General features: G+C 68.0%; 66 protein-coding genes, 2 pseudogenes and 1 CRISPR repeat array (1 of these 69 running past the window's edge). Of the genes and pseudogenes, 31 read left to right on the top strand and 37 right to left on the bottom strand.

Features of this window, described 5'->3' with window-relative positions:
• Positions 1-472: the 3' portion of a 4-alpha-glucanotransferase gene (gene malQ, locus KBZ12_RS00340; RefSeq protein ID WP_254955622.1), read on the top strand. Its footprint begins 1,082 nt before the window's first position; the window shows 472 of its 1,554 coding nt (coding positions 1,083-1,554); its start codon lies off the left edge, out of view; the stop codon is at positions 470-472.
• Here the strand turns inward: malQ and KBZ12_RS00335 are convergent.
• Positions 427-1,401, bottom strand: coding sequence for a RodZ family helix-turn-helix domain-containing protein (locus KBZ12_RS00335; protein ID WP_254955620.1), 975 nt, complete (start codon positions 1,399-1,401; stop codon positions 427-429). The genes malQ and KBZ12_RS00335 overlap by 46 nt on opposite strands.
• Positions 1,402-1,412: 11 nt before the next feature.
• On the bottom strand, positions 1,413-2,132 hold the full coding sequence (locus tag KBZ12_RS00330; RefSeq protein ID WP_254955618.1) for a pseudouridine synthase: 720 nt from the start codon (positions 2,130-2,132) through the stop codon (positions 1,413-1,415).
• Positions 2,133-2,221: 89 nt separating this feature from the next.
• On the opposite strand from KBZ12_RS00330, the gene KBZ12_RS00325 reads away from it, so the two are divergent.
• Positions 2,222-3,211, top strand: coding sequence for an RpoD/SigA family RNA polymerase sigma factor (locus KBZ12_RS00325; RefSeq protein WP_254955616.1), 990 nt, complete (start codon positions 2,222-2,224; stop codon positions 3,209-3,211).
• A gap of 66 nt (positions 3,212-3,277) precedes the next feature.
• Here KBZ12_RS00325 and KBZ12_RS00320 read toward each other — a convergent pair whose 3' ends face one another.
• Positions 3,278-3,568 (bottom strand): RNA-binding protein, encoded by a 291-nt coding sequence (locus KBZ12_RS00320; RefSeq protein WP_254955615.1) that lies wholly within the window; start codon positions 3,566-3,568, stop codon positions 3,278-3,280.
• Positions 3,569-3,706: 138 nt separating this feature from the next.
• On the opposite strand from KBZ12_RS00320, the gene KBZ12_RS00315 reads away from it, so the two are divergent.
• On the top strand, positions 3,707-3,967 hold the full coding sequence (locus KBZ12_RS00315; RefSeq protein WP_254955614.1) for a hypothetical protein: 261 nt from the start codon (positions 3,707-3,709) through the stop codon (positions 3,965-3,967).
• A 10-nt stretch (positions 3,968-3,977) separates the two neighbouring features.
• Here the strand turns inward: KBZ12_RS00315 and KBZ12_RS00310 are convergent, their stop codons facing one another.
• The 4 genes from KBZ12_RS00310 to KBZ12_RS00295 all read right to left on the bottom strand — a co-directional run bounded on the left by KBZ12_RS00310 (position 3,978) and on the right by KBZ12_RS00295 (position 9,440).
• A complete protein-coding gene (locus tag KBZ12_RS00310) occupies positions 3,978-4,157 on the bottom strand; it encodes a hypothetical protein (protein ID WP_254955613.1) in 180 nt (59 codons plus the stop codon).
• Between the two features lie 73 nt (positions 4,158-4,230).
• Positions 4,231-4,710, bottom strand: a complete 480-nt coding sequence (locus tag KBZ12_RS00305) for a hypothetical protein (protein ID WP_261359708.1) — start codon at positions 4,708-4,710, stop codon at positions 4,231-4,233.
• Between the two features lie 61 nt (positions 4,711-4,771).
• Positions 4,772-7,657, bottom strand: a complete 2,886-nt coding sequence (locus tag KBZ12_RS00300; protein ID WP_254955611.1) for a hypothetical protein — start codon at positions 7,655-7,657, stop codon at positions 4,772-4,774.
• A 67-nt stretch (positions 7,658-7,724) separates the two neighbouring features.
• Entirely contained in the window at positions 7,725-9,440 is a 1,716-nt protein-coding gene (locus tag KBZ12_RS00295) for an AarF/ABC1/UbiB kinase family protein (protein ID WP_254955609.1), read from the bottom strand.
• On the opposite strand from KBZ12_RS00295, the gene KBZ12_RS00290 reads away from it, so the two are divergent.
• From KBZ12_RS00290 to KBZ12_RS00280, 3 genes are read left to right on the top strand one after another with little or no spacing between them, the layout of a single operon-like run.
• Positions 9,439-10,800, top strand: a complete 1,362-nt coding sequence (locus KBZ12_RS00290; protein ID WP_254955608.1) for an aminotransferase class I/II-fold pyridoxal phosphate-dependent enzyme — start codon at positions 9,439-9,441, stop codon at positions 10,798-10,800. The genes KBZ12_RS00295 and KBZ12_RS00290 overlap by 2 nt on opposite strands.
• Before the next feature lie 5 nt (positions 10,801-10,805).
• The gene (cbiT, locus tag KBZ12_RS00285) at positions 10,806-11,405 is read left to right on the top strand and encodes a precorrin-6Y C5,15-methyltransferase subunit CbiT (protein WP_254956005.1); all 600 of its coding nucleotides are present in this window, start codon (positions 10,806-10,808) and stop codon (positions 11,403-11,405) included.
• A gap of 10 nt (positions 11,406-11,415) precedes the next feature.
• On the top strand, positions 11,416-12,333 hold the full coding sequence (locus KBZ12_RS00280; RefSeq protein WP_254955607.1) for a phosphatidate cytidylyltransferase: 918 nt from the start codon (positions 11,416-11,418) through the stop codon (positions 12,331-12,333).
• A 16-nt stretch (positions 12,334-12,349) separates the two neighbouring features.
• Here the strand turns inward: KBZ12_RS00280 and KBZ12_RS00275 are convergent, their stop codons facing one another.
• Together KBZ12_RS00275 and KBZ12_RS00270 are read right to left on the bottom strand one after the other, a co-directional pair.
• Positions 12,350-13,030 (bottom strand): DUF2993 domain-containing protein, encoded by a 681-nt coding sequence (locus tag KBZ12_RS00275; protein WP_254955606.1) that lies wholly within the window; start codon positions 13,028-13,030, stop codon positions 12,350-12,352.
• Between the two features lie 33 nt (positions 13,031-13,063).
• Positions 13,064-13,369 carry a hypothetical protein gene (locus KBZ12_RS00270; RefSeq protein WP_254956003.1) on the bottom strand — a complete coding sequence of 102 codons (306 nt, stop codon included), beginning with the start codon at positions 13,367-13,369 and terminating at the stop codon, positions 13,064-13,066.
• Between the two features lie 12 nt (positions 13,370-13,381).
• Between KBZ12_RS00270 and KBZ12_RS18470 the strand changes: the two genes are divergently transcribed.
• Positions 13,382-14,911 (top strand): NAD(P)-binding protein, encoded by a 1,530-nt coding sequence (locus KBZ12_RS18470; protein WP_315859267.1) that lies wholly within the window; start codon positions 13,382-13,384, stop codon positions 14,909-14,911.
• Here KBZ12_RS18470 and KBZ12_RS00255 read toward each other — a convergent pair.
• From KBZ12_RS00255 to KBZ12_RS00235, 5 genes are all read right to left on the bottom strand, one after another.
• Entirely contained in the window at positions 14,862-15,320 is a 459-nt protein-coding gene (locus KBZ12_RS00255; RefSeq protein ID WP_254955605.1) for a DUF1499 domain-containing protein, read from the bottom strand. The two genes, KBZ12_RS18470 and KBZ12_RS00255, sit on opposite strands and share 50 nt — an antisense overlap.
• Positions 15,317-16,237, bottom strand: coding sequence for an alpha/beta fold hydrolase (locus KBZ12_RS00250; protein ID WP_254955604.1), 921 nt, complete (start codon positions 16,235-16,237; stop codon positions 15,317-15,319). The genes KBZ12_RS00255 and KBZ12_RS00250 overlap by 4 nt, the downstream gene beginning before the upstream one ends.
• Entirely contained in the window at positions 16,234-17,337 is a 1,104-nt protein-coding gene (locus KBZ12_RS00245; RefSeq protein ID WP_254955603.1) for an iron-containing alcohol dehydrogenase, read from the bottom strand. The genes KBZ12_RS00250 and KBZ12_RS00245 overlap by 4 nt, the downstream gene beginning before the upstream one ends.
• 54 nt (positions 17,338-17,391) lie before the next feature.
• Positions 17,392-19,950, bottom strand: coding sequence for an ATP-dependent Clp protease ATP-binding subunit (locus KBZ12_RS00240; RefSeq protein WP_254955601.1), 2,559 nt, complete (start codon positions 19,948-19,950; stop codon positions 17,392-17,394).
• A gap of 177 nt (positions 19,951-20,127) precedes the next feature.
• On the bottom strand, positions 20,128-20,592 hold the full coding sequence (locus KBZ12_RS00235; protein ID WP_254955600.1) for a GNAT family N-acetyltransferase: 465 nt from the start codon (positions 20,590-20,592) through the stop codon (positions 20,128-20,130).
• 63 nt (positions 20,593-20,655) lie between these two features.
• Here KBZ12_RS00235 and lysA point away from each other — a divergent pair, with 63 nt between their 5' ends.
• Genes lysA through KBZ12_RS00200 form a run of 7 tightly spaced genes read left to right on the top strand, consistent with a single transcriptional unit; the run spans position 20,656 to position 27,183 of the window.
• Positions 20,656-22,071 carry a diaminopimelate decarboxylase gene (gene lysA / locus KBZ12_RS00230; protein WP_254955599.1) on the top strand — a complete coding sequence of 472 codons (1,416 nt, stop codon included), beginning with the start codon at positions 20,656-20,658 and terminating at the stop codon, positions 22,069-22,071.
• 48 nt (positions 22,072-22,119) lie between these two features.
• Complete coding sequence (gene cdaA / locus KBZ12_RS00225; protein WP_254955598.1) at positions 22,120-22,935, top strand: diadenylate cyclase CdaA; 816 nt, start codon at positions 22,120-22,122, stop codon at positions 22,933-22,935.
• Entirely contained in the window at positions 22,932-23,732 is an 801-nt protein-coding gene (locus KBZ12_RS00220; protein ID WP_254955597.1) for an isoprenyl transferase, read from the top strand. Before cdaA ends, KBZ12_RS00220 begins: the two co-directional genes overlap by 4 nt.
• The gene (bioB, locus tag KBZ12_RS00215; protein ID WP_254955596.1) at positions 23,729-24,709 is read left to right on the top strand and encodes a biotin synthase BioB; all 981 of its coding nucleotides are present in this window, start codon (positions 23,729-23,731) and stop codon (positions 24,707-24,709) included. Before KBZ12_RS00220 ends, bioB begins: the two co-directional genes overlap by 4 nt.
• Complete coding sequence (locus tag KBZ12_RS00210; RefSeq protein ID WP_254956001.1) at positions 24,706-25,650, top strand: rhodanese-related sulfurtransferase; 945 nt, start codon at positions 24,706-24,708, stop codon at positions 25,648-25,650. The genes bioB and KBZ12_RS00210 overlap by 4 nt, the downstream gene beginning before the upstream one ends.
• Before the next feature lie 4 nt (positions 25,651-25,654).
• Positions 25,655-26,689, top strand: coding sequence for a DUF952 domain-containing protein (locus KBZ12_RS00205; RefSeq protein WP_254955594.1), 1,035 nt, complete (start codon positions 25,655-25,657; stop codon positions 26,687-26,689).
• Positions 26,683-27,183 carry a hypothetical protein gene (locus tag KBZ12_RS00200; RefSeq protein WP_254955593.1) on the top strand — a complete coding sequence of 167 codons (501 nt, stop codon included), beginning with the start codon at positions 26,683-26,685 and terminating at the stop codon, positions 27,181-27,183. The genes KBZ12_RS00205 and KBZ12_RS00200 overlap by 7 nt, the downstream gene beginning before the upstream one ends.
• A 128-nt stretch (positions 27,184-27,311) precedes the next feature.
• On the opposite strand, the gene KBZ12_RS00195 is transcribed toward KBZ12_RS00200, so the two are convergent.
• Positions 27,312-27,506, bottom strand: a complete 195-nt coding sequence (locus KBZ12_RS00195; protein WP_254955592.1) for a DUF2256 domain-containing protein — start codon at positions 27,504-27,506, stop codon at positions 27,312-27,314.
• 156 nt (positions 27,507-27,662) lie between these two features.
• Between KBZ12_RS00195 and KBZ12_RS00190 the strand changes: the two genes are divergently transcribed.
• Positions 27,663-28,730 carry a CorA family divalent cation transporter gene (locus KBZ12_RS00190; RefSeq protein ID WP_254955590.1) on the top strand — a complete coding sequence of 356 codons (1,068 nt, stop codon included), beginning with the start codon at positions 27,663-27,665 and terminating at the stop codon, positions 28,728-28,730.
• Here KBZ12_RS00190 and KBZ12_RS00185 read toward each other — a convergent pair.
• From KBZ12_RS00185 to KBZ12_RS00165, 5 genes are all read right to left on the bottom strand, one after another.
• Positions 28,642-29,115 (bottom strand): CopD family protein, encoded by a 474-nt coding sequence (locus KBZ12_RS00185; protein ID WP_254955589.1) that lies wholly within the window; start codon positions 29,113-29,115, stop codon positions 28,642-28,644. The two genes, KBZ12_RS00190 and KBZ12_RS00185, sit on opposite strands and share 89 nt — an antisense overlap.
• A 68-nt stretch (positions 29,116-29,183) precedes the next feature.
• Positions 29,184-29,627 (bottom strand): nuclear transport factor 2 family protein, encoded by a 444-nt coding sequence (locus KBZ12_RS00180; RefSeq protein ID WP_254955588.1) that lies wholly within the window; start codon positions 29,625-29,627, stop codon positions 29,184-29,186.
• 13 nt (positions 29,628-29,640) lie between these two features.
• Positions 29,641-29,886 (bottom strand): hypothetical protein, encoded by a 246-nt coding sequence (locus KBZ12_RS00175; RefSeq protein WP_254955586.1) that lies wholly within the window; start codon positions 29,884-29,886, stop codon positions 29,641-29,643.
• Between the two features lie 14 nt (positions 29,887-29,900).
• Positions 29,901-30,137, bottom strand: a complete 237-nt coding sequence (locus KBZ12_RS00170; protein ID WP_254955584.1) for a chlorophyll a/b-binding protein — start codon at positions 30,135-30,137, stop codon at positions 29,901-29,903.
• A gap of 43 nt (positions 30,138-30,180) precedes the next feature.
• Positions 30,181-30,324, bottom strand: coding sequence for a chlorophyll a/b-binding protein (locus KBZ12_RS00165; RefSeq protein ID WP_190545080.1), 144 nt, complete (start codon positions 30,322-30,324; stop codon positions 30,181-30,183).
• Between the two features lie 115 nt (positions 30,325-30,439).
• On the opposite strand from KBZ12_RS00165, the gene KBZ12_RS00160 reads away from it, so the two are divergent.
• Entirely contained in the window at positions 30,440-31,036 is a 597-nt protein-coding gene (locus KBZ12_RS00160) for an EF-hand domain-containing protein (RefSeq protein WP_254955583.1), read from the top strand.
• Positions 31,037-31,269: 233 nt separating this feature from the next.
• Here the strand turns inward: KBZ12_RS00160 and KBZ12_RS00155 are convergent, their stop codons facing one another.
• Positions 31,270-32,415: an ATP-binding protein gene (locus KBZ12_RS00155; protein WP_254955999.1), complete on the bottom strand. Its 1,146-nt coding sequence runs from the start codon at positions 32,413-32,415 to the stop codon at positions 31,270-31,272.
• A 95-nt stretch (positions 32,416-32,510) separates the two neighbouring features.
• Between KBZ12_RS00155 and KBZ12_RS00150 the strand changes: the two genes are divergently transcribed.
• The 4 genes from KBZ12_RS00150 (at position 32,511) to KBZ12_RS00135 (ending at position 35,363) form a co-directional block, all read left to right on the top strand.
• Entirely contained in the window at positions 32,511-33,182 is a 672-nt protein-coding gene (locus tag KBZ12_RS00150; RefSeq protein WP_254955582.1) for an ATP-binding cassette domain-containing protein, read from the top strand.
• Positions 33,179-34,087, top strand: a complete 909-nt coding sequence (locus tag KBZ12_RS00145) for an ABC transporter permease (protein WP_254955580.1) — start codon at positions 33,179-33,181, stop codon at positions 34,085-34,087. The genes KBZ12_RS00150 and KBZ12_RS00145 overlap by 4 nt, the downstream gene beginning before the upstream one ends.
• Positions 34,088-34,126: 39 nt before the next feature.
• Positions 34,127-34,411: a hypothetical protein gene (locus KBZ12_RS00140; RefSeq protein WP_254955579.1), complete on the top strand. Its 285-nt coding sequence runs from the start codon at positions 34,127-34,129 to the stop codon at positions 34,409-34,411.
• A gap of 514 nt (positions 34,412-34,925) precedes the next feature.
• Entirely contained in the window at positions 34,926-35,363 is a 438-nt protein-coding gene (locus KBZ12_RS00135) for a secondary thiamine-phosphate synthase enzyme YjbQ (RefSeq protein ID WP_254955577.1), read from the top strand.
• Between the two features lie 378 nt (positions 35,364-35,741).
• Here KBZ12_RS00135 and KBZ12_RS00130 read toward each other — a convergent pair whose 3' ends face one another.
• On the bottom strand, positions 35,742-36,938 hold the full coding sequence (locus KBZ12_RS00130; RefSeq protein ID WP_254955575.1) for a hypothetical protein: 1,197 nt from the start codon (positions 36,936-36,938) through the stop codon (positions 35,742-35,744).
• A 37-nt stretch (positions 36,939-36,975) separates the two neighbouring features.
• On the opposite strand from KBZ12_RS00130, the gene KBZ12_RS00125 reads away from it, so the two are divergent.
• The gene (locus KBZ12_RS00125; RefSeq protein ID WP_254955573.1) at positions 36,976-38,169 is read left to right on the top strand and encodes an ABC transporter substrate-binding protein; all 1,194 of its coding nucleotides are present in this window, start codon (positions 36,976-36,978) and stop codon (positions 38,167-38,169) included.
• Positions 38,170-38,336: 167 nt separating this feature from the next.
• Positions 38,337-38,540 (top strand): hypothetical protein, encoded by a 204-nt coding sequence (locus tag KBZ12_RS00120; protein WP_254955572.1) that lies wholly within the window; start codon positions 38,337-38,339, stop codon positions 38,538-38,540.
• A gap of 172 nt (positions 38,541-38,712) precedes the next feature.
• Here KBZ12_RS00120 and KBZ12_RS00115 read toward each other — a convergent pair whose 3' ends face one another.
• The 5 genes from KBZ12_RS00115 to KBZ12_RS00095 form a co-directional block, all read right to left on the bottom strand.
• Complete coding sequence (locus KBZ12_RS00115; RefSeq protein ID WP_254955571.1) at positions 38,713-39,153, bottom strand: cupin domain-containing protein; 441 nt, start codon at positions 39,151-39,153, stop codon at positions 38,713-38,715.
• 210 nt (positions 39,154-39,363) lie between these two features.
• Entirely contained in the window at positions 39,364-39,651 is a 288-nt protein-coding gene (locus KBZ12_RS00110) for a hypothetical protein (RefSeq protein ID WP_254955570.1), read from the bottom strand.
• A 68-nt stretch (positions 39,652-39,719) separates the two neighbouring features.
• Entirely contained in the window at positions 39,720-39,854 is a 135-nt protein-coding gene (locus KBZ12_RS00105) for a hypothetical protein (protein ID WP_254955569.1), read from the bottom strand.
• Positions 39,841-40,347, bottom strand: a complete 507-nt coding sequence (locus KBZ12_RS00100; RefSeq protein ID WP_254955568.1) for a hypothetical protein — start codon at positions 40,345-40,347, stop codon at positions 39,841-39,843. Before KBZ12_RS00100 ends, KBZ12_RS00105 begins: the two co-directional genes overlap by 14 nt.
• Before the next feature lie 250 nt (positions 40,348-40,597).
• Positions 40,598-40,780, bottom strand: a complete 183-nt coding sequence (locus KBZ12_RS00095; RefSeq protein WP_254955567.1) for a metallothionein — start codon at positions 40,778-40,780, stop codon at positions 40,598-40,600.
• A 712-nt stretch (positions 40,781-41,492) separates the two neighbouring features.
• On the opposite strand from KBZ12_RS00095, the pseudogene KBZ12_RS18595 reads away from it, so the two are divergent.
• A pseudogene (locus tag KBZ12_RS18595) lies at positions 41,493-41,621 on the top strand (Nif11-like leader peptide family natural product precursor); the annotation flags it as partial.
• A 603-nt stretch (positions 41,622-42,224) separates the two neighbouring features.
• Positions 42,225-42,524, top strand: a complete 300-nt coding sequence (locus KBZ12_RS00090; protein ID WP_254955566.1) for a hypothetical protein — start codon at positions 42,225-42,227, stop codon at positions 42,522-42,524.
• A gap of 660 nt (positions 42,525-43,184) precedes the next feature.
• Here KBZ12_RS00090 and KBZ12_RS00085 read toward each other — a convergent pair.
• Together KBZ12_RS00085 and KBZ12_RS00080 are read right to left on the bottom strand one after the other, a co-directional pair.
• A complete protein-coding gene (locus KBZ12_RS00085) occupies positions 43,185-43,583 on the bottom strand; it encodes a type II toxin-antitoxin system VapC family toxin (RefSeq protein ID WP_254955564.1) in 399 nt (132 codons plus the stop codon).
• On the bottom strand, positions 43,580-43,831 hold the full coding sequence (locus KBZ12_RS00080; RefSeq protein WP_254955562.1) for an AbrB/MazE/SpoVT family DNA-binding domain-containing protein: 252 nt from the start codon (positions 43,829-43,831) through the stop codon (positions 43,580-43,582). Before KBZ12_RS00080 ends, KBZ12_RS00085 begins: the two co-directional genes overlap by 4 nt.
• A 126-nt stretch (positions 43,832-43,957) precedes the next feature.
• Between KBZ12_RS00080 and KBZ12_RS00075 the strand changes: the two genes are divergently transcribed.
• Both KBZ12_RS00075 and KBZ12_RS00070 read left to right on the top strand, forming a co-directional pair.
• The gene (locus tag KBZ12_RS00075) at positions 43,958-44,203 is read left to right on the top strand and encodes an AbrB/MazE/SpoVT family DNA-binding domain-containing protein (protein WP_254955559.1); all 246 of its coding nucleotides are present in this window, start codon (positions 43,958-43,960) and stop codon (positions 44,201-44,203) included.
• On the top strand, positions 44,190-44,585 hold the full coding sequence (locus tag KBZ12_RS00070; protein ID WP_254955557.1) for a PIN domain-containing protein: 396 nt from the start codon (positions 44,190-44,192) through the stop codon (positions 44,583-44,585). The genes KBZ12_RS00075 and KBZ12_RS00070 overlap by 14 nt, the downstream gene beginning before the upstream one ends.
• A gap of 156 nt (positions 44,586-44,741) precedes the next feature.
• Here the strand turns inward: KBZ12_RS00070 and KBZ12_RS00065 are convergent, their stop codons facing one another.
• Positions 44,742-45,080, bottom strand: coding sequence for a hypothetical protein (locus KBZ12_RS00065; protein WP_254955555.1), 339 nt, complete (start codon positions 45,078-45,080; stop codon positions 44,742-44,744).
• 580 nt (positions 45,081-45,660) lie between these two features.
• Between KBZ12_RS00065 and KBZ12_RS00060 the strand changes: the two genes are divergently transcribed.
• Positions 45,661-45,987: a type II toxin-antitoxin system Phd/YefM family antitoxin gene (locus KBZ12_RS00060; RefSeq protein ID WP_254955553.1), complete on the top strand. Its 327-nt coding sequence runs from the start codon at positions 45,661-45,663 to the stop codon at positions 45,985-45,987.
• On the top strand, positions 45,971-46,333 hold the full coding sequence (locus KBZ12_RS00055; protein WP_254955551.1) for a type II toxin-antitoxin system VapC family toxin: 363 nt from the start codon (positions 45,971-45,973) through the stop codon (positions 46,331-46,333). The genes KBZ12_RS00060 and KBZ12_RS00055 overlap by 17 nt, the downstream gene beginning before the upstream one ends.
• Here the strand turns inward: KBZ12_RS00055 and KBZ12_RS00050 are convergent, their stop codons facing one another.
• Together KBZ12_RS00050 and KBZ12_RS00045 are read right to left on the bottom strand one after the other, a co-directional pair.
• On the bottom strand, positions 46,334-46,507 hold the full coding sequence (locus KBZ12_RS00050) for a hypothetical protein (protein ID WP_254955548.1): 174 nt from the start codon (positions 46,505-46,507) through the stop codon (positions 46,334-46,336).
• A 90-nt stretch (positions 46,508-46,597) separates the two neighbouring features.
• Positions 46,598-46,909 (bottom strand): hypothetical protein, encoded by a 312-nt coding sequence (locus KBZ12_RS00045; RefSeq protein WP_254955547.1) that lies wholly within the window; start codon positions 46,907-46,909, stop codon positions 46,598-46,600.
• 3 nt (positions 46,910-46,912) lie between these two features.
• A CRISPR array of direct repeats spans positions 46,913-47,687; the repeat unit is 29 nt; unit sequence GTTCTCCCCGCACACGCGGGGATGGCCCG.
• A gap of 197 nt (positions 47,688-47,884) precedes the next feature.
• Between KBZ12_RS00045 and KBZ12_RS00040 the strand changes: the two genes are divergently transcribed.
• Positions 47,885-48,331, top strand: a complete 447-nt coding sequence (locus tag KBZ12_RS00040; RefSeq protein WP_254955546.1) for a hypothetical protein — start codon at positions 47,885-47,887, stop codon at positions 48,329-48,331.
• Positions 48,332-48,450: 119 nt separating this feature from the next.
• On the opposite strand, the gene KBZ12_RS00035 is transcribed toward KBZ12_RS00040, so the two are convergent.
• The 3 genes from KBZ12_RS00035 to KBZ12_RS00025 form a co-directional block, all read right to left on the bottom strand.
• Complete coding sequence (locus tag KBZ12_RS00035; RefSeq protein WP_254955544.1) at positions 48,451-49,095, bottom strand: hypothetical protein; 645 nt, start codon at positions 49,093-49,095, stop codon at positions 48,451-48,453.
• 46 nt (positions 49,096-49,141) lie between these two features.
• Positions 49,142-49,849 (bottom strand): hypothetical protein, encoded by a 708-nt coding sequence (locus KBZ12_RS00030; RefSeq protein WP_254955543.1) that lies wholly within the window; start codon positions 49,847-49,849, stop codon positions 49,142-49,144.
• A 412-nt stretch (positions 49,850-50,261) separates the two neighbouring features.
• Entirely contained in the window at positions 50,262-50,477 is a 216-nt protein-coding gene (locus KBZ12_RS00025; RefSeq protein WP_254955542.1) for a hypothetical protein, read from the bottom strand.
• A gap of 286 nt (positions 50,478-50,763) precedes the next feature.
• On the opposite strand from KBZ12_RS00025, the gene KBZ12_RS00020 reads away from it, so the two are divergent.
• Together KBZ12_RS00020 and KBZ12_RS00015 are read left to right on the top strand one after the other, a co-directional pair.
• Positions 50,764-51,018 carry a hypothetical protein gene (locus KBZ12_RS00020; RefSeq protein WP_254955540.1) on the top strand — a complete coding sequence of 85 codons (255 nt, stop codon included), beginning with the start codon at positions 50,764-50,766 and terminating at the stop codon, positions 51,016-51,018.
• Between the two features lie 18 nt (positions 51,019-51,036).
• A complete protein-coding gene (locus tag KBZ12_RS00015) occupies positions 51,037-51,342 on the top strand; it encodes a hypothetical protein (RefSeq protein ID WP_254955539.1) in 306 nt (101 codons plus the stop codon).
• Positions 51,343-51,853: 511 nt separating this feature from the next.
• On the opposite strand, the pseudogene KBZ12_RS00010 reads toward KBZ12_RS00015, so the two are convergent.
• Both KBZ12_RS00010 and KBZ12_RS00005 read right to left on the bottom strand, forming a co-directional pair.
• Positions 51,854-51,997, bottom strand: a pseudogene (locus KBZ12_RS00010) (Mo-dependent nitrogenase C-terminal domain-containing protein); the annotation flags it as partial.
• Between the two features lie 12 nt (positions 51,998-52,009).
• On the bottom strand, positions 52,010-52,522 hold the full coding sequence (locus KBZ12_RS00005; protein ID WP_254955538.1) for a TerB family tellurite resistance protein: 513 nt from the start codon (positions 52,520-52,522) through the stop codon (positions 52,010-52,012).
• Between the last annotated feature and the right edge of the window lie 502 nt (positions 52,523-53,024).

The following is a 53,024-nucleotide window of genomic DNA, read 5'->3' as shown; positions in this document are numbered from 1 at the left end:
GGTGGAGGACCTGCGCGATCGCTTCGAGCTGCCCGGAATGAAGATCCTCCAGTTCGCCTTCGACGGCAACGACGACAACGCCTACCTGCCGGCGAACTACAAGGGCAACCGCTGGGTGGTGTACACCGGCACCCACGACAACGCCACCAGCCTCGGTTGGTGGCGGGACCTCGACGACGGCGCCAGGGGACGGGTCGCGGCGCTGGTGGGCGGTGAGGTGCGGGCGCCCAGCTGGCAGCTGCTGGAGCTGGCCCTGGCCTCGACGGCCGAGCTGGCCGTGGTGCCCCTCCAGGACCTGCTGGAGCTCGGCGATGAGGCCCGCTTCAACACGCCCGGCACGATCGAAGGCAACTGGAGCTGGCGGCTGGCCCAGCCCGTGGCCGCTCTTTCGGGGCCCCTGCAGGGCTTCGGGGCCATGGCGGCCCGCTACGGGCGGGGGCGCGGGGAGGCAGCCGCAGCCGGGGGCGGGTAGAGGAACTGGGCCTGGTCCTGGGGCGTGGCCACCACAGCGCCGGGATCGGCGGCCGCCGCCGCTGCCGGCGCCAGGGGCCGGCCATTCCAGCGCACCGCACCGGGCGCCGGGGCCGGCTCCAACCGCAGGCTGAAGGGGGGCAGCACCGGCAGGCTCAGGCTGCCCTGCACCGCCGGCAGCTTGGTTTCCACGCCCCGGTCGCTGCGCAGGGACACCCGGGTGGGCTTGGCCAGCTCCAGGCGCAGCAGGCCGAGGGCCAGATCAGGGCGATTCTGGCTGGTTTCGCGCCGCAGCCGCTGCAGCCCCTGGCCGGCGGCGGCCTTGCCCAGGGGGCGCAGGTCGGGGTAGGCGCCCAGGATCGCCCGGTCAGCATCCTCCAGATTCGCCTGGTCGGTCTGGGCGGCACTCAGGGGCGGGATCGGCCGCAGGGCATTCAGGCCCTGGGCGGCCAGCTGGCGCTGCTGCAGGTTGAGGCCATAGAGGAGCCCGGCGCACAGCACCGCGTAGAGCACCGTGCCCTGCCAGGTGGTGAAGACATCGATCGAGCCGGGGGTGAAGCGCAGCAGTACCGAGTCCCGCCGTCGCCCTTGGCGCCGGTCCTGCTCCGGAGGCAGCACCCCGTCCAGACAGCCGCCGGGCAGCTCCAGATGGTGCTCCAGCAGGGGAAGCATGGTGCGCAGGTAAGCGGCTTCCGGCAGCCGGTCCCGCCAGCCCCGCTCCAGGGCCTCCAGCACGGCGGTGCTGATGCGGGTGTCGAGCGCCAGCTGGCGCAGGCCGAGGCCACGGCTCTCCCGGGCCTGGCGCAGCTGCTGGCCGGCGAGCAGCAGGGCATCCTGGGGCCGCTCCTCGACGACCGGGCGCAGCGGCCGGCGCCGGCCCGGCAGGCGCTCGCGCAGCCGCTGGAGCAAGGGCTTGGCCGGAGTGGGCAAGGAAGGGGGGCTCAGGGAGCGACGGCCAGGTGGCCCCATTCTCCCGGTTCGACCTCACGCCAGGATCCTTCCGGCAGATCGCCCAGCTGCACCGGACCGACGGCGACCCGCCGCAGATCCAGCACCGGGTGGCCGAGGATCTCCGCCGTGCGCCGGATCTGGCGGTGGCGGCCCTCCCGCAGCACCAGCTCCAGCAGGGTGGCGCCGCGGTGGTGGCGCAGCCGGTGCAGCTCCACCGGCTGGCTGGGCAGGCCATCGAGGGGCACGCCGGCGCGCCAGTGCTCCAGGGTGGCCGGCTGCGGCGATCCCTCGACCCACACCTGGTACGTCTTGCGATGGCCGTAGCGGGGATGGGTGAGGCGCAGGGTGAGGTCGCCGTCGTTGCTGAGCAGCAGGGCGCCCCGGCTGTCGGCATCCAGCCGGCCCACCGGATGCAGACCGCGGCGCCGCTGCGGCGGCAGCAGGTCCAGAACGGTGGGGCGGCCGTGGGTGTCATGGCAGGTGCTCAGCACCCCGGGGGGCTTGTTGAGCAGCAGCGTCACGGTGGTGCCGGGCAGCTCCAGGGGCTGGCCGTCGACACTGATGCGGTCGCAGGCGGGATCGGCGCGGTCGCCCAGCTGGGCCAGGTCTCCGTTGACCCGCACCCGGCCCTCGCGCAGCCACGTCTCCGCCTCCCGGCGGGAGCAGAGCCCTGCGGCAGCAACGAGTTTCTGCAGACGGTCGGCAGCCATGACCCCATTCTGCGGACCGCTCCAGGTCGGAGCGAGTCCGCAAAGTGATGGTAGAGTTACGAAACCAACTAGTTTCGTAACAAGGGGCGATGCCTTCGATCACCGTCACCGCTTCGTCCGCGTCCCTGCTCGTGGCCACCGGCGATTCGTTGCGCTCCTACCTGCGCGACATCGGCCGGGTGCCGCTGCTGAGCCATGAGCAGGAGATCACCCTGGGCCGGCAGGTGCAGGAGCTGATGGCCCTCGAGGAGATGCGCGAGGAACTCACCCTCCGCTCCGGTGGTGAGGAGCCCAGCCCCGAGCTGCTCGCCGCCGAGGCGGGCCTCACCCCGGCGATGCTGCGCAAGCGTCTCCACGCCGGCCGCCGCGCCAAGGAGCGGATGGTGGCGGCCAACCTGCGCCTGGTGGTGAGCGTGGCCAAGAAGTACACCAAGCGGAACATGGAGCTGCTCGACCTGATCCAGGAGGGCACGATCGGCCTGGTGCGGGGCGTCGAGAAGTTCGACCCCACCCGCGGTTACAAGTTCTCCACCTACGCCTACTGGTGGATCCGCCAGGGCATCACCCGGGCGATCGCCGAGAAGAGCCGCACGATCCGGCTGCCGATCCACATCACCGAAACGCTCAACAAGCTCAAGAAGGGCCAGCGGGAGCTGAGCCAGGAGCTGGGCCGCACCCCCACCCTGAGCGAGCTGGCGGTGGCGGTGGAACTGCCCGAAGAGGAAGTGAAGGATCTGCTCTGCCGCGCCCGCCAGCCGGTGAGCCTCGAAACAAAGGTGGGCGATGGCGAGGACACCGAGCTGCTGGATCTGCTCTCCGGCGACGACCTGCTGCCGGCCGAGCTGGTGGATGGCGAGTGCCTCAAGGGGGACCTGCGGGCCCTGCTCGAGCAGCTGCCTGACCTGCAGGGCCGCGTGCTGAAGATGCGCTACGGCATCGACGGCGAAGAACCGATGAGCCTCACCGGCATCGCCCGCAGCCTGGGCATGAGCCGGGACAAGACCCGCAACCTGGAGCGACGTGCCCTGGAAGGCATCCGCCACCACTCCCGCTCCCTCGAGGCCTACCTGGTGGCCTGAGCCAGCACGGCCCAGCAAAAAAGCCCCCGTTTCCGGGGGCCTTGCACCTGCAGAAGAGGCCTGCCATCAGTAACGGGGACGGCCGCCACCGGCGCCACCGCCGCCACCACCACCGGTGCGGGGCTGGGCCTTGTTGACCCGGATCATCCGACCCATCCACTCGACATCCTGAAGGTCGTCGATGGCCTTGGTTTCGTCGGCCTCATTGGCCATCTCAACGAAGGCGAAGCCGCGCTTGCGGCCGGTTTCCCGGTCGAGGGGCAGGCTGCAGTTACGCAGCGCTCCATACTGCGCAAACAGATGGTTGAGATCCTCCACCTCCGCATCGAAGGAGAGGTTTCCAACGTAAATCGTCATGAACAGAGAAACAATTATGAACCGATTCGTCGATAGCCCTATCCGGACGTTGTCACTCGCCGAAGAGAAATCTTTGAATCAGTAGAAGCGTACAGCCTGGTTGGACTGGCAGGCTGGGGCCCTTGGGCAAGGCGAACGATGAAGGAGCAAGCAACGGCCATCGCCCTGGTGGCGCTCTGGGTGCTCGGCTGGGGGGTGGGCGGCTCGCTGATCGATGCCGGTCTCATCGGCGTCAGGGTCTACGACCTGGAAGGGGGCCAGGTGGGAACCCTGATCACCTTCCTTGTCTGGAGCCTGCTGTGGGGAGGCGTCGGCCTGAAGCTGTGGCGCCGAAGGGGCGCCGGCGGCTCCGATGCTGGGCGCGAGGAAGAGGGGAACAACGGAACCGGAGCTCCCTGAGCTTCTCGGCTTACTTGCGGATGCCGAGCAGCTGGGCGCCGTAATGCTCGCTGAATTCGGCCTGGTGCTGCCAGGCCGACAGGAGGGTCTTGGCGACCGTGCGCAGTTCCTCAATGTCATTGCAGCTGTCGATGGCACGGGAGTGAACGGCGATCGAAAACTGGCGGTTGATGGAGAGAGAGGCTTCCATGACCCTGGGGCGATATTTCATTACGTTACGAGGTCTTGCCGGTGGGCGGGTGACGGCAACCCGCACAGGGGGATCAGAAGAACTGGTCGAAGTTATCGAAGTCGACCGCCCGGAAGGTGCCCTCCTGCACCTGGGCCATCAGCCGCTCCAGCTGCACCCACAGGGCACCACCGGTGAGCAGCGACAGCACGAAGGCCACCAGCAGGGCCGCTCCGGCGGCAAAGCCGAACACCTGCAGGCTGGCGCCGATGAACAGCGTCACACCGATCACCAGACCTGCGTAGGGCAGGGTCGTCTCCAGGTTGGAGATCGGCAGCAGGGCCAGCCTGTCCTGCTTCCAGCCCTCCAGCCGGTTCTGGATCATCTTGGCGAAGGTGAGCCCGCAGAGCACGGCCATGGCGAGGCCGATGCCGGCCAACATGTAGGGCGGGTAGGTGAGCGGGGCGTACTCCAGCAGGATCTCCAGGGCATCCAGATCGCCGAAATCACCGCTGGCCTGGTCCAGCCCGGCCTGCTGCAGGGTCACCGGAGCAGTCGAGAGGGCGGCCAGCAGCTGGGTCACGGAAGGAATCAGGAGGCGATCGCGCCCGACCCTAGGCGCCGGTGCCGCCCCGTCAGCTGAATCGGCTCCCCAGGCGGTGAACGATGGCGTTCAGGGCCAGCAGCAGCAGGCCCACGCCGATGAACACCAGACCCCGCAGACCCAGGTCCGCCTGGGCCATGTCGATGGCCAGCAACCGCAGCAGGCAGGCCCCAAGGCCCAGCAGGGCCACCAGCCGGAACTGGGGCTCCCGCAGCACCACCCCGAGCACGTAGACGGCGAAGGCTTCGCCGGTCCACAGGAGCGTCAGCAGGGCGCGGTCGTAGCCGCTGGCCAGCACGAGGGCCACGGCCACGAACAGGGGGTAGTACAGCCAAAGGTTGCGGCGCTGGGCCACAGGCGCTCCGATCCAGACCAGAACCGGCCATCCACCCGGCTGGGCCAGCCGTTCGAGGTCGAGCCAGCGGTGGGAGGCCACGACGAAGGCCGTCTGCAGGGCGATCGCCACCACACCGGCGGCCTGGGCGGTGCCACTGACCGGGGGGAAGGGGGACAGGCCACCACCAAGGGTGTGCACCAGCGCCAGCACCGACAGCCAGTAGGCCACCACGCCGTAGACCTGCAGGCGGATGGCGAACAGCCGCACCAGCGCCGGGCAGACCAGCACCAGGGCCAGCAGCGACCAGGCGACGGGTCGCCAGGGGGCACTGATCTCCCCAAGCAGCGTCAGCCCCACGCCCAGCAGGGCACCCTCGAGGAAGCAGGGCTGCACCCGTTGCCAGATCTGCAGCCGCGCCAGGTCGGCTCCCGCCCGGAAGAACCAGCCGTGCAGACACACGGCGATCGCCAGCAGCTCGACCAGCCAGCGGCCCCGCAGTTGCAGGGCCCCGAGCGTGACCAGCTCCTGGCTCGGTCCGATCACCAACAGAAAGGTGACGCCGAAACCGGCCAGATACACCAGGGACAGCACCAGGCCGGCCCGCACGGCCGCCCCCCGCAGCCGGTGGGTGGCCGCCAGGGTGCCGGCGGCCAGCAGCAGCCAGGCCACGCCCGGCAGCAGGGGCGAGACCGGCTCCAGCCACCACAGGGCCCCCAGCCCCGCATCGATGCCCAGCAGACCAAGGCCGAGGCACTGCTGGCGGCTGCCGCCGCCCGAGCGCATCAACAGCAGGGCCAGCAGCGCCAGGGGCAGCAGGCGAGCGAGCAGGGCCATCGCCGGCCAGGGGGCCTGGGCCAGCAGCGCCAGCCAGCCGAAGCCATGGGCCGCCGCGATGGCAACGCTGACGCCCAGCAGCAGGCCCGGGGGGCGCCAGCGCCTGGCCGCCACCAGGAAGGCCCCCATCACCACCAGGCTCAGGGGGGAGCGCCAGTCCTCCGGCACCACCAGCCCCGTCCCCACGGCGAGCAGGCCGCCGGCCAGCCAGCCCAGCAGGGGCGGCAGGGGCAGCGGCACGCCACGGCGCTGCAGCAGCACCTGCATGCCGGCCGTCAGGGCGGCCCCGCCGGTGAGCACGGCTCCGGCCTGGAGCTGGGCCACCGGATCGCGGCTCAGCAGCGCCGCCACCAGGCCCGTGATCGCCAGCAGCAGGCTCGCCGCCACGCTCAGCCACCAGCCGATGCGGCGCAGGGGCTCGGCGTCCTCCCGCACCGCCAGGCCGAGGAACAGCAGGCATTCCAGCAACACCACACCGGCCAGCAACGGCCCATCCGCGATCAGGGGCGCCAGGCTCAGCAGGGCGGCCAGCACCAGGGTCTGCGCCACCAGCCCATCGCCCAGGGCCAGCCAGCGCGGGCCGCGCCGCCGGGCGTTCCGCCCCAGCCACAGGGCCACGGCGGCACTGAGCGCCAGGGCCACGGCCCTGGCGGCCGCCTCACGGGGATAGAGCAGCAGGGCGAGGCCGAGGCCGCCCCAGAGGCTCAGCAGCAGGGCCACGGGCAGGGCCTGCAGCCGCGGTGGCGCGGCCCCCGGCCGGTGCAGCCGCAGCAATCCCAGGCCGAACACCAGCACCGCCGCCAGGGCGGCGCCGGTTGACAGGGCGCTGGAGACGGCCAGCGCCGGGCCATTGGCCAGAAACCAGCCGACCTGAAACAGGCCATAGACCCAGCTCACCACCAACCGGTGCCGCTGCCAGCGATGCCGCAGGGGCAGCTCGGAGCCCACCAGGGCGATGGCGGTGGCGATCGCCAGGGCCGGGCCTCCCTGGGGGGCGATCGCCAGGGGCACCAGGCTCACGGCCACGTGCAGGGAGGCGATCGTGGCGGTGCGGGCGATGGCGGCCAGGCCGAGGTTGACGGCAACGCCCCCGGCCAGCAGGGCCAGGGCCTGGGCTGGAACCTCCACCCACTGCAGACCGAGCTGGGGCAACCCGCCGGCGGCGGCGCAGGCGAACAGGACCAGGGCGCCGCCACCGCTGCGCAGGCCATCGGTGAGATCGCGCCAGCGCTCCCGCCGGCCCCACAGCAGCGACGGCAATACCAGGAGCCCTCCCACCAGCAGGGTGACCAGGAACCGTTCCCTGGCCTCCAGCCGCAACCCCGCATGGATCGTGATGAAGGTGACTCCGGCCACCACCACGAGCACGCCGAGCAGGCCGCTCCAGTTCTCCACCAGCAGGCGCTCGATCCGCTTCCAGGGTCGGGTCGCGCCCCTGGCCGGCCGCAGCGGTGCCAAGGGCACCGGCGCGGGCGCAGGCTCCACAGCGGCGTCCAGGGCCCGGGCTGGGGCTGGGGCCAACGCCGCGGGTTCCTCCGCCGGGGCGATTCCCGACTGGCCGGGCCAGGGTTCACCGGCCAGTCGCTTCTCAAGAGCCTCGCTCCAGAGCGAGAGGGCGAAGAAACGCTGGCTGAGGGAGGCGCTGTGCCGCTCAAGGCGCCTGAGGCGCCGCTCCATCGAGAGGGTCTGCAGAATCCACCCGGCCAGGAGCAGCAGGAGGGCGATGAGCAGCAGAGCCTCGGTCAAGGGGCCGCAGAAGGCAGGGTCGCGATCCAGCTTCGCCTGACCCGGCGCTCAGCGCACCCGTGGGGCCTCAGGCGGCGAGCGGATTCAGGCGGGCCAGCAGGCCAGAGGCCAGCTTTCGGGCCGAGAAGGTGCGGCCCATGAGACCCAGCAGCGCCTTGAGATCGTCGGTGTGCAGCCGGTCGTGGCTCACCAGGCTCAGCAGCAGCCGCTGGCGCAGGCTGGTGCCCTCCTTGCCCAGCAGCAGCCGCAGGCCGTCGCGCGCCACGGGCAGGAGATCGGTGGAGGTGGTGCCGTTTTCCACCACCGCCAGCAGGTTTTCCAGTCGCTCGACCCGCAGGCGGCCGTCCTTGTCGAAGATCACCTCCAGCAGTTTCTCGCGCATCTCGGCGGTGTCGCCGGCCAGCAGGCGCCTGGCCACGTAGGGATAGGCCACCCGGATGATGCGGAAGTCCGGGTCGAGCCGCATCGCCAGCCCCTCCTGGCTCACCACCGCCCGGATGATCAGGGCGAAGCGGGCCGGCACCCGGAACGGGTAGTCGTACATCAGCTCCGAGAAGCGATCGGTGATCGCCTTGAAGTTGAAGCTGCCCACGTTCTCCCCCAGGGCACCACCGAGCACCTCTTCCAGGGCCGGCACGATCGGCCCCAGGGGGGTGCTGGGGTTGAGGAAGCCCAGGGCCACAAAATCCCTGGCGAGGGCGACGAAATCCCGGTTGATCAGATGCACCACCGCCCCGGTGAGCGTGAGGCGGTCGGAGTCGCTGAGCGAATCCATCATGCCGAAGTCGACATAGGCCACATGGCCCAGGCCGTTGGTCTTGCCCTGCAGGGCGAACAGGTTGCCCGGATGGGGATCGGCGTGGAAGTAGCCGAACTCGAGCAACTGCTGCAGGCCGGCGATCACCCCGGTGCGGATCAGGGCCGCCGGATCCAGATGGTGGGCCTCCAGTTCGCGGCGGCTCTGCAGCTTGGTGCCGTTGATCCAGCTGGTGGTCAGCACCCGGCGGCTGCTCAGGGGCCGCACCACCGCCGGAACGGTCACCTCGGGGTGGTCCAGAAAGAGGGTGGCGAAGCGTTCGGCGTTGTCGGCCTCGCGCCGGTAGTCGATCTCCTCAAACAGGGTGGAGCCGAACTCATCGATGATCGCCCCGAGGCCGAAGCCCAGATTCAGGGGCAGGAACGGGGCCCCCAGCACCGCCAGCGAGCGGATGATGACCAGGTCGCGGCGCAGGATGAAGGGCAGGTCGGGCCGCTGCACCTTCACGGCCACCCAGTGGCCGTCCGCCAGGCGGGCCCGGTAGACCTGCCCCAGGCTGGCCGCCGCCATCGGGTAATCGGGGAACTCCTCGTACAGCTGGTGGGCGGGGGCCCCCAGCTCCTCCTCGATCAGCGCCAGGGCGACCGCGTGGGAGAAGGGGGGCAGATCGTCCTGCAGACGGGCCAGTTCCTCCAGCCAGTCGCGCCGCACCAGGTCGGGGCGGGTGGAGAGGGCCTGTCCCACCTTGATGAAGCAGGGCCCCAGGTCGTTGAGGGTCTCGAGGATGGCGCGGGCCAGCCGTTGCTGCACCCGGGCATCGGTGCTGCTCGACTGAACCGCCAGCCGCAGGGTCAGCCCGGCCAGCCGCCAGAGCACCACGGTCAGCCGAGCCACCAGAACCCAGGGCCGCAGCAGCAGCCAGCGCAGATCGCCGTTGGGGTCGTAGGTGGGCGTGGGGGTGACGACCTCTGACAGGGTCCTGCCGCAGTGATGGCCAGACTCTAGGAACTGCGTTCCGTGCTCCATGGGCCCGTTCTGGCGGCCAGGGCCGCTGGCCCTGCACTTACCGGCCCATGGCCGGGGCCGGGCCCTGGCCCCGGCCCTGCGCCGACTGCTGCGTCAGCCTCCGGGGAGCTGGGATCTGCCGGAACTGCCCGGCTTCGGCGGGCCCCTCGAACCGGAGGGAACCGTGGCCGAGGCCCAGCAACGGGCGGCGGCCCTGCTGGGGGCGGAGCGCTGCTGGTTCGGGGTGAACGGGGCCTCGGGGCTGCTGCAGGCGGCCCTGCTCGCCCTCTGCCCACCGGGGTCGAGGGTGCTGCTGCCCCGCAACCTGCATCGCTGCCTGCTGCACGGCTGCGTGCTGGGCGGCATCGAGCCGCTCCTGTACGACCTGCCAAGCGATCCCGTCACCGGCCTGTGGCAACCGCCGGAGCCCCGGCGGCTGGAGCGGGTGCTGGCGGCGGCCGCCGCGGATGGCGGCAGCCCCCCGGCGGCCCTGGTGCTGGTGGATCCCACCTACCAGGGGCTGGCGGCCGATCTGCCGGCCCTGGTGGCCCTGGCCCACCGGGCCAGCCTGCCGGTGCTGGTGGACCAGGCCCACGGCGGCGGCGAAGCCCTGGCCGCCGGCGCCGATCTGGTGGTGCTCTCCGTGCAGAAGAGCGGCACCGGCCTGGCCCAGAGCGCCGCCCTGCTGGCCCAGGGCGAACGGGTGCCACCGGCCGCCATCGCGCGGACCCTGCTGTGGCTGCAGACCTCCAGCCCCAGCGCCCTGCTGCTGGCCTCGACGGCCGCGGCCCTTGAGCATGGCGCCAGCGCCGCCGGCAGGCGTCAGCGCCAGCGGGCCGTGGCCCGGGCCGGACGACTGCGCCAGCGCCTGGAAGGCCTGGGCCTGCCGCTGGTGGCCAACGGCGATCCCCTGCGCCTGGTGCTGGCCACCGCCCCCCTGGGGATCAACGGCCTGGAGGCCGACACCTGGCTGCTGGAGCGGGGGGTGATCGCGGAGCTGCCGGAACCCGGCGCCCTCACCTTCTGCCTGGGACTGAACCCGCCCCGGGGGGTTGTGCGGCGTCTGCCGCGCCAGCTGCAGGAGCTGCGCCGGGCCCTCGGCGGGCCGCCCCTGCCCCCCTTCACGCCGCCCCCCCTGCCGCTGCTGGCGGCGCCGGAACTGCCGATCGGCGTGGCCTGGCGGAGCCCGGCGGAGGCCGTACCCCTGGAGGAGGCCGCCGGCCGGGTGGCGGCGGCACTGATCTGCCCCTACCCGCCGGGGATTCCGCTGCTGGTGCCCGGCGAGCGGATCGATGCGGCCCGCGCCGACTGGCTGCTGGAGCAGCGGCGTCTCTGGCCCGGCCAGATCGCTGATACGGTGAGCGTTGTGGTCGGTTCGTGAGCCCGTTGCCGAACCCCTTCCACTGGGATTTCGTCACCCCCGGGCTGCCGGACAGCGCCTTCGAGGACGCCCCGGGCTTCAGCCCCACGCCACTGGAGCTGCGCGTGATGCTGCTGGCCCACCTGCGCCCCCGCGCCGATTCGCTGGTCTGGGACGTGGGTGGCGGCACCGGCGCCCTGGCCCTGGAAATCGCCCGGCTGATGCCTGCCGGCGCCGTGCACACCCTGGAGCGGGATCCGGAGGCGATCGACCTGCTGGAACGCAACCGGCAGCGCTTCGGCATCCACAACCTGCACATCCACGCCGGCGAGGCCCCGGAGGGCCTGGCTCTGCTGCCCCCCAACCCCGACCGGGTGCTGCTGGAGGTGGGCCGGCCCCTGGAGGACGTGCTGCGGGCCGTCTGGGGCGCCCTGCAGCCCTCCGGTCGGCTGGTGATCAGCACCGTGAACCTGGAGGGTCTGGTGAAGGCCACCGACACCCTGGCCCAGCTGGGGGCCCACGATGTGCAGGTGGTGCAGGCCACCGTGCACCGCATGCAGCGTCGCGGCAGCCAGGCCAAGCTGGCCGCCGCCGAACCGCTGTTCGTGATCGCCGCCGAGCGTTGAGTCCGAGCCCTTGCCTGCCGCCCCCCGCCCCGCCACCTCCCTGTCCCGCCTGCTGAGCGGCTGGCTGGCCGGCGGCTTCGGGCTGGTGGTGGTGGGCCTGGGCGGCTGGTGGTTCACCGTCGCCGTGGGGGTGATCGTGCACCTGGGTCTGCTGGAGTTCTTCCGCATGGCCCAGTTCAAGGGCATCCGTCCCGCCACCAAGACCACCCTGGTGGCGGTGCAGCTGCTGCTGGTCTCCACCCAGGTGGCCGCCGGCAGCCTCTGGTCGGGGGGCGGCATGGCGGGCGACGTGGCCGGAGACGTGGCGGCGGCCGTGTTGCCCGCGTCCGGGGCCGTGATCTGCGGCTGGCTGCTGCTCCAGCCGGTCACCGGCACCATCGCCGACATCGCCGCCTCGGTGTTCGGCCTCTTTTACCTGGGTTTCCTGCCCAGCCACTGGATCAAGCTGCGGGATCTCACCGACCCCGCCCTGGCCCCGGCGCTCGACGGGCTGGGCTGGCCCTGGAGCCCCGGCATGGCCCTCACCCTGCTGGCCTGCCTGATGATCGTCGCCACCGACATCGGCTCCTACGTGATCGGCCGCCGCCTGGGTCGCCACGCCCTCTCGCCGATCTCCCCGGGCAAGACAGTGGAGGGGGCCCTGGGCGGGGTGCTCTGCGCCCTGCTGGTGGGGGCCGTGGGCGGGCTGCTGCTGGGCTGGCGCTGGGGCTGGCTGATCGGGGCGGTGCTGGGGGCGGTGGTCTCCCTGTTCGCCCTGGTGGGCGATCTGACCGAATCGATGATGAAGCGGGATGCAGGCCTCAAGGACTCGGGCGATGCGATCCCCGGCCACGGCGGCATTCTTGATCGGATCGACAGCTACCTGTTCGTGCCGGCGGTGGTCTATTCCGCGGTGACCCTGGTGCTGCCCCTGCTGCAACGGGGCTGAGCGTCTGCCTGGGCCCTCAGGGGGAGACCCGGGCCTCCCCTTCCAGGTGCAGCAGGCCGGCACCGAGCTCGGCCCGGTTGATGCGGATGTTGGGATCCATCGGCAGCCGGGCATAGGGATCCCCCTCCGCGCAGCGCAGTTCGACGGTGCCGCCGTCAGCTCGCACCGCCACCTCCCGCTCCACCGGCTCCCGATCGCCGCTGGCAAACGCCCTCAGCACCAGCCGGTCCTCGCGGATGCGCAGCCCGGCCAGGGGAGTCAGACCCAGCAGGTCGTCGGCCAGGCCATCGCCGAGGCTGCGCCAGGCCGGGGTGCTGAAGGAACGGCTGAGGCCGTCGCCGCTGAAGCTCACCAACCCCTGGATGCGGAAGGGCTGCTCCAGTTGGACCGGCTGGTTTCGCACCAGGGAGCCCAGGCGCAGCTGGATGCCGTCACAGCGCAGCTCCACCTCCTCGATCTCGATCGCCCGATAGACCACCCGCCGGGCCCGCAGCCGAACCCCATCCAGACGCCCCCGCAGCAGCCGCAGCCCCGAACCCTCCAGGCGGATCTCCAGCCGATCGATGGCCTCGCACTGCTGCCGCAGCCACAACTCCAGACCCCGGGCCAGCAGGCCCATCACGGGGCCGCCAGGGGCCGCGTCGGCAGCGGATTCAGGAGCCTCGGGGGGACGGTTGCCAGCTGGTGTCTCGCTCATCCGCCAGCAGGGGGCAACAGGGGTCCCAGATTCTCATTCCTTCCGGGCCCGACGCGCCTCACGGAAGGCCTCCGCGGCCGTCACTGCCGCCAGCAACAGCAATCCCCCCAGGCCGACCAGCTGGTTGCGGGGGTCGGGGGCGGTCAGTTCCGTCGTGCTGGCCCCGGCGCCGAGCACGGCGCCCAGCAGGAACCAGCCCGTGGCCAGGGCCGTGGTGATCCAGTAGGCCCGCCAGCGGCGCTGGTAGATGTAGCCGGTGCCCAGGCCAGGCACGACATTGAGCAGAGCCCCCAGCCAGGGGGCCGACGCGGCCAGGATTGTCTTGTCTTCAGGCGTCATCGTCATCTCGGCATGGCTGGAACCTCAGCTGAGTCTGGCCAGTCGCGGCGGCCAAGCGCGCCATCGCTGGCGGTGATCGGTGCCGGGGTGGCCGGTTGTGCCCTGGCCGCCGGGCTGCGGCGCGGTGGCTGGGACGGCCCGATCGACCTGTGGGAGGCGGGTCGGGGTCCCGGCGGCCGGGCCGCCACCCGTCGCTCCCGCCAGGACGCCGGTTGGCACCTCGACCATGGAGCCCCCCTGCTCAACCTGCTGGAGGACCCCGAACCGGACCTGGTGGCGCCCCTGCTGCAGGGGGGCTGGATCGTGCCCTGGCGGGAGCCGGCGGCGGCGCTGCAGGCCGACGGGACCCTGGGTCCCGCCGAAGCCGACCCCCTGCTGGGTGGTTCCTTGTACCGGGGCCACCAGGGCATGGACGACCTCTGCCGCGGCCTGCTGGCCCTGGCCCAGGGGCCGCCAGCAAGCCTCACGGGCCACTACGGCACCCTGGTGCGGCACCTGGCGGTGCGCCCCGAAGAAGGCTGGCGGCTGGCCGACGCCAACGGGGCGGTGCTGGGCGAGGCCGACTGGCTGGTGCTCACCGGCACCCTGCTGGCCCATCCCCGCGCCATGGAGCGGTTCGGCTGGTCGGAGGTGCCGCTGCAGCGGGCGGCAGAGGGCCTGGGCGATGGAGCGCTGGAGGCGGCCCTCGCCGCCCTCGCCAGCATGGAGATGGAGACCCGCACCAACCTGATGCTCACGATCGAACCGGCCGCGGCGGCCCGGTGGCTGGCCCTGCCCTTCCGGCTGCTCAGCTTTGACGGGCAGGCCCAGCGGCGCTGGGGGCTGCGGCGGCTGTCGATCCAGCCCCTGGCCGACGGCCGCTGCGGCGTCGTGGCCCATGGGGTGACGGCCGACGAGGCCCCGGCGATGGCCGCCCTGGAGGGGGCCGTCGCCGGGGCACTGGAGCCCTGGCTCGGGGAGTGGGCCAGCGGCGGCGACGGCCTGGCAGGGGTGAGCCAGCGTCAACTGATGCACTGGGGGGCCGCCTTCCCCGTGGCCCCCGGCCTTCCCCCTGCGGCCATGGTCTGCCCCGCCAGCCGGGTGGCCTTCTGCGGCGACTTCATCGCGGGGCCGGGCTTCGGCCGCATCGAAGGGGCCCTGCGCAGTGCCCAGGCCCTGGCGGGCCGGCTGCTGGCCCTGCTGCTGCTGCTCTGCCTCAGCCTGGGGGGGCCGGCGCTGGCGACGGCGGCCGGCGCCGTCCCCTACCGCTGCGACGGCGACCTGCTGCTGGCGACCAGCGACAACGGAGCGGTGGACGCCCCGGGCATCCCCAACAGCGCCGCCGGCACGGTGCCCGGCGCCACGGTGCTGCTGGAGTGGCGGCAGCTGCGTCTGCAGCTGCCGCGCACCAACAATGCCGGCCCGCCCAGCTACACCGACGGGCTCTGGTGGTGGAGCCTGGAGGACCCGCAGCAGCCCCGCTTCCTGCACCGCCGCGGCGCCATCGAACGGTTCAGCTGCCAGGCAATTGCTGCCGCAGCGCCGCCAGCCGACGGGCGTTGACGCCCAGATCGGAATCCCCGAGCCGCGAGCTGGAGCGGGCCTGCAGCACCCCGGCGGCGGGCTGGGCCTGGAGCTCAAGGTCGTCCACGAAGCCGAACAGCCGGCTGGTGGCGGTGGCATGCAGATAGGGCCCGTCGCGCTCGACGATCCGCACCCCCTCGCTGGTTACCAGGACTGGCACCAGCGCGGCCAGGGCCGCCGCCGGATCGCTGAAGCTCCAGTCGACCCTGGCGCAGTGGGCCGGCGCCGCACAGGGGGACAGGGAGCCGCCATGCACCCCGAGCTCCTGGGGCACCGGGCCCTCCAGGTGCAGCAGCGAGGCCTGGGCCGGGCCGGGGAGGCCAAGCAGCAGCAGAAGCAGCAGGCCGACGACGAAGCGCGGCAGGGTCAGGGGAGAGGACGGTGTCATGGGTGAGTGGGGTTCGGGGCGCAGGGCGCGCCCAGCCAGGCGGACGCCACCCGCTCCGGCTGGTCGATGTGGGGCAGGTGGCCGCAGGTCGCCAGCTCGGTGATGCGGGACCCCAGCAGGGCCTGGGCGGCCCGCTTCTGCGGGGCGCGCAGGATCCGGTCGTCGGCGCCCCAGAGCACTGCCAGCGGCTGGGGGGGCAGGGGGGCGCCGCAGCCGGCGAAGCCGCCGCTGCGGGCGAAGCGGCGCAGGGCCTCGGCCCAGCCCGGCGCCCGCAGGTGCAGCGAAGCGATCTCCAGCTCCGCCGGGCCCACGTCCTGATCGGGATTGGCAAAGGCACTGCGGCAGAGGCCGCCACGGACCGACGGCAGGGCCAGGAACCGCACCCCCAGCCCATCCAGCAGCGGTGGCAGGGGCATGGGCCGGCCGGTGAGGCCCGCTGGGGCCAGCAGCAGCAGCCGCTCGAAGCGCCCGGGGTGGCGGCGGGCCAGGGCCACCGCCACCGCGCCGCCCATCGAGGCGCCGATCAGGCCCAGCGTCTGCCCACCAGCAGGCTCCTGGCGATCGAAGGCCTCCAGCAAGGCGTCCAGGTGGCGCAGCACGGCCTCGGGGGTGTAATCACGCTCGGCGGGCCTGGGGCAGAAGCCGAAGCCGTGCAGGTCGGGGATCAGCAACCGGTGGCTCCCCGCCAGCAGGGGCGCCAGGCGGCGGAACTCCAGAAAGGAACTGTCGAAGCCGTGCAGCAGCAGCAGGGGCGGGCCCTCCCCCAGCACGGCCACGGGCCAGCGCTCGGGGTGCCCAGGCAGCTCCCACCACTGCACCTGGGCAGCCAGGGCGCGGCCCTGGGGGTCGAGCAGGGAGTCGGCGGCGGCGCTGACCAGTTCGCGGCCGGTGGGCGCGCTGACGGGGCTGGCGCTCACGCCTGCTGCCGGTCGGCGGTGGCGCCCACCATGGCGGCCAGCAGGTCTTCCGGGGCCACCGCGAAGGGCAGGTGGTGCAGGTCGGAACCCTCCCGGCAGGCGAAGCGGCAGATCTGACGCAGCTCCTCCAGGGTGGCTCCGCCCAGCCCCAGGGCCTCGAGATCGGTGGGCAGCCCCAGCCGGCGGAAGAAGGGGAGCAACTGGCGACGGGCCTGGGCCGCCAGCCGGTTGCCGGCCAGCTGCTCTTCCAGCCACAGCTGCACCAGCACCCCGAATCCCACCTTCTCGCCATGGAGCTGGCCGTGGCTGGCGGCGAGCTGGGTCAGGCCGTTGTGGACGGCATGGGCGGCCACGGTGCGGCAGCGGGCGCCGCCGATGCCACCGATCAGGCCAGCCGTAAGGGCACAGCCCTCGGCCACCCGCACCCAGGCCTCGCTGTTCGGATCCGCCAGGGCGGCTTCCCCCTCCAGCAGCAGCAGATCGCGCAGCAGCCGGGCCATCTGCACCGCCTGCTGCACCAGGCCATCGCCACTGGATCCGCTGCTCACCGAAGCCTCGTACCACTTGGCCACCGCATCGGCGATGCCGCTGGCCAGAGTGCGCGCCGGCGCCTGCCGCACCAGAGCGTGGTCGAAGACGAGCAGATCCGGGCAACGCGCCAGGGCCACATCGCCCAGGAAGGCCCCCTCGGGTGTGTAGACATTGGCCAGGGCCGTCCAGCCCGCACAGGTGGCGGCGCTGGTGGGCACCGTGATGCAGGGCAGGCCGAGCCGGTGGGCCAGCAGCTTGCCCGCATCCAGCACCTTGCCGCCACCGGCGGCGATCAGGGCATCACAGCCGGCGGCGCGGGCGTGTTGGGCCAAGGGCACAAGGTCTTCGTCGCAGCAGTCGCGAAAGGGCTGACTGGCCACCGGGCGGACACCGGCCTGCTCCAGATCGACGAACAATTGCTGGCGCAGCCCATAGGTGGCGGCGCTGCGCCCCAGCAGGAGCGGATGCTGGCCCAGGGCCCCGATGCGCGGCAGGGCCTCAAGCCAAGCTCCACAACCGCGAAGCACCACAGCCGGAGCGATGGCGTGGGTCTGCAGGGAATCCGTCATGGCCGCCTTCTCATCATTGAAATGTAGAAGTCGGCCGAACGACGTCGCGACGGCTCAGGCGCTGGCGCCCGCCAGCTCCGGCAACGGAGAGGTGATCGACTGCTTGCGGATCACCACCTGCTTGTCGTCATCGACATCCACCAGACAGGCGTCGCCATCGCCGATCCGACCGGAGAGGAATTCCTCTGCCAGCGAATCCTCGAGCAGCCGCATCACGGCGCGACGCAGGGGCCGGGCGCCGTAGCTGGGGTTGTAGCCCTCCTCCACGAGGCGCTCCTTGAAGGCCTCGGTGACGGACATGCCGATCCCCTTGTCCTGCATGCGGGCGAAGACTTCCCGCAGCATGATCTCGGCGATCAACTTGACTTCGGCGCGGGTGAGCTGACGGAAGACGATGATCTCGTCGAGACGGTTGAGGAACTCGGGGCGGAAGTACTGCTTGAGCTCCTCGTTGACGAGCGAACGGATGCGGTTGTACTGGGTTTCCTCCACATCGCCGCCGCCGAACTCGAAGCCCAGGCCACCGCCACCCTTCTCAATCACCTTCGAACCGATGTTCGAGGTCATGATGATGAGGGTGTTCTTGAAGTCGACCGTCCGGCCCTTGGAGTCGGTGAGCCGGCCGTCTTCCAGCAGCTGCAGCAGCAGGTTGAACACATCCGGGTGGGCCTTCTCGATCTCGTCGAACAGCACAACGGTGTAGGGACGGCGCCGTACGGCTTCCGTCAACTGGCCGCCCTCGTTGAAGCCCACGTAGCCAGGAGGCGAACCGATCAGCTTGCTGACGGTGTGGCGCTCCATGAATTCGCTCATGTCCAGGCGGATCATGGCGTCTTCGCTGCCGAAGAAATAGGCCGCCAGGGACTTGGTGAGTTCCGTCTTGCCGACGCCGGTGGGGCCGGAGAAGATGAAGCTGGCGATGGGGCGGTTGGGGTTCTTGAGGCCGACGCGGGCCCGGCGGATGGCCCTCGACACGGCCTTGACGGCCTCGTCCTGGCCGATCAGGCGCTGGTGGAGGGTCTCCTCCATGTTGAGCAGCTTCACCGACTCGCTCTCGGTCAGCTTCTGCACGGGCACACCGGTCCAGGAGGCGACGATCTGGGCGATGTCCTCCTCGGTGACCAGGGGGGCGCGGCTTTCATCAGTGCCACCGTCATCGGCGGGTGCGATGCCGGCAAAGGAGGAGCCTTGGGCTTCGGCAGTGGCAGGGCTGGCGGCGGGTTCGTCGTCGCGACGGGCCTGGAGGATCGAGCGGATCTGGTCGCGCAGTTCCACTTCCTTGTCACGCAGTTCACCGGCCTTGGTGAAGTCCTGCTGGCGGACGGCGTCCTCCTTCTCCTTCTGCACCCCACGAAGCTGCTTGTCGACTTCCTTGGCCGCCGGGGGCAGCTTGGAGTTGAGCAGCCGCACCCGGCTGCCGGCCTCGTCGATCAGGTCGATGGCCTTGTCGGGCAGGAAGCGGTCGGAGATGTAGCGATCACCCAGGGTGGCAGCGGCCACGAGGGCCTCATCACTGATCTTGAGGCGGTGGTGCTGCTCGTAGCGCTCCCGCAGACCCTTGAGGATCTCGATCGTGTCGACGACGGAGGGCTCGCCCACCATCACCGGCTGGAAGCGGCGCTCCAGGGCCGCATCACGCTCAATGTGCTTGCGGTACTCATCGAGGGTGGTGGCGCCGATGCACTGCAGCTCGCCCCTGGCCAGGGCGGGTTTGAGGATATTGGCGGCGTCGATGGCGCCCTCGGCGGCGCCGGCACCGATCAGGGTGTGCACCTCGTCGATCACCAGGATCACGTTCCCGGCGGAGCGGATCTCCTCCATGATCTTCTTGAGCCGCTCCTCGAACTCACCGCGGTACTTGGTGCCGGCCACCAGCAGGCCGATGTCGAGGGTGAGGACCCGCTTGTCCTCGAGGATGTCGGGGATCTCGCCCTGGGTGATGCGCTGGGCCAGGCCCTCGGCGATGGCTGTCTTGCCGACACCGGGCTCGCCGATCAGCACGGGGTTGTTCTTGGTGCGGCGACCCAGGATCTGGATGACCCGATCGATCTCGTTGTGGCGGCCCACGACCGGATCGAGCTTGGACTCGGCGGCCAGTTGGGTGAGGTTGCTGCCGAACTCGTCGAGGGTGGGGGTCTTGGTGGATCCTTTGCCCGAGCTGCCGGAGGCCACTTCGGCCGTCTCGCCGAGCATGCGGATCACCTGGGTGCGGACCTTGGCCAGGTCGACGCCGAGGTTCTCAAGTACGCGGGCCGCGACCCCCTCACCCTCGCGAATGAGCCCGAGCAGGAGGTGCTCGGTGCCGATGTAGTTGTGGCCGAGCTGGCGCGCCTCCTCCAGGGAGAGCTCCAGAACCCGCTTGGCCCGGGGGGTGAAGGGGATCTCGACGGCGACGAAGCCGGAGCCGCGGCCGATGATCTTCTCAACCTCGACCCGGGCGTCCTTGAGGTTGACCCCCATCGACTTGAGGACCTTGGCGGCGACACCGGTGCCTTCGCCGATCAGGCCCAGCAGGATCTGCTCGGTGCCGACGAAGTTGTGGCCGAGGCGGCGGGCCTCTTCCTGGGCCAGCATGATCACCTTGATGGCCTTCTCGGTAAACCGCTCGAACATGGGGCGGGACCTGATGCAAGTGCAACCAACCTATCAGGATTGAAGGGCTGGGTGAGAGGCCGGGGACACTCTCAGGCCAAAGCGCTGCGCCGCAAGCGCTCAGGGGAAGCTGAAAACAAACAATACGTCCAGATTGATGGGATGTAGGTATAGATATCTACGGTTATCCGCACCCTTTCACCTCTTCAGGTTGAACCATTGGATCAGGGCATCCTCGCCACTGCGGTAGTAACCATGACGAATGCCGGCAGTGCGGAACCCCAGGGCCTCATACAGCCCCTTCCCGGCCCCATTCGTGGCCGCCACCTCCAGGGTGGCCCGGGTGGCGCCGCTGCGCAGCCCGGCCCGCATCAGCTCCTGAAGGATCCGGCGTCCCAGTCCCCGGCGGCGGTGCTCCGGAGCCACGGCCACCAGAGTGATGTGGAGCTCATCAACCACCAGCCAGCCGCAGGCCATGGCCAGCAGTTCCTGTCCCTGGCGCAACCCCAGGCCTGGCCGTGCCTCCTCCTCCAGCTCCCGCTGCCACTGGGCCAGGCTCCAGATGCCGCCGAGGGCAGCCCGATCCAGCTCCAGGCAGGCGCCGGCGTGCTTCGGGGCCAGCTGGATCAGCGTCGGGGCCGGCGGCGGTGACGGGGACAGCACAGCCGGCGGGCGCAGGGATCCTTACGATCAACCATCTTGATCTCTATTCCAGAACAGGCCGTCATGCTGACCAGCGCATCTCCGGCGACCGATGCGGTCGTCCCAGCCGCCGGGGAAGCAGCGGCGCCGTTCGAGCAGGGATTCGATCGCGACAGCCCCAACCGCAACCTGGCCCCGCTCACTGCCCGGCTTGATGACCTCGGCCGGCTGGAGGTGGGAGGGGTGGCCTTGGGCGAACTGGCCCAGACCTACGGCACCCCGCTGTATGTGCTCGACGAAGAGACCCTGCGGGCCACCTGCCGGGCCTACCGGCAAGCGCTGGCCGCCCACTACCCGGGCGACGCCCTGGCCCTCTATGCCTCCAAGGCCAACAGCTCCCTGGCGATCACGGCGCTGGTGGCCTCCGAGGGGCTGGGCCTCGATGCCGTCTCGGCTGGCGAGCTGCTCACGGCCCTGCAGGGCGGCATGCCGGCCGAGCGGATCGTCTTCCACGGCAACAACAAGTCGGCCGAGGAGCTCCAGCTCGCCATCGACCGCGGCGTCACCGTGGTGCTCGACAACTGGAACGACATCGACCTGCTCTCCAGCCTGACGGCCGGGCGGGCCGAGCCGGTGCGGCTGCTGGTGCGGTTCACACCGGGCATCGAATGCCATACGCACGAGTACATCCGCACCGGCCACCTCGACAGCAAGTTCGGCTTCGACCCCGACCAGCTGGAGTCGGTGCTGCGCCACCTGGCCGGCTGCCCCTGGGCCCGGGTGGATGGGCTGCACGCCCACATCGGCTCCCAGATCTTCGAACTGGAACCCCACCGCGACCTGGCCGGGGTGATGGCGGAGGCCCTGCTTCTGGCCCGTTCCCTGGGCCATCCCTGCGGCGATCTCAACGTCGGCGGCGGCCTCGGCATCCGCTATGTGGGCTCCGATGATCCCCCGAGCATCCAGGAGTGGGTGCGGGTGGTGGCGGAGGCTGTGGCCGAGGCCTGCAGCCAGCGCCAGCTGGTGCTGCCGCGGCTGCTCTGCGAACCCGGCCGCTCACTGGTGGCCACGGCCGGCCTGACCCTCTACACGGTGGGCAGCCGCAAGCAGATTCCGGGCCTGCGCACCTACCTGTCGGTGGATGGCGGCATGAGCGACAACCCCCGCCCGATCACCTACCAATCCCTATACACCGCCGTGCTGGCCGACCGCCCCCTGGCCGAGGGCACCGACCGGGTGACCGTGGCCGGCAAGCACTGCGAGTCCGGCGACGTGCTCCTGCACGATGTCCGTCTCCCGGCCACCACCCCTGGCGACGTGCTCGCCGTGTTCGCCACCGGCGCCTACAACGCGGCGATGGGGTCCAACTACAACCGCATCCCGAGGCCGGCGGCGGTGCTGGTCCACGACGGCGTGGCCGAGGTGGTGCAGCGGCGGGAGCAGCCGGAAGACCTACTGCGCTACGACGTTCTGCCCCACCGATTCCTGCCGGTATCCTGAAACCGTCAGGCGGCCCTGTGTTGAACCGGCCTGTCCCTCTTCAGTGTTGTGATCTGGCTGCGGCTCATCGATTTCCGCCTGCTGCTGGATCTTCTGTTCGCCTCCCTTCTCGGGCTGCTTCTGCTCGGGCGGGTCACCGAAGAGCGCACCCTCTGGCTGTTGCGGGGCTATCTGTTTCTGGTGGCGCTCGCCTGGTTCGTGCAGCGCTACGCCAACCTGCCGCTCACCAGCAGTCTGGTGGACGCCCTGGTGCTGGCCTGCAGCCTCGCCCTGGCCATCCTGTGGCAGGGAGAACTGCGGCGGCTGATGGAACTGCTGGGCACCGGGCGCCTCGGAGTGCTGTTTGCCGATCGCAGCCGTGACCAGCTGGCCTCGGGGTCGGTGAGCATGATCACGGAAGCCGCCGGCCGCCTCTCCCAGGCCCGCTGCGGGGCCCTGATCGTGCTCGATCTGGGCAGCGACCTGCGCCCCGAGGACTTCCTCAACCCCGGCATCCGCATCGACGCCCATCTCTCGGTCGAGCTGATGCTGAACCTCTTCGCCGTGGACACGCCCCTGCACGACGGCGCCGTGCTGGTTCAGAAGAACCGCATCGTGGCGGCCGGCGTGATTCTGCCCCTCTCCCGCCAAGGGCTGAACCGTTATGGCACCCGCCACCTGGCCGCCATGGGGCTGACCGAGCGCCACGACGGCTGTTTCTGCATCGTCGTCTCCGAGGAAACGGGCACCCTGTCGCTGGCCTCCCAGGGGCGACTGGAGCGGCCGATCACCAGTAGCCGGCTCCACGACCTGCTCACCGAGGCCCTGGCCTCAGCGCCCACGGGGCGTAGCGTGGCTGCGGACCCGCCGGAACATCGCGGATGAGTCGCGCCCTGGCGACCACTCCATCGTCCGATCACGACCAGCTGCCCGCCCAGCTGGATCCGGCTCGGCTGCCCCGTCATGTGGCGGTCATCATGGACGGCAACGGCCGTTGGGCACGGCAGCGTGGTCTGCCCAGGGCCATGGGTCACCGGGCCGGGGTGGAGACCCTCAAGCGCACCCTGCGCCACTGCAGCGACTGGGGCATCAGCGCCCTCACGGCCTACGCCTTCTCCACCGAGAACTGGACCCGACCCGGCGAGGAGGTGGCCTTCCTGATGGCCCTGTTCGAACGGGTGCTCGCCCGGGAGCTGGAAGCGCTCGAACGCCAGCAGGTGCGCATCCGCTTCCTCGGCGATCTGGAGCCCCTGCCGGAGGGCCTCAAGGAGCTGATCACCGATGCCACCGAGCGCACCGCCGCCAACACCGGCATCCACTTCAACGTCTGCACCAACTACGGCGGCCGCAGCGAGCTGGTGCGGGCGGCCCGGCGCCTGGCCGAGCGGGCGGCCCGTGGCGACCTGGATCCGGCCAGCATCAACGAGGACCTGTTCGCCGCCGAGCTGTTCACCGCCGGCGATGCCGACCCCGACCTGCTGATCCGCACCAGCGGCGAGCAGCGGATCAGCAATTTCCTGCTATGGCAGCTGGCCTACGCCGAGCTGCACATCACCGAGGTGCTCTGGCCCGACTTCGACACCGGGGCCCTGCTGGCGGCGCTGCTCGATTATCAGGGTCGCCAGCGCCGCTTTGGTGGCGTCCAGAGTGGCGTCCAGAACGGTGTGGAGAACGCCCCATGACCCTGCGCCACGACTGGTCCCGCCAGGAGATCCAGGCCCTGCTCGAGCTTCCCCTGATGGATCTGCTCTGGCAGGCACAGGGGGTCCACCGCAGCGCCAACCCCGGCTACCACGTGCAGTTGGCCTCGCTGCTGAGTGTCAAGACGGGAGGTTGCGAGGAGGACTGCGCCTACTGCCCCCAGTCGATGCACCACCCCAGCGACGTGGGCGGCGGGCCGCAGCTGGCGGTGGCCCCGGTGCTGGAGCGCGCCCGCCAGGCCCGGGACGCCGGTGCCCACCGCTTCTGCATGGGCTGGGCCTGGCGGGAGATCCGCGATGGGGCGCCGTTCGAGGCCATGCTCGCCATGGTGCGGGGGGTGCGGGAGCTGGGCCTGGAGGCCTGCGTCACCGCCGGCATGCTCACAGGCGACCAGGCGTCCCGGCTGGCGGAGGCGGGACTCACCGCCTACAACCACAACCTCGACACCAGCCCCGAGCACTACGACCGGATCATCTCCACCCGCACCTACCAGGAGCGGCTCGACACGCTGCAGCGGGTGCGCAGCGCCGGCATCGATCTCTGCTGCGGCGGCATCATCGGGCTGGGCGAGACGCCGGACGACCGGGCCGGGCTGCTGCAGGTGCTGGCCTGCCTGGATCCCCACCCCGAGAGTGTGCCGATCAACGCCCTGGTGGCGGTGGAGGGCACCCCGCTGGAGGAGCGGCCCGCGGTCGACCCCCTGGAGCTGGTGCGGATGGTGGCCACCGCCCGCATCCTCATGCCCCACAGCCGGGTGCGGCTCAGCGCCGGGCGCGAGCAGCTGGGCCGGGAGGCCCAGATCCTCTGCCTGCTGGCGGGCGCCGATTCGATCTTCTATGGCGACACCCTGCTCACCACCTCCAACCCGGCGGTGAGCAGCGACCAGGAGCTGCTGCGGGCCGCCGGGGTGCGGCTGCAGCTGGAGGGCCAGCCGCTCGCGGTCGGTGCCGGCCGCTGAGGGTGCAGGTCGCCGCCTTCTACAGGTTCGTCCCCCTGGCCAGCGAGGAATTGCCCGACTGGCAAGCCAGGCTGCTGGCGCTGGGGAGCGAGGCCGGCCTGCTGGGCACCATCCTGCTGGCCACCGAGGGCATCAACGGCACGGTCGCCGGTTCGGCCGCCAGTGTGGCCGCCCTGCTGGAGCTGCTGCAGGCCGACCCACGCCTGGCGAACCTTGCGGTGAAGCGCAGTGAGGCCGAGGGGCGAGTGTTTCACCGCTTCAAGGTGCGCCTCAAGGCGGAGATCGTGACGATGGCCGAGCCCTACGCCCAGCCGGCCCTGGGCACGGGGGTGCCGGTGCCGCCCGAGCACTGGAACGCCGTGCTGGGCGATCCCGGCACCCTGACCATCGACACCCGCAACCGCTACGAAGTGGCCCTGGGCAGCTTCGAGGGCGCCATCGACCCCGGCACCGAGACCTTCAGCGATTTTCCCGCCTGGGTGGAGCAGCGACTGCGGCCGCTGGTGGCGCAACAGCGCCCGCGGCGGCTGGCCCTGTTCTGCACCGGCGGCATCCGCTGCGAGAAAGCCACCGCCTACCTGCTGTCCCAGGGGTTCGAGGACGTCCTGCAGCTGCAGGGCGGCATCCTCAGCTACCTCGAGCAGGTGCCGGAAGTCGAGAGCCGCTGGCGGGGGGAGTGCTACGTCTTCGATCAGCGGGTGGCCCTCAACCACCAGCTGCAGCCGGGGAGCTACCACGTGTGCCACGCCTGCGGCCTGCCCCTGGCCCCGGCCGACCTGGAGCTGGAGAGCTACGTGGCCGGGGTGAGCTGCCGCCACTGCATCGATCGGTTCACCCCGGCCGACCGGGAGCGTTTCGCCGAGCGCCAGCGCCAGATGGGGCGGGCCGAGGCCAGCGGCGAGCCCCACATCGGCCGGGCCATGCCCCCCGGCGGCGCTTGATCGGATGGCGGCCGCCCTGCCGATCCTCTACAGCTTTCGCCGCTGCCCCTACGCGATCCGGGCGCGGCTGGCCCTGGCGGCGGCGGGCCTGACACCGGGGCTGGATCTGGAGCTGCGGGAGGTGCACCTGGGCCGCAAGCCCCCCGAACTGCTCGAGGCTTCCGCCGCTGGCACCGTGCCGGTGCTGGTGCTGCCACCGGACGCTGGTGGTGCTGTGGGGGCCGAGCGGGTGCTCCCCGACAGCCTGGCGGTGATGGCCTGGGCCCTGGCGCGGCACGATCCGGACGACCTGCGGCGCAGCGGCGCCAGCGACGCCGCCGCCGGGGAGCGGGCCAGGATCGCCGCGCTAATCGAGCAGAACGATGGGGCGTTCAAGCATCATCTGGATCGCTTCAAGTACGCCCACCGCCACCCCGAGGGCGACCGGGAGCAGCATCGCGGCGCGGCCCTGGAGATCCTGAGGGGCTGGAGCGCCACCCTGGGGAGCAGCGGCTGGCTGGTGGGGGGGCGGCCCTCCCTGGCCGACATGGCCCTGCTGCCCTTCGTGCGCCAGTTCCGGCTGGCGGAGGCGGAGGGCTTCGATCGCCAGAGCGATCTGGTGCCGCTGCAACGCTGGCTGCAGCAGTTCCTGGAGGGGCCCGAACTGGCGACGGTGATGGCCGGGGCCTGGGCGCCGCGGCGGCCCTGGCGCTCAGACAGTTGGATCTACCACCTGGCCCTGGCCGATGAATGGCGCCAGGCCCAGGCCGCAGGGGTCTACGAACGCTCGACCCGCGGGCAGTCATTGCAGGAGGTGGGCTTCATCCATGCCAGTGGGGCCGATCAGGTGGAGGCCACCTATGGGCGCTTTTACGCCGATGCGGGGGAGGTGCTGCTGCTGACCATCGCCCCCGATCGCCTGACGGCGCCGGTGTTGTGGGAGCCGGCTCCGGACACGGGCGAGTGCTTTCCCCACATCCACGGCCCGTTGCCCCTGGAGGCGGTGCTCGCGGCCGACTCTTTCCCGGCGCCGGAGCCCGCAACCGGCCAGCGATGCTGAGCCTGGCTGCGCTGGAGGAGCGGGCCAGGGACCATGGACTGCTGCTGCGGCTGCAGGTGAAGGGGGTGGCAGGGGTGCGGGGGCTGCGGGTGGTTCTGGCCCGGCCCCGGGCGGAGCAGCCGCCGCTGCTGCTGGGGGAGCTCAAGGGCTGGTGCCTGCCTTTGGCCGATGGCCTGCGGCTCGACACGATGCGGGTGCAGGGGGAGCGCACCGAAGCCGTGGGACCTCTGATCTGGGCCGCCACCTTCGCCTGGGCCCTGGAGGAGACGCCCTGCCGCTCGGCCCGGTTGCTGGCGATTCGCGATGGGGAGCGCCAGCACCGGCGGCTGGTGCGTTACTTCCGGCGGCTCGGCTTCAGGCCGCTGCGGGAGCTGGGCGGCGGCCCGCTGGATCTGGCCCCGCGGCTGCTGTGGGGCGGGGCGGGCCTGCTGATGCAGGGCGACTGCGACGAAGGACTGCGCCGCAGCGCCCGCTGGCTGACGTCGATCCGGTGACACCTAGCGCTGGGAACGGCTATCGAGCTAAACCATGGCCACCGCCTCCCTGACAATCAACAACCAGTCGAGAGGGAGCCTCAGTTAGTACGTCGTCGGGCCAGTCTGTCCAATAAAAGCCATCCACCTCATGCGGCGCTGGTGGCGGCGTTCGAGATCTGAGGGGCCTCGGAGGAATCCGGGCGCGCCCGGTTGCGGTTGCGCCGGCAGCGTTCGGAGCAGTAGCGCACCTCCTCCCAGACCTGCTTCCATTTCCTGCGCCACTGGAACGGTCGTCCGCAGACCGGACAGGTCTTGGTGGGGCGATCGACGTGGTGGGGCATCCGGTCACGAAGCAGAACATCCAACCTGACAAAACCAATGGCTTTGCCGTGAGACGATTTGACGATTGAGGGCCAAGATGGCCTGCAGGCCACCTTGGCTTGGGAACGCCGCTTCAGCCCTGCCTACGCTGGCCACGGCCATCAGCTCAAGAGCGCGTGTCTGTCGCCAGCTTCCATGTCATCGGCCGCGATGGCCCTGCGAAGCGCGTGGCCACGGCAGTGGAGGCCGTGACGGCGGCCGAGGCGGAAGGTTTTGCCTGGCTGCAGTACCGCGAGGCCACCAGGGAAGATCTGGCAGGCCTTGTCGGCCTGCTTGGCCTGCACTCGTTGGCCATCGAGGATTGCTTCGATGACAACCAGATCCCCAAGGTGGACGATTTTCCAGACAACACCTTCATCCTATTCAACACATTTCAGTACGATCACGGCGTCCTGGAGGTGGGTGAAATCAACCTGTTCCTCGGAAAGCGATTTCTGATCAGCATCAGTCATCTGGATTCCAGACATCGCTCCTACCTCGACGGGGTTCAACGTCTTGTCGAACGGGGCATCGACGAGGTCCGCCAGGGCCCCTCCCATCTCATGCAACTGATCCTCGACCACATCGTCGATCAGAAGTTTGTGGCCATTGAGGCCCTCGAGGATGAGCTGGATGACCTGGAGGAAGCCCTGATTGCCGATCCGGCCAGTTTCAAGCCCGGCGAACTGATCAGGTTCCGGCGCTACCTGTTGCGGTTGCGCAAGAGCCTGTTTCATGAGCGTGAGATCCTCAGCAAAATCTGTCGAGGCGATTTTCCTCTGATTTCAGAGAAGGCGATCTACCACTATCGTGACATCTATGACCATCTGGTGCGTTTCTACGAGGTCACGGAGTCCTATCGGGATATCGTCACCAGCCTGATGGAGATGTATCTGTCGATGCTCAACAACCAGATGGCCAAAGCCGCCAACGACACCAATGCCACGGTCCGGCGTTTGACCCTGATCACGACAATCTTCATGCCGCTGACCCTGCTGGCGGGCATCGGCGGCATGTCCGAGTGGACGATGATCACCGGCCCAGACAACTGGCGTGTCTCCTATCCGGCCTTCATGCTCGCCATGGTGGTGATCGGCTTTGCCAGTTATGTCTTTCTCAGCCGCCTGGACCGGTACCGAGGCCCGGCACGCCACCCAGACGGATCAGGGCACCCACCACCACGAAGGCGATCGCCACGGCGGTGATGCCACGGATGTGCCAGGCCAGGCCACTGAGGTTGGCGTCCGTGAGGTTGGGGATCAGCCGCAGCCGGGCGTGCAGGGCCAAGGCGGCGGTGGCGACAAGCAACAGCAGCTTGGTGCCCAAAAGCACACCGATCGGATTCGCTGGATCGAACAGCCCATGGAAGCCAGGCAGCAGGATCGAACCCATCCAGAGGCCGGTGATCACCTGCAGGGCAAGGGCCGTGAGGCCAAGGGGCTCGAAGACCGCCTCGAAGTCACGGATGGGTTCAGCGCTCTGCTCCCGCAGGGCCCTCGGCAGCACGCCCAGATCGAGCACCAGGTGGCCGCCGGTCCACACCGTGGCGGCCAAGGCGTGGACGATCACCAGCAGCGGGAAGGGGGACACGGCGGATCAACGGGCAGACCTGGGGCCACTGTCGCTGGCCACACCTGGATCGCCGCCCATCGCCGAGCTCAGGACACAAACCGCCCGTAGAGCCAGCGCACAAAACCTCCCACCAATGGCACCGGGGCGAAGGTGGGGCCGACGAAATCGAAGTAGTCGCGGTGCTCGACGATCTTGCCGTCGGCGCCGAAGCGGAGGCGGGTGGTGCCGGGATAAACGAATTCGATGCCTTTGATCTTCAGGCCCATCGTCCATTCGACGAAGGCCGTATCGCCGCTGAGGGCCACGGCTCCCGGCTCGAGAAACACGTCATCGCAGCGCTGCATCAGACCCTCCTGGGCCACGATGTAGGCCTCGAGGCCCTGGCGTTCCTGGGTGGGGTCGGTGAAGTGGACGTCCCCGTCGTAGAGCGCCCGCCACTGCTGCGGGGTGGGCCCGGGGGCGCCGTAGGGCTTGGTGAACATGGATCTGAGCGCGTCTTCTCCCAGCGGTGGCTGCAGCGTGGCGGTCATGGCAGTGGTGGCTTCAGGCTTCGGAGGACTGCGGACGATTCATGACCAGGGCCGCACCACCGATGCCAACCAGGCCTAGGGCTCCCGCAGCGGCCAGGAATACCAAGGTCTGAAGGGCCAGCAGGAACAGGCCCAGGGCCGAGGCCGCCTTGATCTGCACCCTGGCCTTGATCAGCAGGGTGAGCAGCAGCAGCACCGTGGCCTGCAGGCCGGCGATCCGGGCGGCCGTGAAGGGGCAGAAGAGAGGCGGGAGCAGCATCGCGAGCGGAGCGATCAGAAGCAGAAGGGCAGGAACTGGGTGCGGCAGGCGGCGTAGCCGTCGGTCAGGGCGCCGAGGCCGATCTGGTGGGCGATGCCGGAACCTGTGATGGCTTCGGTGAGCACCCCGATCACCAGGCCGAGCATGGCAGCACGGCCGTTGAAGAGTTCCACGCGCCTGAGCTGCTCCATGTGGATGGAATGCTCGTTGTCGCCCTGGAGAAAGGCGTCGTTGGCGGGGGTGTTGGTCATGGGTCGAGCAGGGGGAAAAGGGAAAAGCTGGGCATCAGACCGATCAGCCCAGGCCGATCTGGCTGAGGATCCCCTGGCCGGTGAGCAGTTCGGTGCCGAGGCCGATGACGAAGCCGAGCATGGCGAGACGGCCGTTCCAGGTTTCGGCGAAGGCGACGAAGCCGAAGCGGGCGGAGGAGTCAGTCATGGGTGTTTCAGTTTGTTTCGTGAATTGTAACAGCTTGTTAAGGATCGCGTCAAGCCTGGCCCCAGGGGAGGCCTCGGCGGCCCCACTAGCATCGATTTCCGAAGCGGTCCGGTGGATGTCGAGCGTCTCCCTGCCGGCCGAACTGGTGCGGCGCTACCGCCGGCTGTTCAGCTTCTACGACCGCGACGGCGACGGCCGCCACACCCTGGAGGGTGACTTCGAACCGGTGGCGGTGCGGATCGCGCGGCGCTGGCAGGGCCGGCCCGGCCGCTTCCCTGATCTGCTGGGGCTGCTGCTCGACACCTACCGGCATGAGAACGCTCGCCGCGACCAGAACCACGACGGCACAGTGGATGGGGAGGAGTTCCTGGCCTCCCATGGACGGGTGTTCGCCGCCTTCGGTGCCGATCCCCAGGCCGCGCGGGAGTTCATGGCCCGCTCCGCCGGCGGCTTCTTCGACGTGCTCGACCTCGATGGCGATGGCGATCTCAACCTCGACGACCTGGCCGCCTTCGCCACCGCCTACGGCCATCCCACCGCCGGCATCGCCGCCAACCTCGACCGGATGCTCGCCGCCCTGGGACTGCCCCCCGGCCGCCTGCCGCGGCAGGCCTTCCTGAAGCTGGTGGAGCAGTACTGGTTCGATCCCTCGCCCGAGGCCCCCGGTCGCCACCTTTTTGATGGGATCGGGCTGACGACGGAGACAGTCTGAGCGGCCATGCCCACTCAGAGCGACGGTGGGGGCAGCAAGGGGTCTGAAGGGCGGATGGCCGGTCGTCCCCTCGGGTCTTCCGGACTGGACGTAGGCACGCTCCGTCCCGCAAGGCACCGTGGAACTTTGGTTGGCATCGAAGGGGAACAGCTGCCAATCCTCCGTAGGCAGCACTTAACTGCAGAACCTACGGACTGGCGCCCCAGGCCTCCTTGCCATCGACGGGCGATCGATCAGCCCTGCCGTTCCCGCCAGATCTCCTGCACAAACGGATCGGTGACCCCATAGAGGCCATGGCCGACCCGCATCAGCACGTTGGCGGCCATCAATTCATTCACCACCGGCTGGATCTCCTCCACCCGCACCTCCCGGCCGATCGCCTGGCTGTAGGCCAAGGCGGCTTCGGCGGAGAACAGGCCCTTGGCGGGGCCGTCGCTCAGGGCCACCCGCTGGAAGATCACCGCGGCCAGTCCACCGATCTGCTCCACCTTCTGCAACTCCAGGTCGGCGGCGGCGCCGCGCAGGGTGGCGGCAATGACGGGCAGGAGCTGGTCCGGCTCCAGCCCGGAGCAGGTGCTGCTGCTGGTCTCCAGTTGGGCCAGGGCCCGCAGGAACTCCTCGGGCTGGTGGCCCAGGGTCTGGAAGGCGCTCCAGGCGATCGCTTCTGATGGCAGCCGCCCCGCGCCGCTGTCCCGCAGGCGCTGCAACACGTGCTGCACATAGGCCAGATCCAGCACGGGGTAGGGCAGCGAGGTGGCCCCGGTGAACGCCTGGTTGCGCCGGGCCGTAAGTTCCCCCACCAGGGCGCGATGGGAGCCGGTGCCGAGGAACAGGAAATGGCCCGGCGTGTCCGGCCTGGGGTTGATGGCGTCGCGGGCGGCCTTGAGGGCCAGCAGCATCTGGTGGCCGTCATCGGTGGTGATCGCCTGCTGCACCTCATCGACGATCAGCACCACATCGGCGCCGGCCTGATCCACCAGCTCGCTGAACGCCTGGGCCAGGGTGGCGCCGCCGTCGTGCCCCAACTGCTCGAGCTGAAAGCCGAAGCGGAAGCCCATCCCGCCCAGATCCAGCCCCCGCAGCCGCCCCAGCCGACCCAGCAGCGGTGAGGCCGGAGTGGCCAGCTCCGCCAGGGTGCGCCGCACGGCGGCATACACCAGCACGGCCGGGCTCACCTTGGTGTCGCTCCAGAGGTCGACGTAGATCACCACCGCCCCCCGGGCCTCCAGCTCGGGCACCAGATCGGTGCGCAGGAAGGTTGTCTTGCCGGTGCGCCGCAGGCCGGAGAAGAACAGTCCTGAGCGCAGCGCCTCATCGAGTACACCCGGATGCAGCAGGCGGCGGGCCAGCTCGGCGGCAAGCTGGGGACGGCGGAACACCTCGGCCAAGACTTAGGGCGCTCTATGGCTGAGCCCTAATTATGGCTGATCCATAATTGGCCCTAAGCCGGGATCGGCTCCGGTCAGAGTGAGCTGTGCCCGACCCTCCCACCGCCCTGGACCGCCCCCTGCTGCTGAGCGCCGCCGGTCTCGAGCGGCGGTTGGGGGATCGGCGGCTCTGGAGCCGGCTGGATCTCGAACTGGCCGGCGGCGAACGCCTGGGGCTGGTGGCGCCCTCCGGGGCGGGGAAAACCCTCTTGCTGCGGACCCTGGCCCTGCTCGATCCGCCGCAGGCCGGACGCTTCAGCCTGCTGGGGCGCCCTCCGGCGGCCTGGGGTCTGCCGCGTTGGCGCGCCATGGTGGCGTACCTGGCCCAGCGGCCGGTGGCCGGTGGGGGAACCGTGGAGACGAACCTGCGCGCGCCCTGGCGGTTTCAGGAGCGGCGGGGGCGAGGTGGCTGGAATTACGAGCGCATCACCGGCTGGCTGGCGGCCCTGGGGCGCGACCACTCATTCCTGAGCTACGACGCCGAACGGCTGTCCGGCGGCGAGCTGCAGCTGCTGGCGCTGCTGCGGACCCTGCAGTCCGATCCGACCGTGCTGCTGCTGGATGAACCCACCGCCTCCCTCGACGGCGCCACCACCGCCGCCGTCGAGGCCCTGCTGATCGCCTGGCTTGCCGCTGGCCCGCGTGCCGCCGTGCTCATCAGCCATGACAGCGAGCAGATCGAACGCTTCGCCACCCGCACCCTGGAGCTGCCGCGATGACCCCCTCAAGTTCCGGCGCCCTGACGATCAGTGATGGCCGCCTGGCGCTGTCCGGCCTGCTGATCCTGGTGAACGTGGGACTGTCGGCGGCGCTGCGCCTGGGTCTCAGCCGCAGCCTGCTGCTGGCCTCCGTGCGCATGGTGGTGCAGCTGCTGCTGGTGGGCTTCGTGCTCGAGTGGCTGTTCCGCCAGGACGATGCGCCCCTGATCGTGCTGGTGGGGGCGGCGATGGCGCTGATCGCCGGGGTGTCCGCCGTGCAACGCACCCGGCAGCGCTTTGCCGGCATCTACCTGAACAGCCTGCTGTCGGTGATGGCCTCCTCGGCGTTGGTCACGGGGCTGGCGGTGACAGGACTGATCCAGCCCCAGCCCTGGTACAACCCCCAGTATCTGATCCCGCTGCTGGGGATGGTGCTGGGCAACACGCTCAACGGCCTCTCCCTGGGACTCGATCGCTTCATGGAAGGTCTGCGCAGCGGGCGCGACCAGGTCGAAACGGATCTGGCCCTGGGGGCGACCCGCTGGGAGGCGTGCCGGGCGGTGGTGCGTGACGCCATCCGCGTCGCCATGATCCCGACGATCAACTCGATGATGGTGATGGGCCTGGTGAGCCTGCCGGGGATGATGACCGGGCAGATCCTCCAGGGGGCGGCGCCAGCGGCGGCGGTTCGCTACCAGATCGTGATCCTGTTCATGATCGCGTCGGCGACGGCGCTGGGGGTGTTCGCGGTTGTGGGCCTGGCCTATGGGCGGCTCACCAGCGCCGACCATCAGCTGCGGCTCGATCGACTGGTCAAGGTTGGCGGACAGGCTGAATGGCGGCCCGCTGGGGCCTTCCTGAGCTGGCGGCGGCGTGGACGGAGCCAGGAAATGGCCCTTGGGAAGAACAATGGGCAGCAGGATTAAACTGAACGTCACAAGAGATTTGATATGAAAACTTTATTGATGTCTTTTCTTTCGCTGGGCTTGCTCATGGCATCACTGTTGATTCCATCTCCAACAATGGCCCTTTCGATCCCTTTACCCCAATCCCAGTCGCTGCTCGGAGCGCAATCAGGAAAAGCTCCAGCCTCAACGCAAGATACCGACAGCAAGCTTCAATCCACCATTGGCTCTGTCACAGGTGAAGGAGGCCAGACGGAGAAGAAAGGAAACACACAAGATAGAGCTAATGATGGCGAGAAAATCGATCAGATGACACAAGGACTGATGAAGGAGAACGGGAAATAGGTGGCATCAGAAGCCCGGCACGGGTCGGGTCGGGCCTGCGCCGACTGTGTGGATCACCACGGTCCAGTCATCGGCCGACAGACGTCGTAAGGAAGGGGCCTGAAGGTTCCCTCGGGCCTCCGATTACCGGGACGACGCAGCCCTTGAGGCCCATGGCTTTCCTTCGAGAGATTTTGGCCGGCGTAGAGGCCCTTCGGGCTCGATAGCGCATGGCCTTGTCGAGCTCCGCAGCGGCCAGCAATCACTTGAGACGGTTGTTCTCCTGCTTCAACTCTTTGAGCCGTTTGGCCACCGGACAGCTGCTGCCAGCGGCGACAGTTTGTCCTTGGTTGAGCAGCTTGCGCTGCATGGGGCTTCCTCTCGCCAAATCGGTACTTGGTCGCATCATGAGCACCAGGCAAGCCCTGCAGCACCGATCAGACCAAGCCGGCACGGTTGCAGAGTCAGCCGGGCCAGGTTCGATACTGTCCCTCAGCCCACTGCAGGCAATCGCCGCCCACCAATGGTCCAGCTGATGCATCACCGTCTCGATCTGCAGACGGTCGGCTCCTTCTCCTGCCACGACATCACGACGGACCTGCAGGCTCTGATCGATCGCAGCGGGATCAGCGACGGCTTGCTGGTGGCCGTGGGTCAGCACACCACCACCGCACTTGCCCTCAACGAAAATGAGGAGCGATTGCTGGTTGACATCGAGCGTTTCTTCCTCGAGCTGGCCTCACCGGAACGCCCCTGGCTCCATAACGACCTGCATCTGCGCCCCGGCGTTCCGCCTGACGAACCCCGCAATGCCCACGCCCATCTGATTTCCCTGATGCTGGGCAATCAGCTCAGCCTGCCGGTGGTGGAGGGCCGGCTTGGCATCGGCCGTTGGCAGTCCGTGCTGTTGGTGGAGCTCGACGGCCCACGCCGCCGTGAGGTGCTGCTCACCCTGCTGGCCGCAACCGCCTGAAATGGGGCACTGGGCTACGAAGTCCCTGGCGCCTACAACGGAAAGCAGTCTCAGATCAGGGACGTCCCGTCAACCCATGATGCGGAGATCTGAGGGGCTTCTGAGCCACTGGGGCTCAACGGTGGCGCTTCTGGTCGGTGCTTTCTGATTCCTCTTGTGCCTGCAGGAAGGCCTCAAAGTGCGCGCCATAGGCCTCGGGCCTCTCGAGCCGAGCATGGTGCGCCGCTCCAGGGATGACCAGCAGGCGCTGCGTGGCGAGTTTCTGCCACCCCTGCTTCGAACGGAGAGTGACAACGTCATGTTCCGCCGCGAGCAGCAGAACGGGCGGGGGATGGCACCTGGGCTGTGGCGCGCTGAGCCAGCCGACGTTCCGCTCCCTCAGAGCGCCTGGGGAATCGTGATCCAGCAGAAGGTGATGGCCGCACCACCCAACAGCACCACCACCAGCGGCCAGGTGTCATCCAGGCGATGCAGATGCCGCAGGAGAGCCTCCCTGGCAACCGGATCCTCCATCGTTTCCATAACTCCATAGCGACGGCCAATCCAAAGCACGAGCACAAAGGCAGCCAGGGTAACAACGTAGGCCACCACATACACCTGATCCAGGAACGTGAGGAAGGGCAGATCCGGCAGTTGGTCGCGGTAGGTCTGCTGCAGAAAGACCAGGGTCAGCAACACCGTGACTGGAATGCTGGCACGGGCATCCTGTTCATCTGGACGCACCTTGAACACCAGCAACACCATCGTCATCAGCACCACAAGGGGTAACAGAAGCCTCCAGAAAGACGCCCATGAGGAGGTGCCGTAGGAGATCTCAAACAGAATCTGGCTGTATTCGTTTTCCTCAACTCCAAGCCCGAAGTTGGTGGCGTAATGGTGACGGTATTCGGCGATCGACCAGCCCATGTTGAGCCAACCGATGATATGGGCATAGAGACCCATTCCACTGTTGCGAATCTCTGGAATCAGGCGCAGGTTGCGGTAGCCAAGTTGACCATCCACGTCGTTGGCCTCAATCACCAGCGGCAGACTGATACTCATGAATGGATAATGACGGAAGCTGGCTCTGTCAACGTAATAACGCCCGACGTAGGTGAAGAGCTGGTAAAAACTACCATCCGCAAGCTTTATCGGGGCCTCTCCCACCGGATTTAGGCTGGAATCCTTGTCGGAAAGCAGGGTGTTCAAGACAATAAACAGACTGGAAATATCACCGCCGCGACTCTCCACATAGCGTTGCATGGGCTCCTCCCAGCGCAGCCACACATAGCCACTACTGGAATAGCTTGGCACCGTGAGGTCCAGCTCATAATTGCTGGTGGAGTACACCCCCACCTGCACCTTGTAAAGCGCCCGCTCCAGTTCGGTGCGATCGACCCGGTCCTCCCCGGCGCTGAGTTGATCGCCCCGCATGGCGCTCCAGACGCCGATGGGCGGTTTCTCGCCAAGGGGCAGGGTGGTGAGGGCGCGAGACGCCGAGGACAGGCGCAGGGCATCGCGGCTCTGCACCGGAATCACGTCGATGCGGCTGATCCCGAGAATGGCCAGGATGGCCGCCAGAACGACGGCCACCATCGCCAGAACGTTCCACGGTCTTTGCCTGCGCTGCCCCATGCGAACCCGCTGGTGTTCACTGAAGTTAAAGCTGAGCGGGCGTGGGCCGGTGGCGGGACTCGGCGTCCTCGGGCTCAGCCTGGCCCTGGCGGTCCCGGGCCTGGCCGCCCTAGGCGCCCCCGGCCCCACATCACCGCCAGCGGAGCTGGTGCTGGGGCAGTCGGCAGCCTTCAGCGGCCCCTCCGCCATGCTCGGGCAGGAGTACCGGGAAGGGGCCCTGGCCTACTTCGCCGAGGTGAATCGCCAGGGCGGCATCCATGGACGGCGGTTGAAGCTGCTGAGCCTCGATGACCGCTACGAGCCTCCCCTCACCCTGCGCAACACCCGACAGCTGATTGAGCGCGACAGGGTGTTCGCCCTGTTCGGCTATGTGGGAACCCCCACCGTCAAGGCGGTGCTGCCCCTGGTGGAGAGTCAACAGATCCCGCTGATCGCCCCCCTGACCGGCGCCCAGCTGCTGCGCCAACCCCATCGGCCGATGGTGTTCAACCTGCGGGCCAGCTACCACATGGAAATCGACCGGATGGTCGATGATCTGGTTCGTAGCGGTCGCCATCGCATTGCGGTGGTGATCCAGAACGACGCCTTCGGACAGGATGGGCTCAACGGCGCCCTCAAGGCCCTCAAGCGCCACGGCCTCAAGCCGGTGGCCACGGGCAGGGTGGAGCGCAACTCCACCCAGACAGGGGGGGTAGTCAGCACGGTGATGCGCGCCAACGCCAACGCCGTGGTGATCGTGGCCGCCTACCCCAGCTCAGCCGCCTTCAGCCGCGAGATGCACAGGCACGGCAGCAGGGCCCAGCTGATGAACGTGTCCTTTGTGGGCACCAGTGCCCTGCGGGCTTCCCTGCTGGGCCAGGAAGCCAGCGGCATCGGCATCACCCAGGTGGTGCCCTTCCCCTGGAATGAGCGGGTGCCGGTGGTGCGCGAATACCAGCGCCTGATGCGGCGCGGGCAGGCCAGACCGCACTTCGGCTTCTCCAGTCTGGAGGGGTTTCTGGCCGCCAAGTTGACCGTGGAGGGCCTACGCCGGGCCGGGCCCGCCCCCACCCGCCAGCGCTTTGTGACGGCCCTGGAAACCATGCGAAACGTGGACCTCGGCGGCTTCCGGGTGCATCTGAGCCCCAAGGACCACAACGGCAGCAGCTACGTGGACCTCACCATCCTGGGCTCGCAGCGCTGGGAGCCCTGAGGGCCGAGCATCGGCGTGGTGATCGGCATCAGCCGCCTGGTGTTCGGCTTCTCAGCCGGTGGCGTGTTGCGGGACTGGGATAGTGGGCTTGAACGTTCTTCAGGCCTTGGGCCGGGCCGCTGGCCGTGGCGAAAGGGCCCTCGGACCCCGCTGATACCGATCCCGGCTTGAGCATGCCGTTCCTTGAGCACTGCGCCACGGCTGGGTTCAGCGGCAGCGGCGATCGGATCGACCTGCAGCGTCTGCGCTCCTTCGTGGGTAAGTCCGCCGGTGACAGCATTGATTTGGCCGATCTACGCAGGGCGGGCCAGCGGATCTGGGATCACGGCATGGACATCATGCAGATCAGCCAGGCCAATACGGAGCGCTAGGGGCGGCTGGTCAACGTTCCAGAGGCGTTCGTGTTGCCGGGCAGCGAGATCGAGCGCAATGTCTGGTTCAAGGACACACTTTCAGCCACCGGCATTCGACCCCGGAAAGCCAGGGATTCCAGGCCGGAAGGTTGGCTGGACCGGGACCCGCAGGCTCAAAGCGGTCGACTCTTCAGGGCGTTGACTCCTCGACGATGTCGACAACGAGGGCCCGAGCCGGCTGGCTGGTTTCATTGCGCCACCAGTGGGTGACACCCGTGGTTTCAAAGGCCGCTTCCCCCGCCTTCAGCACCACTGGGCTGTAGGACGGCCCCCGACGCTCCGTCAGGCGTCCCTCCAGCAGATAGGCCACCCCAGGCCGGCTGTCATGGCGATGCAGGCCGATGTGGCCGCCGGGGGCGATGGTGATCTCCCGCAGGCGCAGCACCCGCCCCTTCAGGGCACTGAAATCTCCCCCCAGGGGCTGGCTGCCGAGGCTGCGCACCGCCAAGACGCCAGCATTGCTGGTGGGGGCGTCGACGACCCGAGTCGAAGGGCCTGTTACGCGCTCGGCCTCCGGCACCACCGCCAGGGGATGGGCCACGGCCGTGGCGACGCTGCTGGTGAAAGCCATGGCAGCCATCAGGGCCACAGGAAACCTTGTCAGGGCAACGGCAGTCAGGGGCTTTGACATGGCTGTGATCAGGCGGGGTGAACACTTGGGGGCTTGGCCAGCATCATCGGCTGGAGCCCGGCGGCACGGTCCTGCTGCTGCCATTCGGATCAGCGTCGAGGCTCAGCCGACACTCCTCCAGCAGCGACTCGCGACCATCAACGACCGCCATCAGATCCTCAGGTCGTGGCTGAAGAGGAACGCTCTCTGCCCGCGGCCGTAGAAGGCCTCCAGCTTGGTGGCCAGGAACACCGGTGCAGTCACCCTCCTGATCGAACGGCCGCTTGGCAACATCTGAAGCTGGGCGGACTCCACGGCCAGCGGATACCAGCGGTTGGAGAAGCCCAGCATCTCGCCCTGGCTTGGCATCAGGTCGAGGATCACCTCCTCGATGCGCCAGCGGCAGAGGGGTGCACCGGGCCGTGTGTCCTCCTGGAAGCCCCGTTCCCGCAGCTGCATCCCCAGTTGCTGGTAGTCGCCCTGGCGATCACGCGGCAGATCACATCCACATCCTGGGTGGGCCGGATCTACGGCCTGGCCGGATCCGTGATCAACAGGCTGGCCACCGCCCCGCCGACAAACACCAGTTGCTCGAGCAGGGCCTCTCCCAGATGCGCAGCCGCCTGTTCGAGCAAGGAGACATTGGGGTCATTGGGGTTCATGGCTGCCGCCGCGCACCGCATCAAACAGGGCCAGCAGCTCCCCCAGCGCCGGGTTACGCGCCGCCGCCTCTGGGACACTCGGGTAGAGCGGGGTGAAGGCGAGGCCACGGGTCGTGCCGTTCTTCCACGGCCAGACCGGCGGCGGATCGTTTCCCGGCCGGATCTGCGCCTTGAGGGGGGAAGCGGCGTACCCGGTTGGGGTACCACGGGTCATCCCGCCCTGGCTGGCCGGGAAGCAGTAACGGGCACCGTGCTGGAGAAACAGCCGCAGCGCCGTACGGATCACCTGTGGCTTGCCATCGCTGGTCTTGACAGCCAGCCTGGCCACCACCGCCCGATCGACAGCCGCATGGGCCTCAGAGGCCGTGATGCCCAGTTCGGCGCCGAGGGCGGCGTAGCTCGGTGCCGACTTGAACGGAAGCGCCAGCCGCAGCAGCACCACCGGATCCTGGGGGCGCAGCACGGGCTGGGGATTGGAAGGGAAGCGGGCCAACGACATGCCTCATTCGCTATTCGCGAATAGCAAATACAAGCCGCCTGGTGGCCGACGCCCTGGGCCTGGAGCACCCCGCCAGGGAGGAGGCAGCCATCCGAACGATCGAGCCACTCAGTCCCACCACCTCCACCAGCGTTTGCGGCTCGCTGATCTGGCGTGGCGGCTGCGGCCGCAGCGGCAGCGGCAGAGCTGGTGCACTCCCGCTGGCAGCTCCAGGGGAATCGGACCCGCAGAAGGCGGAGCCGATTCAGCCATGGCATTCACAGCCACAGCCGGCGTGGCAGGGCTCACCGTTGGGGTGCCCTTTGGCGCAGACCTCGCTGCAGAACAGCAGGGCGCCGTCGCGGAACGGGCTGTCCGCCTGCACCGTGCAGTGGCAGCCCGGGCAGGCGCACTGCAGCATGGCGGGTTTCTCGAGGGTCGTGGTCATGGCCTGTCCTTGCACTGTGCCGATGGGCCCAGCCTGGTGCCGCCGGCCCCGGGGAGGAACGGCTTGCCGTACTGACAAGCCGGGCGGCTGGATCGATTCGTCAATCAGAGCCTTCGACCAGGGCAGCGCGAGTCATGGCCCTGCAACCGGCCCTAGCCCTTGGCTTCCCATTGGCCCCCTTGCCCTCCAGCGTCTGGTGCTGATCGGTGCGGGTGTACACCTTCACGGTGGTGTGAATCCGGGGCGCACCCATGTCGTGCAGGACGTATGGCGGGCCTCGATGCTTGGAAGACGGGCGCCCACCTCAGACGAAGCCCCGTCGTTGAGTGGGGCTTTCGTTTTTATCAGCAGGTTCTTATCCAATGTGTCAGGAAGTCTTCGCTCAAGATGGGGTACCACCCAAGAGCGACCACCGCATCTACAGCCCCGCACAGTTGGTTAGCCACTGACGACGGCCCCGCCCCTTGGCCACCTGGTCGCAGCGCCCGTTACGCACATCCTCCAAAGCACACGATCCCGTTGACACAGCGGCCTGGGGCGTCGATCGCCGGCAGGCTCGGACAGGGCGGTTGGAGCAGCCCCGCTCCCAGTGGAGCTGGCTGAACATGTACTAGAAAGGGTATGTGAAATGCGTTTTGACGATGACAAAAGACCAACTTCAAGAATTGCTGCTCAAGCTCAAAGACGATACTGAGTTTCAGGGAAACTCAAAAGTGCCACTGATCTTGATGATGCTGTAACACTTGCCAAGGAGGCGGGATTTGATGTCTCCAAAGCCGATTGGCTGTCAAACAAGCGCCTCATCGGTGCCCATTTGCTATGGGAGTGGAGCTGGATCTGAACAGGGGGGGGCAGAGGCTGCTGCTGAACAGCATCGAGCCTCCCGGCCGATGGAACCGAAATCACCGGGACCTGGTGATGGTTGTGAGTCATGCCACCGAGATCAGCGCCGGTGAATGGGTCACGGTCTCGGGCCAGTGGGTCAACGGCCGGAACCACGGGCAGCAGTTCAAGGCCTCCAGCCAGTGCATGGCGACGCACTTTGGCGTGTCATACCCCATTCCTGTGCGTCCTCGGGGGGAAGTGGGGTGAGGTCTTGGGACGGGGCGCTGACACCGCGACCCTGACCGCCATGGGCGTCGATCCCATGGAGGCCCTGGCCTGCCTGACAGGGCGGACACGCCACCAACAGGCTTTGCTGAAATCCCCCCTTTCGCAGAGCAGACAATGATGAGACGGGGCAGAGCCCTGTCCGGCCAGTCCCGGTTGTCCGGCTCAGGGGTGGGAGGCTTTTCGAGGGCTGACTGCTGTAAGTGGAGCGATCCAACCGACGAGGGCGACCCATGCCCCCCCCGCCATCAGCCCTGACACGGGTGGATCAACAGCACCCAGAGGGGGAGAGGCATGGCCGGTATGTTAAGATTCATAAACATGCACCTGCTTCGTGTTTCCCGCCATTTTTAGCTTCTTGTTTGCGATGCTTACGTTTGTCCAGGTTCCTCAGTGGGATAACGACTGGACCAAATGTTCGGTTTCAGTGCCTGACACCGCATGCCATTGGTATATTGTCAACCCTGACAATACCTTTGGAAAGGGCTTTAGCTGGATTACGGCTCCAAGTTACGACGTAGAAGCCCTCAGAAGCATTGGCATTCAGCACGACTATACAATTTCACAAGGACATCAGACGACCGTAGAGCTCATGAATGCCAATACCGATGTGAAATATGGTGATGACTATTGATTAAGCAATCAAGAATCTACATCTAACAAGAAGATCCGGTCTGGCTTTTCTCGACAGTGAGGTTGTCTGGCTTTTCTGGACAGGGCCCATCGTCAACTTTGAGGCGGGGCACCACCCCCGGGCAAACGCAGCACCCTCAGCCCCGAGAACAAGGCCCGAGCCCAAGTCTTCCGCTTTCGGTAGGTCGCCATGGAGGCGATCAGTGGTCGCAAGCCGCTCCTGGCTATCGCCGCTGACGGCACGTAGCGCCTACTCCAGGTGAGCCAGTGGATGGGGCAGCTCCTGGGCGGCGCCAGCGCGTTTCCACGCAGGACAAGAAGCCTTACGCCATTGAGCCAACGGTGCAATGGGCTCGGGGGGGGCTAATCCGCTTACTGCCTGAGGTCGACGGCCTGCGGCAGTCGCCGCTGCTGATCGAGAGTCCGCCGTCTGGGCAGCGCTCACTGACGCCGTTCTCGGCAGCCAACTCAGCTAGGCCGCTGCCCTGGTGAGGAGCCGCCGGCCGTGCTGCTGGTGCCCCGCGACAGCCCCCAGGGGCTGCTGCCCTACGACGGCTGGATCCACCTGCCCAAGCCGCGCCGCTCGGTCGCCGACCCGGACGACCGCAACTACCTTGATGTGCCGGAACCGGAGTCGCCGCCAGAGGGAAGTGGAGCACGCTCAGCCGAGCAGCTCGGCGGCGATGCCCTGCTGCCGGAGCAACGCCACGGCCTTGCGATCAAACGACACGAACGTGTCGCCACCCAGCCACTGACCCTCGTGGGCGATGACGGCATCGGCGAAATCACCGCCGGCCTCCAGCTGCAGCAGCCCCACCTCCACCGCAGCCCGATCGAGGCTGACGTTGCCCGCCGCCATCAGGACGCGGATCGCGGCGACGATGTCGGCCACCGGGAAGGCGTACACCCGGCGCAACACCCAGACGAACTCACACAGGGCCGGCAGCGCCACGGCGATCTGCTCGGCACCGCGCAGCGCCGCGATGGCGACATCCGACTGGGAGCGATCATCACCCACCACCGCTCGCACCAGCACGTTGGTGTCAGCCGTGATCCTCATGGCTCGCCAGCCCATCCGGCCGCAGCGGCGGCCTGGATCTCCTCGAGGCTGGCCACCTTGCCGCTGCGGCCCGCGAGGTGGCCGATGAAGGACTCGATGCTGCCGGGGGGCTGCGCGGCACGCACCTCGATCCTGCCGCCGGGGAGGATCGTCACCTCGATCTGCTGGCCTGGCTGCACCCCGAGATGGCGCAGCAGCTCGCGGCGGAAGGTGACCTGGCCCTTGGCGGTGACGGTGAGGGTGGTCATGGCTCAAAACGCCGACGAACCAAGCGTAAGGCGTTTGACCCTTACCGCAGGCCTGGCTCAGCTGCTTCCCGCCCATCGCTACCGGCCGTGCCCAGCCAGTAAGGCGATCCGCCTTACACTGCAACCATGGACACCGTGACCCTCTCCTCCAAAGGGCAGCTGACGATCCCCCGGCAGATGCGCGAGGCCCTCGGCCTGGCACCGGGCGCCAGGTTGCAGGCCTCGATCGACAGACACGGCCGCCTGGTGCTGGTTCCCTCGAAGTACGAGCCGGAGGACCTCTTCCGCCATCGCCCCACGGTGGATCGGGTGCTCAGCCTGGAGGGCATGGACCGCGCCATCGCCGCTGCTGCCAGCCGTGAAGACCCTTGACACCAACATGGTGGTGCGGCTGCTGATCGGCGACGATCCGCAGCAGACCACGATCGCCGAGCGCGCCTTTCTGGAGGCCATCGCCAGCGGCGGGGTCTACCTGCCGGATGTGGTGCTGGCGGAAGTGGCCTGGGTCCTGCGGGGTTACGACCTGGGTCGCTCCGAGCGCTATGGGCTGCTGGAGCGGTTGGTGCGCACCCGTGGCGTGGTGGTGGATGACATCGACGCGGTGATCAAGGCGCTGGATCAGTTCCGCCAGGGCGGCGATCTGGCCGACCAGCTGATCCTGGCCCGAGCCGCCAGCGCCGGAGCCTTGCCGGTGCTGAGTTTCGACAAGCGCTTCGCCGAGCAGCAGGGCGTTGCACTGCTGCTCGGCAGCTGACAGGCGGCATTGATCGGCAGCCTGGCGGCGATGGCCTCGAAAACCTGCTCGAGGATTGAAAGCGTCGCTGCTGCCGGCTTGCTCAAGGCGGTGGCCACCGCAGCAGGGGCGCCTGGCAATAGCTGGAGTGGACGCAGCCCGGATGGGGCGTCCGCTTCAACCACAGCCGTGATGGGTGGACCCGCAGCCGCCGCTGGTCTGCTTCGAGCAACCGCAGCAGTGGCCGAACCAGCCGCCCGCTGCCGAGGAGGACGACAGCGACTCCGACGACGAGGACAGCGACGACGAGGAGCTGGAGGAGGACGCGGGCAGCGTCGATCCGCCCAGCGCAAGACCAACCAGCTGGGGCAGTTCTCCAAGATCAACCCCGAGGATGACGAACACCTCAAGGAGGCCGACCGCCAGAAGGAGCAGCTGGAGCACCAGATCGCCCACCGCGAACGGCAGGTCGGCGGCGAGTTCTGCCTCGCCCAGGACAGCAACGGCCGTGACCATCGCCGAGTTCGGCGGCAACGGCAACATCAACAACCTGAAGACCATGTGCCCCTCCGAGCTCTACCTGGCCACCTTCGCCAAAAAGCCGGTCGTGGCCCATCTCTGAGGGCCACCGGCCTCTGCCAGGCACAGCCGACTAACAGCCATCAGCCCGGCACCATCCGCGTGCGCACGTACCCGGTGGGAAACGAGACAACGCGCCGGTCACGGATCCGTGGCCGGCTTTGCTTTGGCGGCGCAAGCCAGCGCAACAATGGAACCACACGGGATACATGGCCGCCACGATTCAGACACGCGCGCCCCAGAAAACGCACGATCGAAACATCAACAAACGACGATCAACATTTGGGGTATATACCCCCAAACACCAAAACCCCGCGCCAGTCGCTTCTGAAATCTGAGCAATTCTGGACATCGGATGTTCATCGAATGACACCGGGACGGACTGGCCCCTTGCGGACAAGCCGATGGGACGACTCGACGCAGCCAGCTGCTGGCGTGCTGACAGCGAACGCAGCCTTGGCCGAGCACCGCAACGGCACCGGGCACCGTGCGGCTGGCACATCCATGAAGCCAGACGATGACTACAATGGTCAGAGGCAAGGACGAGGCGATGCAGAGCTGGCCGATCCACGAAGCCAAGGCCCGCCTCTCGGAGCTGGTCAAGCGTGCCCAGAAGCAGCCCCAGGAGCTCACCTCCCATGGCGAACCGGTGGCGGTGGTGCTCTCCACGGAGGCCTATCACCGCCAGCAGCACGCAGGGGAGTCGCTGGTGGACTTCATCCGCCGCTCACCGCTGGTGGCTGCCGACGAGCTGGATCTGGATCGCCAACCTGACCTCACCAGAGATCTCGATCTCGGAGCTGCGCCGCCGCGAGCCGGAGCCCCGGGTGGTGCACTGGTTTGAGCAGCACCCATCGCACCAGCTCTTCCTGAGCGTGCTGACCCTGGGTGAGATCCGCCGGGGTGTGGAGCGGCTGGCGGAAAGCGAGCGGCAGCAGGACCTGAGGCGCTGGCTGGAGCAGGACCTGCCGGCGTTTTTCTCAGGGCGGGTGCTGCCGATTGATGAGGCCATCGCCCACCGCTGGGGCCGGCTACTGGCGGAGATGGGCCGGCCGTTACCGGCGATCGACAGTCTGCTGGCGGCCACGGCCCTGGAGCACAACCTGGTGCTGATCACCCGCAACCTCAAGGATGTGGTGGACCTGCCGCTCACGGTGGTCAACCCATGGCAGGCGGATGACAGCCGTTGATCACGCCAACTCCTCAAGCTCCTCTTTGAGGGCGAGCACCGCGGCAAACACCGGAGCCCACTCCTCCAGCACGGCCTCGCGCTCGGGCGAGCAGGGAGCCGTCAGCCGCCCTTTGACGTTCAGCTCTTCCAGCTGGACACGCAACTCAGCGAGTCGTTGCCTGCGGGCCTCCATGGCGTTCGCCTGCGGTCGGTCCAGCCTTGCGGATTGGTGCCGCCACGGCGCAGCGCAGCGGCAACCTGTGATTTCTTCTGATGGGACGGCTCAGACGGCCCAGCGCAGGGGCTGCTCCGGATCGGCCTCGGCCCGCTCGCCGGGATCGATCAGATCCCACCAGGCACCGGGGCACAGGGGCTCGATCGGCTCAGGCTCCTGCCACTCCCCGGCAGCCACGGCGGCCTCCCAGCCGCTGATCACCGCTTCCTGCTGGGGATCTTCCGCCTCGGAAGCGGCTTTGCGCCCAGGATCCTCGGCCTTGCTGGCGGCCCAGGCGGCAAGACTTGCCTGCAGGCGCTGCAGGGCGGCACCGAAGGCGCGGGCGGCCTCAACGCTGAGCTCAGCGGCGAACCAGAGCACGGCGTTCTCCCCGCACACGCGGGGATGGCCCGGTGTGAATAGCCGGTCTCCGGGTCCAGATTCTCGTTCTCCCCGCACACGCGGGGATGGCCCGCCTTGGCGCCCGTAGAGCCACCGCCCGTAAGGTGTTCTCCCCGCACACGCGGGGATGGCCCGGTGTGGCGAAGCTCCGGCAGCCTCTCGGCCACCGTTCTCCCCGCACACGCGGGGATGGCCCGAAAGAGCTGAAGGCACGCAAGCTGCAGTTCCGCCGTTCTCCCCGCACACGCGGGGATGGCCCGTGCTCGGGGCCGATGGTGATGCTGCGCAATCCGTTCTCCCCGCACACGCGGGGATGGCCCGTGGATATGGTTCGGCAGCAGCTTACCCGAACCGGTTCTCCCCGCACACGCGGGGATGGCCCGGCCGACCGGCAACGCATCCAGAACATCCTCTCCGTTCTCCCCGCACACGCGGGGATGGCCCGGGGCGCCTCGCCGGCTGCTATCGCCTGCGCGAAGTTCTCCCCGCACACGCGGGGATGACCCGCAGCTCACCACCCTCGAACGACAGCTCACTGCCGTTCTCCCCGCACACGCGGGGATGGCCCGAGCATGAGGCGCGTTCTGGTCGCCGCCTGGGGCGCGTTCTCCCCGCACACGCGGGGATGGCCCGTCGATGCGCCGCGTGCTGGTCGCCGCCTGGGGCGTTCTCCCCGCACACGCGGGGATGGCCCGTCCCGCATCGAAGCGTGCGCCGCCGAGGAGTTCGTTCTCCCCGCACACGCGGGGATTGCCCGGAAGGCGAAGCCCGATCCAAACGCGAGAAGGAGTTCTCCCCGCGACACCTCCACTACCGCTACTGCCTACCCTGGCTGCCGGTTGACCACGGGAGATCGCCATCGGACGCCGCACCCGATCCCAGGCCGCCGGCTTCAACGCTGCGGAGCAAACCCGCGAGCGCGGCGCTCTGCCGCCGGGCCCCGAGCAGCAGCTTGTGGAGAAGCTGCGGCGCATCGAGGCCCTGCACGCCCGGCCCGGCAGTGAGGGGGAGCGCTATGCGGCCGAGCGGGCCCGCGAGCGCATCCAGGCCCGCCTCAAGCAGCTGGAGGCCGAGGAGCCGCCGATCGAATTCCGCTTCTCCCTGGCGGATCAGTGGTCGCGCCACCTGTTCGTGGCTCTGCTGCGCCGCTACGGCGTCCACCCCTACCGCTACCGCGGCCAGCGACGCACCACGGTGATGGCGCGCCTGAGCCGGGCCTTTGTGAATGAAACGCTCTGGCCCGAATTCCTGGAGCTGCAAAGCACCCTGGTGGCCTATTTCGATGCCCTCACCGACCGGGTGATCGAACAGGTCCTGGAGGTGCGGGCCGGCGAGGCTGAGGAACAGCCTGAGGCGGCGCCGGCACTGGCGCCCCAAGAACACCAAGAGTCGTTGCTGTAAGGGGGGCTGTGGCTGTGGTGCTTTGGCTCAACGTTCAGGATCAACGGCAGGAAGGAGTTTGAAGCTCTCACCAATCTCTGTAAGTCCCGCACCCTGGATCCCGTTGTTAGACAAGATGATTAACTCGTCATCCCCCAAGGAACTACTTGATCTTGACCGAGAAAACGATTAAATCGTGTGCGATCGGAATATGCACCGATGTACTCGATAATCGCCAGAAGAGAAAGCTCCAAGTACTGCAGACCAAGGTGCTTTGCTTCTAGCTTTGCCATTTTTCCTAATGTGGCCAGTTCTCTCCTTTTGACCGATGTGGAATGAATAATGTGATTACGGACTTTTACAATCGCATGAACACCATTTTCAGCACTCCAAGCAGCTGTACCGCTCTTTAGATGCTCAAGATGCACGGGAAAGGCTACAGGGATGCGAAAGAGTGACAGCATATCCTCTAAGTTCTTTGCGGCTCCATCATGTCGATACATTGTTTTACTCTTGCACTCGTGCCTGTCAACCAATATCAACCATGCCAAAAGCTCAAGTCCAACTTGTGCCTTTACAATCGAAGACTCCAGTGTATCGGCTGTGTTAGCATCAACATACCACTCAATAGCGTGACGAAGACCATCTCCCCAGTCAGGGTCTTGAAGCAGCTGGTGGAAGCGGTTGAAAGCAGCGCCAGCATCCTTTGGCTTCAGTCTTGGGAACCAGGATTCTACATTTTGCCATGTTGTTAATCTAGAAGGAGAAAAGACGAACAGCGGCATGCCATCAATGTCCGCGAATGGAAGTACTGGGCCCACCCAGAATCCCCTACAAAGCCCTAGGAAGTAAACTTAGTGTCTCATAATCTTCCATGTTTAGCAGCATTCCGTCAGCCTTGGATACCCTGCCGATGTTTGTAATTCCAAATCCGCCATTCGCCTTCAAGTTGTCTTCTAGCTCTTTATGCCTCTCTTTGAGATCAATAGCAATTTCATAGCCTTCTATGCTTAGTCGCCACCTACTCCTCGCCATTGCGAGTGGTTTGCCGGAGAACCTGACTGGCTCGCCGAAGTAAGAACTGAAGTTGGTAAGTAGGAAACGAATTTCCCCAAGCTCTCCACCAGGCAGCTTTGGCCGTAGAGTTTCATTGAGAATTCCATTAACCTCTGTGCTGCTGGAAGAACTCTTGCAACATGCATTGGCAATCAGAGCTTCCGTGGGTTCGTACCTCTCAACACAAAGAGTGTGACACTCCATTATGTCAACCCTTGAGGGTCCTGAGAAAACGCCTCGAAATACAACTCGAGGCCTAGGCAACCATAAGAAACTTACGTCCCCTGATCCGTAAAGCGTCCTGCTATCGCAATTTAATGCGAGCTCGCCACTAAAGATAGGGATCGGCTCATTAGGTGATAAGGCATCAAGTGGCGAAGTCAATGCAAGCGGAAGTGCGGCAAAGGAATGATGCATATCTTCAATGACTATGTCTCTTTTTCGCTGTTTTAGTGCTCGTCTAGCAACAAGCGTACTAACCATGGTTACGAGTAGGAAGAGAGCGACGTATTGGAGCCTAGATGGATGCAGCACTTTTCTCAACTCGGTTTAACTTGTTATACGGTGAATTCCGTGAACTACGGACAGGCGTCACCACTTTCCGAGAACCACGGCTGAAGCCAAGCGACCACGAGACGACAAGCCAGTTGGGCCAAAGGATATTAGCTTCAACTCCAAAGACATGGCCATGGTTCTCGGACACGAGAACCAGCTGTGTGATTTGCTTCACCATGTCCACGGGGGGGGTCAGACCCAACCAGCCTCCGTATGCACTCATGGGAGTAGATCACAGTCGTGCTGACCCCGGTTAGCCGGAAGTGAGCTTGGTCCGTGCTGATGACCTGGCTCGGCTCCACGCCGGTGCCTGAAAAAGGGGGCCAAAGCCCCCTTGGGCTCAGAGCACCGAGATGGTGGAGCCCTTGGCGCCCTGCAGCTTGCGGGCGATCTCATGGGCCTTGGCGGCCGGCACGAAGCGCAGCTTCTTGACGGGCTTGCCGCGCTTGCCAAAGAAGCGGACTTCGCAGGGGCTGGACCCGCCCTTGGGGCCTTCGGGATAGTGATGCTCGATGACACAGCGGATTTCGCAGCTGGGGCCTTGTGGTGCAGCCATGGGAGGACTGGCGAGGGACGCGACAGGACCGCCCCGGCGTGGCCGGTGAAGGCAAGGGGCCGCGCAGCGGCCTTGCGCAGCCCTTGCCGAACCGCAAGCCGAGGGCAACCTGTGACGCGCCCTTGCTGTCGCCGCCCATCTGCCCGCAGCCCCGGCCCTGTGCTGACGTGCAGCGTTGATCGCCCGTCGCTGAACGAGACGAGGACCTGGCGTGGCAAGAGCTTCAGGTAGCGGGATGCCTTTTCTCCGGCTGCACAACTCCGCTCTCCCTAGGCCCCGTGCCGCCATGCCTCCCTCCACCCGTGATCTGTTGGCTGCAGTCCTCGGCGAGCGACCGCTGACGAGCGAGGCAAGCGTCGTGGCGACCCCCCACCCGCCTTCGGCAGCGGCAGATCCCTCCCCCGGCCCCTGGCGCGTCACCGCCCAGATGCATGGCGGCCGGGTGCAGATCAGCAACAACCGCGAGAGCCGGGTGGTGCGCAAGCAGGAAGTGGAGGTGTACCTGCGGGGCCACGGCCCTGCCGGTGCGCCGCAGCGCTGAGCGCCCTGGCAACAGCTGGTGAGGTTTGCGCAGCTGGAGATGGCCCGCCACCAATCCAACAACACCGGGCCGATCATGGCCCTGGTGGCCGCTGAGATCGCCGTCCTGCTGGCCTTCGTGGGGGTGTGCGAGCTGCGGGCGTCTGGCCCCGCGATCTGCGAGCACCGCTGGAGCCTGGTGCTGCCCAGCGTCGCCCTGGTGGGCCAATCGGCCGCCACTTACTTCATGGACAGCGGCCGTGGCGGCAGCCACCCCGACCAGCCCCGCAACACCCGAGGCCAGTTCACCCCCCGTCGCCGTGTGGATGAACAACGTCCAGGCTGAAGCCGCAGGTGGCTCTGGACATCACTATGGCCAGGGCTGCCGCTGCGCCATTCATGAAGACCCGTTGCCGCCAATGAAGACAGGTGTCGATCACCTAGAACGTCTTGCCCGCAGCGGTGGGTTGAACGATGGTGATGGCACAGGGATTCGGAGGCTTCAGTGATGGAAGACAGCCCCCCGCAGCAGGCGTCAGGAGCGCGCTGACGATCCGGCCCCTGCTCCAACACTCTCAACGGATCTCTGACGTTCCAGGCGTGTCACGCCGTCGCCGTTCACTGCACCGCCTTAGGTGCCCCGGACCCAACGGAACGTCCCACTAGACACCTGGCCCCAGGTGCCAGCGCCAGCAGCTCCGAAGCCTCAACCAAACACTCCTGAAGCCCGGGGCCAACGCTCCGGGCTTTGTTTTGGTCATGGGGCGCCTGCATCCATCCAATGACTGTTAGAGGAAAGACGGCGGCGCGATCTGTCTCCGATGCGCAGCAAGCCACGCACCGCTGAGCTGGGCGACTCAGCTGGGCAGCCCGGTGTCCTCGACCTCCTCCAGCCGGCAGAGGCATCGGAAGCGCAGGGCGACCAGCTGGTCATAGAGCGGGTTGATCTTGCACATCGGCGGGATGTGGACCAGCTTCCAGCCGAACAGCTTCACGTCGCGCTCAAAAGGGCACTAGGCGGGGATCAGCCGCACCAGGAAGCGGGCGACCTCCGGATCGGAAGGCTCGAGCGCATCCATCCAGCGCCGCACCGCATCGAGGCGCCCTGGGTGCTGATGGGTGTCACAGCAGACGGCGCTGGAGCCGTCGCGGATCATCGGCGTCTTGAGCAGGTCTTCGATCAAGACCTGGCCCACCTGAAGCACGTCACTCCAGTGCCGCAGCCACTCACATTCGATCGCGCTGAGATGGCCATCGGCCAGGGCCACCAGCACAGCCGAGCGCAGGAACTCTTCCGCAGTGGGCGTGCCGACCCCGAAGCGGTGGACCAGGGCCCCGTCGCCGGGATGGTGCAGATCCTCGAGGGTCAGACCGGGGAGATCCCTGGTCAGCTGCTCCGCCAGCAGCCGTTCCTCTGCAGGGGAGAAATCGCCGTCGGCAAGCGCCAGCTGGTGCAGCGCAGCGAGCCACAGCCGCCGTCGCGCCGCTTTGGCGTCGAGGCCGTCGATGGCAACAGGGTGGCCCATGGGATGCGTGAGGCCGGTGAAGGACATCCGCCGCAAGTCAGGCGGTGAGGAGCCGCACGGCAGGCAGCCACCCGCCCCATTCTGAGCTCGCAACGACCATCAGCAGTGCAAATCGATCCGCCATGGGGCCGCTGCCGCGCAGCAGGCCCCTGCTTGAACAACCACGGCGATCCTGGGGTGGCTGAGAGTTGTCCCAGCAGCCAAATCAGCGGCCCTCAGGCCCCCAGCACTTGGCGGCGCTGGGCTGACGAGGAGCTCGCACTGGCGGCTGACCGTGAGCTCACGGTGGTCATGATCCACCAGTTGGCGTAGTTCACGGGCATCAGAGCTGCTGAGATTTTTTTTTCAGCCACTCCAACTCCATCTGGAGCTTGCCGCCGGGTAGCCCCGGGGAACTGCCCCCCGAGGCCCCCACAGATCCGGACGTGACACTCTCGCGTCATCCGGCTCCTGTCATCCAACCGCCACCACACCCGCAACGCGCCAGTGCACGAATAGACCC

The organism is Cyanobium sp. Cruz CV13-4-11 (assembly GCF_024346055.1).
Lineage (GTDB): Bacteria > Cyanobacteriota > Cyanobacteriia > PCC-6307 > Cyanobiaceae > Cyanobium.
This window is presented reverse-complemented; position numbering and strand designations above follow the sequence as displayed.

Coding starts and splice junctions, on each gene's coding strand:
- KBZ12_RS00330 (WP_254955618.1), bottom strand. CDS start 2,132: ATGGCTGCCGACCGTCTGCAGAAACTCGTTGCTGCCGCAGGGCTCTGC.
- KBZ12_RS00325 (WP_254955616.1), top strand. CDS start 2,222: ATGCCTTCGATCACCGTCACCGCTTCGTCCGCGTCCCTGCTCGTGGCC.
- KBZ12_RS00320 (WP_254955615.1), bottom strand. CDS start 3,568: ATGACGATTTACGTTGGAAACCTCTCCTTCGATGCGGAGGTGGAGGAT.
- KBZ12_RS00315 (WP_254955614.1), top strand. CDS start 3,707: ATGAAGGAGCAAGCAACGGCCATCGCCCTGGTGGCGCTCTGGGTGCTC.
- KBZ12_RS00310 (WP_254955613.1), bottom strand. CDS start 4,157: ATGGAAGCCTCTCTCTCCATCAACCGCCAGTTTTCGATCGCCGTTCAC.
- KBZ12_RS00290 (WP_254955608.1), top strand. CDS start 9,439: ATGGGCCCGTTCTGGCGGCCAGGGCCGCTGGCCCTGCACTTACCGGCC.
- KBZ12_RS00295 (WP_254955609.1), bottom strand. CDS start 9,440: ATGGAGCACGGAACGCAGTTCCTAGAGTCTGGCCATCACTGCGGCAGG.
- KBZ12_RS00275 (WP_254955606.1), bottom strand. CDS start 13,030: ATGAGCGAGACACCAGCTGGCAACCGTCCCCCCGAGGCTCCTGAATCC.
- KBZ12_RS00270 (WP_254956003.1), bottom strand. CDS start 13,369: ATGACGCCTGAAGACAAGACAATCCTGGCCGCGTCGGCCCCCTGGCTG.
- KBZ12_RS18470 (WP_315859267.1), top strand. CDS start 13,382: ATGGCTGGAACCTCAGCTGAGTCTGGCCAGTCGCGGCGGCCAAGCGCG.
- KBZ12_RS00255 (WP_254955605.1), bottom strand. CDS start 15,320: ATGACACCGTCCTCTCCCCTGACCCTGCCGCGCTTCGTCGTCGGCCTG.
- KBZ12_RS00245 (WP_254955603.1), bottom strand. CDS start 17,337: ATGACGGATTCCCTGCAGACCCACGCCATCGCTCCGGCTGTGGTGCTT.
- KBZ12_RS00240 (WP_254955601.1), bottom strand. CDS start 19,950: ATGTTCGAGCGGTTTACCGAGAAGGCCATCAAGGTGATCATGCTGGCC.
- lysA (WP_254955599.1), top strand. CDS start 20,656: ATGCTGACCAGCGCATCTCCGGCGACCGATGCGGTCGTCCCAGCCGCC.
- KBZ12_RS00220 (WP_254955597.1), top strand. CDS start 22,932: ATGAGTCGCGCCCTGGCGACCACTCCATCGTCCGATCACGACCAGCTG.
- bioB (WP_254955596.1), top strand. CDS start 23,729: ATGACCCTGCGCCACGACTGGTCCCGCCAGGAGATCCAGGCCCTGCTC.
- KBZ12_RS00205 (WP_254955594.1), top strand. CDS start 25,655: ATGGCGGCCGCCCTGCCGATCCTCTACAGCTTTCGCCGCTGCCCCTAC.
- KBZ12_RS00200 (WP_254955593.1), top strand. CDS start 26,683: ATGCTGAGCCTGGCTGCGCTGGAGGAGCGGGCCAGGGACCATGGACTG.
- KBZ12_RS00195 (WP_254955592.1), bottom strand. CDS start 27,506: ATGCCCCACCACGTCGATCGCCCCACCAAGACCTGTCCGGTCTGCGGA.
- KBZ12_RS00180 (WP_254955588.1), bottom strand. CDS start 29,627: ATGACCGCCACGCTGCAGCCACCGCTGGGAGAAGACGCGCTCAGATCC.
- KBZ12_RS00175 (WP_254955586.1), bottom strand. CDS start 29,886: ATGCTGCTCCCGCCTCTCTTCTGCCCCTTCACGGCCGCCCGGATCGCC.
- KBZ12_RS00170 (WP_254955584.1), bottom strand. CDS start 30,137: ATGACCAACACCCCCGCCAACGACGCCTTTCTCCAGGGCGACAACGAG.
- KBZ12_RS00165 (WP_190545080.1), bottom strand. CDS start 30,324: ATGACTGACTCCTCCGCCCGCTTCGGCTTCGTCGCCTTCGCCGAAACC.
- KBZ12_RS00160 (WP_254955583.1), top strand. CDS start 30,440: ATGTCGAGCGTCTCCCTGCCGGCCGAACTGGTGCGGCGCTACCGCCGG.
- KBZ12_RS00145 (WP_254955580.1), top strand. CDS start 33,179: ATGACCCCCTCAAGTTCCGGCGCCCTGACGATCAGTGATGGCCGCCTG.
- KBZ12_RS00140 (WP_254955579.1), top strand. CDS start 34,127: ATGTCTTTTCTTTCGCTGGGCTTGCTCATGGCATCACTGTTGATTCCA.
- KBZ12_RS00135 (WP_254955577.1), top strand. CDS start 34,926: ATGCATCACCGTCTCGATCTGCAGACGGTCGGCTCCTTCTCCTGCCAC.
- KBZ12_RS00130 (WP_254955575.1), bottom strand. CDS start 36,938: ATGGTGGCCGTCGTTCTGGCGGCCATCCTGGCCATTCTCGGGATCAGC.
- KBZ12_RS00125 (WP_254955573.1), top strand. CDS start 36,976: ATGCGAACCCGCTGGTGTTCACTGAAGTTAAAGCTGAGCGGGCGTGGG.
- KBZ12_RS00115 (WP_254955571.1), bottom strand. CDS start 39,153: ATGGCTTTCACCAGCAGCGTCGCCACGGCCGTGGCCCATCCCCTGGCG.
- KBZ12_RS00110 (WP_254955570.1), bottom strand. CDS start 39,651: ATGCAGCTGCGGGAACGGGGCTTCCAGGAGGACACACGGCCCGGTGCA.
- KBZ12_RS00105 (WP_254955569.1), bottom strand. CDS start 39,854: ATGAACCCCAATGACCCCAATGTCTCCTTGCTCGAACAGGCGGCTGCG.
- KBZ12_RS00095 (WP_254955567.1), bottom strand. CDS start 40,780: ATGACCACGACCCTCGAGAAACCCGCCATGCTGCAGTGCGCCTGCCCG.
- KBZ12_RS00085 (WP_254955564.1), bottom strand. CDS start 43,583: ATGAGGATCACGGCTGACACCAACGTGCTGGTGCGAGCGGTGGTGGGT.
- KBZ12_RS00080 (WP_254955562.1), bottom strand. CDS start 43,831: ATGACCACCCTCACCGTCACCGCCAAGGGCCAGGTCACCTTCCGCCGC.
- KBZ12_RS00075 (WP_254955559.1), top strand. CDS start 43,958: ATGGACACCGTGACCCTCTCCTCCAAAGGGCAGCTGACGATCCCCCGG.
- KBZ12_RS00065 (WP_254955555.1), bottom strand. CDS start 45,080: ATGGTCACGGCCGTTGCTGTCCTGGGCGAGGCAGAACTCGCCGCCGAC.
- KBZ12_RS00060 (WP_254955553.1), top strand. CDS start 45,661: ATGACTACAATGGTCAGAGGCAAGGACGAGGCGATGCAGAGCTGGCCG.
- KBZ12_RS00050 (WP_254955548.1), bottom strand. CDS start 46,507: ATGGAGGCCCGCAGGCAACGACTCGCTGAGTTGCGTGTCCAGCTGGAA.
- KBZ12_RS00035 (WP_254955544.1), bottom strand. CDS start 49,095: ATGCCGCTGTTCGTCTTTTCTCCTTCTAGATTAACAACATGGCAAAAT.
- KBZ12_RS00030 (WP_254955543.1), bottom strand. CDS start 49,849: ATGGTTAGTACGCTTGTTGCTAGACGAGCACTAAAACAGCGAAAAAGA.
- KBZ12_RS00025 (WP_254955542.1), bottom strand. CDS start 50,477: ATGGCTGCACCACAAGGCCCCAGCTGCGAAATCCGCTGTGTCATCGAG.
- KBZ12_RS00020 (WP_254955540.1), top strand. CDS start 50,764: ATGCCTCCCTCCACCCGTGATCTGTTGGCTGCAGTCCTCGGCGAGCGA.
- KBZ12_RS00005 (WP_254955538.1), bottom strand. CDS start 52,522: ATGGGCCACCCTGTTGCCATCGACGGCCTCGACGCCAAAGCGGCGCGA.